This window comes from Botrimarina hoheduenensis (assembly GCF_007859815.1).
GTDB lineage: Bacteria > Planctomycetota > Planctomycetia > Pirellulales > Lacipirellulaceae > Botrimarina > Botrimarina hoheduenensis.
The window spans coordinates 115,343-173,013 of the sequence record NZ_SJPH01000001.1; the positions used below are offsets into that span (position 1 = coordinate 115,343).

Annotated in this window: 49 protein-coding genes (2 of these 49 running past the window's edge); 22 read left to right on the forward strand and 27 right to left on the reverse strand. The window is 63.2% G+C overall.

The genetic code is table 11. The features are described 5' to 3' along the window. The 3 genes from Pla111_RS00465 to ettA all read right to left on the reverse strand — a co-directional run. Window positions 1-157, reverse strand: partial view of a hypothetical protein gene (locus Pla111_RS00465; protein ID WP_146570331.1) — the start only. 641 nt of this gene lie to the left of the window's left edge; the window shows 157 of its 798 coding nt (coding positions 1-157); it begins with the start codon at window positions 155-157; its stop codon lies beyond the left edge, outside the window. A gap of 219 nt (window positions 158-376) precedes the next feature. Then, entirely contained in the window at window positions 377-547 is a 171-nt protein-coding gene (locus Pla111_RS17045; protein WP_197524631.1) for a hypothetical protein, read from the reverse strand. Between the two features lie 284 nt (window positions 548-831). Next, window positions 832-2,508 (reverse strand): energy-dependent translational throttle protein EttA, encoded by a 1,677-nt coding sequence (gene ettA, locus Pla111_RS00470; protein WP_146570333.1) that lies wholly within the window; start codon window positions 2,506-2,508, stop codon window positions 832-834. 309 nt (window positions 2,509-2,817) lie between these two features. Between ettA and Pla111_RS00475 the strand changes: the two genes are divergently transcribed. Then, window positions 2,818-4,083 carry a PQQ-binding-like beta-propeller repeat protein gene (locus tag Pla111_RS00475; protein WP_197524632.1) on the forward strand — a complete coding sequence of 422 codons (1,266 nt, stop codon included), beginning with the start codon at window positions 2,818-2,820 and terminating at the stop codon, window positions 4,081-4,083. A 57-nt stretch (window positions 4,084-4,140) separates the two neighbouring features. Here Pla111_RS00475 and guaA read toward each other — a convergent pair whose 3' ends face one another. Then, window positions 4,141-5,733 carry a glutamine-hydrolyzing GMP synthase gene (guaA, locus tag Pla111_RS00480; RefSeq protein WP_146570335.1) on the reverse strand — a complete coding sequence of 531 codons (1,593 nt, stop codon included), beginning with the start codon at window positions 5,731-5,733 and terminating at the stop codon, window positions 4,141-4,143. A gap of 230 nt (window positions 5,734-5,963) precedes the next feature. Between guaA and surE the strand changes: the two genes are divergently transcribed. From surE to Pla111_RS00495, 3 genes are all read left to right on the forward strand, one after another. Further along, a complete protein-coding gene (surE, locus tag Pla111_RS00485; RefSeq protein ID WP_146570337.1) occupies window positions 5,964-6,791 on the forward strand; it encodes a 5'/3'-nucleotidase SurE in 828 nt (275 codons plus the stop codon). A 191-nt stretch (window positions 6,792-6,982) separates the two neighbouring features. Beyond that, window positions 6,983-7,471, forward strand: coding sequence for a hypothetical protein (locus tag Pla111_RS00490; protein WP_146570339.1), 489 nt, complete (start codon window positions 6,983-6,985; stop codon window positions 7,469-7,471). Between the two features lie 113 nt (window positions 7,472-7,584). Further along, window positions 7,585-8,451, forward strand: coding sequence for a hypothetical protein (locus Pla111_RS00495; RefSeq protein ID WP_146570341.1), 867 nt, complete (start codon window positions 7,585-7,587; stop codon window positions 8,449-8,451). A gap of 31 nt (window positions 8,452-8,482) precedes the next feature. Here the strand turns inward: Pla111_RS00495 and Pla111_RS00500 are convergent, their stop codons facing one another. The 5 genes from Pla111_RS00500 to Pla111_RS00520 form a co-directional block, all read right to left on the reverse strand. Further along, window positions 8,483-9,022: a hypothetical protein gene (locus Pla111_RS00500; protein ID WP_146570343.1), complete on the reverse strand. Its 540-nt coding sequence runs from the start codon at window positions 9,020-9,022 to the stop codon at window positions 8,483-8,485. Window positions 9,023-9,099: 77 nt separating this feature from the next. Further along, on the reverse strand, window positions 9,100-10,449 hold the full coding sequence (locus tag Pla111_RS00505; RefSeq protein WP_146571518.1) for a sigma-54-dependent transcriptional regulator: 1,350 nt from the start codon (window positions 10,447-10,449) through the stop codon (window positions 9,100-9,102). 104 nt (window positions 10,450-10,553) lie between these two features. After that, the gene (locus tag Pla111_RS00510; RefSeq protein WP_146570345.1) at window positions 10,554-12,188 is read right to left on the reverse strand and encodes a sensor histidine kinase; all 1,635 of its coding nucleotides are present in this window, start codon (window positions 12,186-12,188) and stop codon (window positions 10,554-10,556) included. 260 nt (window positions 12,189-12,448) lie between these two features. Beyond that, window positions 12,449-13,627 carry an LptF/LptG family permease gene (locus Pla111_RS00515; protein ID WP_197524633.1) on the reverse strand — a complete coding sequence of 393 codons (1,179 nt, stop codon included), beginning with the start codon at window positions 13,625-13,627 and terminating at the stop codon, window positions 12,449-12,451. Between the two features lie 244 nt (window positions 13,628-13,871). Continuing rightward, on the reverse strand, window positions 13,872-15,209 hold the full coding sequence (locus Pla111_RS00520) for a PP2C family protein-serine/threonine phosphatase (RefSeq protein WP_146570349.1): 1,338 nt from the start codon (window positions 15,207-15,209) through the stop codon (window positions 13,872-13,874). A 178-nt stretch (window positions 15,210-15,387) separates the two neighbouring features. Between Pla111_RS00520 and Pla111_RS00525 the strand changes: the two genes are divergently transcribed. Beyond that, window positions 15,388-16,086, forward strand: a complete 699-nt coding sequence (locus tag Pla111_RS00525) for a PEGA domain-containing protein (protein ID WP_146570351.1) — start codon at window positions 15,388-15,390, stop codon at window positions 16,084-16,086. Window positions 16,087-16,102: 16 nt separating this feature from the next. Here the strand turns inward: Pla111_RS00525 and Pla111_RS00530 are convergent, their stop codons facing one another. The 5 genes from Pla111_RS00530 to Pla111_RS00550 all read right to left on the reverse strand — a co-directional run bounded on the left by Pla111_RS00530 (window position 16,103) and on the right by Pla111_RS00550 (window position 21,573). Beyond that, window positions 16,103-17,251, reverse strand: coding sequence for an MlaD family protein (locus Pla111_RS00530; protein WP_146570353.1), 1,149 nt, complete (start codon window positions 17,249-17,251; stop codon window positions 16,103-16,105). Window positions 17,252-17,281: 30 nt separating this feature from the next. Next, window positions 17,282-18,130 carry an ABC transporter ATP-binding protein gene (locus Pla111_RS00535; RefSeq protein WP_146570355.1) on the reverse strand — a complete coding sequence of 283 codons (849 nt, stop codon included), beginning with the start codon at window positions 18,128-18,130 and terminating at the stop codon, window positions 17,282-17,284. Beyond that, complete coding sequence (locus Pla111_RS00540; protein WP_261342106.1) at window positions 18,127-19,008, reverse strand: MlaE family ABC transporter permease; 882 nt, start codon at window positions 19,006-19,008, stop codon at window positions 18,127-18,129. Before Pla111_RS00540 ends, Pla111_RS00535 begins: the two co-directional genes overlap by 4 nt. A gap of 208 nt (window positions 19,009-19,216) precedes the next feature. Continuing rightward, complete coding sequence (locus Pla111_RS00545; protein ID WP_146570357.1) at window positions 19,217-20,806, reverse strand: hypothetical protein; 1,590 nt, start codon at window positions 20,804-20,806, stop codon at window positions 19,217-19,219. 62 nt (window positions 20,807-20,868) lie between these two features. Then, entirely contained in the window at window positions 20,869-21,573 is a 705-nt protein-coding gene (locus Pla111_RS00550; protein WP_146570359.1) for a hypothetical protein, read from the reverse strand. 745 nt (window positions 21,574-22,318) lie between these two features. Between Pla111_RS00550 and Pla111_RS00555 the strand changes: the two genes are divergently transcribed. Next, window positions 22,319-23,749 (forward strand): PQQ-dependent sugar dehydrogenase, encoded by a 1,431-nt coding sequence (locus Pla111_RS00555; protein ID WP_146570361.1) that lies wholly within the window; start codon window positions 22,319-22,321, stop codon window positions 23,747-23,749. A gap of 88 nt (window positions 23,750-23,837) precedes the next feature. On the opposite strand, the gene Pla111_RS00560 is transcribed toward Pla111_RS00555, so the two are convergent. Together Pla111_RS00560 and Pla111_RS00565 are read right to left on the reverse strand one after the other, a co-directional pair. Beyond that, complete coding sequence (locus Pla111_RS00560) at window positions 23,838-26,417, reverse strand: ATP-dependent Clp protease ATP-binding subunit (protein ID WP_146570363.1); 2,580 nt, start codon at window positions 26,415-26,417, stop codon at window positions 23,838-23,840. A 187-nt stretch (window positions 26,418-26,604) separates the two neighbouring features. After that, window positions 26,605-27,285: a tetratricopeptide repeat protein gene (locus Pla111_RS00565; RefSeq protein ID WP_146570365.1), complete on the reverse strand. Its 681-nt coding sequence runs from the start codon at window positions 27,283-27,285 to the stop codon at window positions 26,605-26,607. Between the two features lie 350 nt (window positions 27,286-27,635). Here Pla111_RS00565 and Pla111_RS00570 point away from each other — a divergent pair, with 350 nt between their 5' ends. From Pla111_RS00570 to ruvX, 3 genes are read left to right on the forward strand one after another with little or no spacing between them, the layout of a single operon-like run. Next, entirely contained in the window at window positions 27,636-28,733 is a 1,098-nt protein-coding gene (locus Pla111_RS00570) for a thiamine phosphate synthase (RefSeq protein WP_231930526.1), read from the forward strand. A gap of 53 nt (window positions 28,734-28,786) precedes the next feature. Beyond that, window positions 28,787-29,875 (forward strand): mannose-1-phosphate guanylyltransferase, encoded by a 1,089-nt coding sequence (locus tag Pla111_RS00575; RefSeq protein ID WP_146570367.1) that lies wholly within the window; start codon window positions 28,787-28,789, stop codon window positions 29,873-29,875. Then, window positions 29,857-30,369: a Holliday junction resolvase RuvX gene (gene ruvX / locus Pla111_RS00580; RefSeq protein WP_231930529.1), complete on the forward strand. Its 513-nt coding sequence runs from the start codon at window positions 29,857-29,859 to the stop codon at window positions 30,367-30,369. Before Pla111_RS00575 ends, ruvX begins: the two co-directional genes overlap by 19 nt. A 48-nt stretch (window positions 30,370-30,417) precedes the next feature. Here ruvX and Pla111_RS00585 read toward each other — a convergent pair whose 3' ends face one another. Beyond that, on the reverse strand, window positions 30,418-30,912 hold the full coding sequence (locus tag Pla111_RS00585; protein WP_146570369.1) for an ATP-dependent zinc protease family protein: 495 nt from the start codon (window positions 30,910-30,912) through the stop codon (window positions 30,418-30,420). Window positions 30,913-31,088: 176 nt separating this feature from the next. Here Pla111_RS00585 and Pla111_RS00590 point away from each other — a divergent pair, with 176 nt between their 5' ends. The 3 genes from Pla111_RS00590 to Pla111_RS00600 all read left to right on the forward strand — a co-directional run bounded on the left by Pla111_RS00590 (window position 31,089) and on the right by Pla111_RS00600 (window position 34,181). Then, window positions 31,089-31,955, forward strand: a complete 867-nt coding sequence (locus Pla111_RS00590) for an SDR family oxidoreductase (protein ID WP_146570371.1) — start codon at window positions 31,089-31,091, stop codon at window positions 31,953-31,955. A 130-nt stretch (window positions 31,956-32,085) separates the two neighbouring features. After that, window positions 32,086-32,868, forward strand: a complete 783-nt coding sequence (locus Pla111_RS00595; RefSeq protein ID WP_146570373.1) for an MBL fold metallo-hydrolase — start codon at window positions 32,086-32,088, stop codon at window positions 32,866-32,868. Window positions 32,869-33,119: 251 nt separating this feature from the next. Next, window positions 33,120-34,181: a TlpA family protein disulfide reductase gene (locus Pla111_RS00600; protein WP_146570375.1), complete on the forward strand. Its 1,062-nt coding sequence runs from the start codon at window positions 33,120-33,122 to the stop codon at window positions 34,179-34,181. Between the two features lie 324 nt (window positions 34,182-34,505). On the opposite strand, the gene Pla111_RS00605 is transcribed toward Pla111_RS00600, so the two are convergent. Further along, window positions 34,506-34,808: a calmodulin-binding protein gene (locus tag Pla111_RS00605; RefSeq protein ID WP_391581007.1), complete on the reverse strand. Its 303-nt coding sequence runs from the start codon at window positions 34,806-34,808 to the stop codon at window positions 34,506-34,508. Between the two features lie 305 nt (window positions 34,809-35,113). Between Pla111_RS00605 and Pla111_RS00610 the strand changes: the two genes are divergently transcribed. Further along, window positions 35,114-36,184, forward strand: a complete 1,071-nt coding sequence (locus Pla111_RS00610) for an Mrp/NBP35 family ATP-binding protein (RefSeq protein ID WP_146570379.1) — start codon at window positions 35,114-35,116, stop codon at window positions 36,182-36,184. 352 nt (window positions 36,185-36,536) lie between these two features. On the opposite strand, the gene Pla111_RS00615 is transcribed toward Pla111_RS00610, so the two are convergent. The 7 genes from Pla111_RS00615 to Pla111_RS00645 form a co-directional block, all read right to left on the reverse strand. Beyond that, window positions 36,537-36,806: a hypothetical protein gene (locus Pla111_RS00615; protein ID WP_146570380.1), complete on the reverse strand. Its 270-nt coding sequence runs from the start codon at window positions 36,804-36,806 to the stop codon at window positions 36,537-36,539. 406 nt (window positions 36,807-37,212) lie between these two features. After that, on the reverse strand, window positions 37,213-37,893 hold the full coding sequence (locus tag Pla111_RS00620) for a hypothetical protein (protein ID WP_146570382.1): 681 nt from the start codon (window positions 37,891-37,893) through the stop codon (window positions 37,213-37,215). 45 nt (window positions 37,894-37,938) lie between these two features. After that, on the reverse strand, window positions 37,939-39,180 hold the full coding sequence (gene lpxB, locus Pla111_RS00625) for a lipid-A-disaccharide synthase (protein ID WP_146570384.1): 1,242 nt from the start codon (window positions 39,178-39,180) through the stop codon (window positions 37,939-37,941). A 308-nt stretch (window positions 39,181-39,488) separates the two neighbouring features. Beyond that, window positions 39,489-39,911, reverse strand: a complete 423-nt coding sequence (locus Pla111_RS00630; protein ID WP_146570386.1) for a hypothetical protein — start codon at window positions 39,909-39,911, stop codon at window positions 39,489-39,491. Window positions 39,912-40,272: 361 nt separating this feature from the next. After that, window positions 40,273-41,655, reverse strand: coding sequence for an MFS transporter (locus Pla111_RS00635; RefSeq protein WP_146570387.1), 1,383 nt, complete (start codon window positions 41,653-41,655; stop codon window positions 40,273-40,275). Window positions 41,656-41,807: 152 nt separating this feature from the next. Further along, entirely contained in the window at window positions 41,808-42,356 is a 549-nt protein-coding gene (gene cyaB / locus Pla111_RS00640; RefSeq protein WP_197524635.1) for a class IV adenylate cyclase, read from the reverse strand. Between the two features lie 93 nt (window positions 42,357-42,449). Next, window positions 42,450-43,886, reverse strand: coding sequence for a UTP--glucose-1-phosphate uridylyltransferase (locus tag Pla111_RS00645; RefSeq protein WP_146570391.1), 1,437 nt, complete (start codon window positions 43,884-43,886; stop codon window positions 42,450-42,452). A gap of 283 nt (window positions 43,887-44,169) precedes the next feature. On the opposite strand from Pla111_RS00645, the gene metK reads away from it, so the two are divergent. From metK to Pla111_RS00690, 9 genes are all read left to right on the forward strand, one after another. Further along, on the forward strand, window positions 44,170-45,396 hold the full coding sequence (gene metK, locus Pla111_RS00650) for a methionine adenosyltransferase (protein ID WP_146570393.1): 1,227 nt from the start codon (window positions 44,170-44,172) through the stop codon (window positions 45,394-45,396). A gap of 535 nt (window positions 45,397-45,931) precedes the next feature. After that, entirely contained in the window at window positions 45,932-46,426 is a 495-nt protein-coding gene (gene ispF / locus Pla111_RS00655; protein ID WP_146570395.1) for a 2-C-methyl-D-erythritol 2,4-cyclodiphosphate synthase, read from the forward strand. A gap of 175 nt (window positions 46,427-46,601) precedes the next feature. Further along, window positions 46,602-48,359 carry a cysteine--tRNA ligase gene (cysS, locus tag Pla111_RS00660; protein ID WP_146570397.1) on the forward strand — a complete coding sequence of 586 codons (1,758 nt, stop codon included), beginning with the start codon at window positions 46,602-46,604 and terminating at the stop codon, window positions 48,357-48,359. 109 nt (window positions 48,360-48,468) lie between these two features. Beyond that, window positions 48,469-48,969, forward strand: a complete 501-nt coding sequence (ruvC, locus tag Pla111_RS00665; RefSeq protein WP_146570398.1) for a crossover junction endodeoxyribonuclease RuvC — start codon at window positions 48,469-48,471, stop codon at window positions 48,967-48,969. A 147-nt stretch (window positions 48,970-49,116) separates the two neighbouring features. Then, on the forward strand, window positions 49,117-49,743 hold the full coding sequence (ruvA, locus tag Pla111_RS00670; protein WP_231930532.1) for a Holliday junction branch migration protein RuvA: 627 nt from the start codon (window positions 49,117-49,119) through the stop codon (window positions 49,741-49,743). 2 nt (window positions 49,744-49,745) lie between these two features. Beyond that, on the forward strand, window positions 49,746-50,690 hold the full coding sequence (locus Pla111_RS00675) for an alpha/beta hydrolase (protein ID WP_146570403.1): 945 nt from the start codon (window positions 49,746-49,748) through the stop codon (window positions 50,688-50,690). A 220-nt stretch (window positions 50,691-50,910) separates the two neighbouring features. Next, window positions 50,911-51,750, forward strand: coding sequence for an alpha/beta hydrolase (locus Pla111_RS00680; RefSeq protein WP_146570405.1), 840 nt, complete (start codon window positions 50,911-50,913; stop codon window positions 51,748-51,750). A gap of 52 nt (window positions 51,751-51,802) precedes the next feature. Further along, window positions 51,803-52,903: a Holliday junction branch migration DNA helicase RuvB gene (gene ruvB, locus Pla111_RS00685; RefSeq protein WP_146570407.1), complete on the forward strand. Its 1,101-nt coding sequence runs from the start codon at window positions 51,803-51,805 to the stop codon at window positions 52,901-52,903. 281 nt (window positions 52,904-53,184) lie between these two features. Next, window positions 53,185-56,670 (forward strand): beta strand repeat-containing protein, encoded by a 3,486-nt coding sequence (locus Pla111_RS00690; RefSeq protein WP_146570409.1) that lies wholly within the window; start codon window positions 53,185-53,187, stop codon window positions 56,668-56,670. Here Pla111_RS00690 and Pla111_RS00695 read toward each other — a convergent pair. Both Pla111_RS00695 and Pla111_RS00700 read right to left on the reverse strand, forming a co-directional pair. After that, a complete protein-coding gene (locus tag Pla111_RS00695) occupies window positions 56,611-57,351 on the reverse strand; it encodes a hypothetical protein (protein WP_146570411.1) in 741 nt (246 codons plus the stop codon). The genes Pla111_RS00690 and Pla111_RS00695 overlap by 60 nt on opposite strands. Before the next feature lie 167 nt (window positions 57,352-57,518). After that, on the reverse strand, window positions 57,519-57,671 hold the end of the coding sequence (locus Pla111_RS00700) for a GGDEF domain-containing protein (RefSeq protein WP_146570413.1). It continues 843 nt past the right edge of the window; only the last 153 of its 996 coding nucleotides appear in the window; its start codon lies beyond the right edge, outside the window; its stop codon occupies window positions 57,519-57,521.

The window sequence follows — 57,671 nt, forward strand, 5'->3', positions numbered from 1 at the left end:
TTCCCTGCACGCGGAACCGCTGGTCGACCCCCGCGAACCCGCCGGTCTGTCGGAGCTCGCTCTTCCGCGGCACGATGCGGTACGAATCGAGCCGATCGGGCGGCTGAGCCCCGACCTGAGCCCCGACCTGAGCCGTAGCCACCAACGTGGCGAGCACGAGCAACGGCAGTGTTGTGACTTTAAAAGCTCGCCTGGCCGAAAAAGCTCTCCTGGCCACAAAAGCTCGCTCAGCCACAAAAGCTCGCATAGCCATCCCTCCCTCTAGAAAAGCGCGGGCCCCCGCTAAAGCACAGGACAGCCCCTTGCCGGATTGTGGCAGACCCCGACTGACCGATGCAACGATTTTCAGGGGAAAAAAGGGCTGCGAACGATGCCGCTACCGCTTCTTGCCGGCTTTCTTTTTTGTCGCTTTCTTAGCGGTCTTCTTCGGCGACGCCTTCTTAGCGGCAAGCTTCGTGGTGGTTTTCGCCTTGGTCTTTTTGCCGCCAAAGACTTTATCCCAGCCTTCGGCGTACTTTTCGTTGGAACCGACGCGGATCGTGCTCATCGCTGCTTGTGGGGTTGGAAAAAAGTGATGATCGGTTAATTAAGGCGCGGTGAGAGACGCTCCGGCGAGTCCGCTCCGAGGACCGCCCCCCACGGAGTGGGGGGGGGGCGGCGGTGCCGCGCTGGTGACTCACTTCGTCACGGCGGAATCGCGTCCGTCGCGGCGGGAACATGTGGCTTGGCGGGGACATGGCCTAAGCTGGGAGATGGCCTGCCGGCGGCATCGCTAAGCGGCGACATGGCGTGAAGCGGTTCGGCCCCACCATAGCCAGCGACGCAGAGTGCTCAGCTTTGGACCAGCTTCTTGTACTTGAAGCGCCGAGGCTCGTTGCCGTCCTCGCCCATCCGTTCGCGACGTTGGCTCTCGTAGACCTGAAAGTTGCCCTCGCACCAGTGGACGTAGCCGTCCCCTTCAAACGCGAGAATGTGGGTCGCCAGACGATCGAGGAACCACCGGTCGTGGCTCACGACGACCGCGCAGCCGACGAACGTGGCAACGGCTTCTTCCAAAGCGCGAAGCGTGTCAACGTCGAGGTCGTTGGTCGGTTCGTCGAGCATCAGCACGTTCGAACCTCCGCGGAGCAGCTTGGCTAGGTGCACGCGGTTGCGCTCACCACCGGAGAGGACACCGACCTTCTTCTGCTGGTCGGCCTTTTGGAAGTTGAACTTCGCGACATAAGCCCGGCTGTTGACCTGCTTTTTTCCCATCTCGATGAGATCCAAGCCTTCGGAGATTTCCTCCCAGACCGTCTTGTTGGGATCCAGATGGTCACGCGACTGATCGACGTAGCCCAAGGCGACGGTCGGTCCAAAGGTGAGCGATCCGCTGGTCGGCTGCTCCTTGCCCATCAGCATCTTCAACAGCGTCGTCTTGCCGGCACCGTTGGGGCCGATGATGCCGACGATGCCCCCCGGCGGCAGGCGGAAATTGACGTTCTCGAATAGCACGTTGTCGCCAAAGCTCTTCGAGAGATTCACCGCCTCGACCACCTGATCGCCCAGCCGCGGGCCCGGGGGAATCTGGATCTCGAGCTCTTCGGAGCGCTCCTCGAACTCCTCGGAAACCATCTTTTCGTACGAACTGATGCGGGCTTTGCTCTTAGTCTGCCGCGCCTTGGGCGAGCTGCGGATCCATTCGAGCTCTTTCGCCAGCGTCTTCTGACGGGCCGACTTTTGCTTCTCATCCTGTTCGAGCCGCTTGGCTTTCTGCTCCAGCCAGCTCGTATAGTTACCCTCCCACGGGATGCAGCGACCGTACTCGATTTCCAGAATCCAGCCGGCGACGTTGTCCAAGAAGTAACGGTCGTGCGTCACCGCGACGATCGTGCCGGGGTACTCTGCCAGATGGCGTTCCAGCCACAAGATGCTCTCGGCGTCGAGGTGGTTGGTCGGTTCGTCTAGCAGCAGCAGATCGGGCTGCTCGAGCAGGATCTTGCAGAGCGCAACGCGGCGCTTCTCGCCGCCGGAGAGCTTGGAGACGTCCGCATCGGCCGGAGGCAGATTAATGGCGTCCATGGCCACTTGGATCTGGCGCTCGAGCTCCCAGGCGTTTTTGGCGTCGATCTTGTCTTGCAGTTCGGCCTGCCGGGCTCCGAGCTTCTCGAAGTCCGCGTCCTCATCGCCGTAGGCCTCGTTGATGGCGTTGTATTCGTCGAGCAGGGCCTGGGTGGCGGCGACCGCCTCCATGACGTTGCCCATCACATCCTTTTCGGGGTTCAGGTGCGGCTCTTGCTGCAACATGCCCACGGTAAAGCCGTCCGAAAGCTCGGCCTTGCCATCGAACTCTTTATCGATCCCGGCCATGATGCGGAGCAGCGTGCTCTTGCCAGCGCCGTTGCGGCCCAGCACACCGATCTTGGCCCCTGGGTAGAAAGCCAGCGCGATCTCTTTGAGCACCTCGCGCTGGCCGTGCTTCTTGGTCAGCCCCGAGATCTGGTAGATGTACTTCTGATTGGGCGGCATCGTTACTTACAGAACAGAACGGGAGAGGCGGGGGAGCGTGGGTCAAAAGCGGTTACTCAGGCGTAACGACGATTTCGCCTCGTCATGGGGCAGAGCAGCGTTTGACGCTCGAAAAGCCGATTCTATCAGTCTCTTGCCCGGTCTGTCAGCCGTATCTCTGCCTGTCTGCCGGCCGCATCGACAGGTCGCCCCCCCGCTGCTCCACCAGCCGCTAGCTTAAGCCCCTCTCTGAACGGCAGGTGGTAGGCGATACGCTAATCAGGCGGTCAACTAGGACTGCTTCCGAAGACCCTGCTGTTATCACGCACGATGAGCCACATAATGCCGTTCCTTACCAAGACCGCCCGCCACGCCCTGAGCAGGGCCGCCCTGCTGGCCGGTCTGACTGTTCCAGCCCTTGCGGCCGACTGGCCCCAATGGCTTGGTCCGCAGCGCGACGGCCTGACGGCCGAGACCGGCCTGCTACAAGCGTGGCCCGAGGGAGGACCGCCGCGCGTCTGGCTGTTTCGCAATACGGGCTTGGGCTACGCCGGTCCGGCGGTCGTTGGCCAGCGTCTGTACCTCATGGGCTCGCGCAACGGGGTCGAACAGCTGCTCTGTCTCGACGCCGCAAGCGGCGAAGAACAGTGGGCCACCGACCTGGGCTCCGAGTACGAAAACGGATGGGGCAACGGTCCCCGCGGCACACCAACCATCGATGGCGACCGGATCTATGTGCTGGCCGCTAAAGGCAACCTGGTGTGCCTCGAGCTTTCGACCGGGAAAATCGTGTGGAAAACCAGCCTGACCGACCTAGGCGGAGAAATTCCCACGTGGGGCTACTCCGAGTCGCCGCTGATCGACGGCGAAAAGCTGCTCATCACGCCCGGCGGCGACCAGGGAGCCATCGCCGCGCTCGACAAGCAGACCGGTACGGTGCTCTGGCGGACCAAGCCGCTGGACGATGTGGCGCACTACTCGTCTTTGGTTATAGCGCGCCCGCACGGCAAGAAGCAGTACGTTCAGTTGCTGGTAAGCCGACTCGTGGGGATCGATCCCGAGTCCGGTGGCGTGCTCTGGCAGGAGCCGTGGGAGGGGCGGGTGGCCGTGATTCCGACACCCGTGGTGAGTGAGAACAAGATCTACGTCACCAGCGGCTACGGCACGGGGTGCCTGCAAGTTGAGATCGACCACGCCGGGGCGGCCCAACGGGTCTACGAGAACAAACTAATGAAGAACCACCATGGCGGCGTGCTGCTAGTGGGAGATCACCTGTACGGCCATTCCGACAGCGTCGGCTGGCTGTGCCAGGATTTCGTCAGCGGAGAGCGAGTGTGGCGCGAGCGGAGCGCGTTGGGCAAGGGAGCGATCGCCTACGCCGACGGCCGTTTTATCTGCCTGAGCGAAGACACGGGCGAAGTGGTCCTGATCGAGGCGTCGCCTGAGGGGTGGAACGAGAAGGGACGTTTCACGCTCACGCCACAGACCGAACTGCGCAAGCCCAAGGGAAAGATCTGGACCCATCCGGTGATCGCGGACGGCAAGCTCTATCTACGCGATCAGGAGTTGCTGTTCTGCTTTGACCTACAGCGCTAGCGTGCACAGCGATAACTCCGCGAGCGGATAGGTGCCGTCGGCGATACCGTCGCGCGCTCACTCCCACTCGATCGTGCCGGGCGGCTTGCTCGTGATGTCGTACACCACGCGGTTCACGCCGGGCACTTCGTTGATGATCCGCGTGCTGATGCGGCTCAGCAGGTCGTGCGGCAAGTGGCTCCAGTCGGCCGTCATGAAGTCGTCCGTGTTGACGCTTCGCACCGCGCAAGCGTTTTCGTAGGTCCGGCTGTCGCCCATGACGCCAACGCTCTGCACCGGCAGCAATACGGCGAAAGACTGCGAGGTCTGCCGATAGAGGCCCGCCGCCTTGATCTCGCCAACGACGATCGCGTCTGCTTCGCGGAGCGTGTGCAGCTTGTCGGCGGTCACCTCGCCCAGGCAGCGCACCGCCAAACCGGGCCCGGGAAACGGGTGGCGCCAAACAATGTCCTCGGGCAAGCCGAGCTGCAATCCCAACCGGCGTACCTCGTCCTTAAACAGGTCTCGCAGCGGCTCGATCAGCTCAAAGCCAAGCTCTTTCGGCAGACCACCCACATTGTGGTGCAGTTTGATGGTGGCGGCGGGTCCGTCCTGGGCAGCGCCGCTCTCGATCACGTCCGGATACAAGGTTCCCTGGGCCAGGTACTTCGCCCCCTGAACCTTGCCGGCTTCTTCTTTGAAGCAGGCGATGAACTCAGAGCCGATGCGGCGACGCTTTTCCTGCGGCTCGACAACGCCCGCAAGCTGCTGCAGGAAACGCTGCTCGCCTTCCACCACGTGCAAGTCGGTCTGAAAATGCTCGGTAAACTCGCGTTCGACCGCCGCTCGTTCGTCCTTGCGCAGCAACCCGTTGTCCACCAAGATACAGGTCAGCTGCGGTCCGATCGCTTTGGCGAGCAGCGCAGCAACCACCGCCGAATCGACTCCGCCCGACAGACCGCAAATCACGCGGTCGGAACCGATCTGCGCGCGCAGCGCGGCGATCGTCTGATCAGCGAAATCTCCGAGGCGCCATGCGCCGCTGGTCTTGCAGACCTCACGCAAGAAGTTGCCGAGGATCGTCGCACCCTCGACTGTGTGGGTCACTTCCGGGTGGAACTGCAACCCGTAGACCGGCAAGCGGTTGTGACGGACCGCGGCGAAGGGGCACGTGCCGGTGCGCGCCAGGGGGGTGAAATCATCGGCGATCTGCTGCACCTGATCGCCGTGGCTCATCCACACCTCGGTGTGCGAATGCACGTCGCGGAAAAGGTCGGTGGCGTCGGTCACCTCGCAATGCGCTCGGCCATATTCACGACTCTCGGCACTCTGGACGCGTCCGCCGAGCGCCTCACACGCCAGCTGCATGCCGTAGCAGATGCCCAGCACCGGCACGCCGAGCTCAAAGAGCGCCGGATCGCACCGCGGGGCCCCTTCGGCGTACACGCTGCTGGGCCCGCCGGACAGGATGATCCCCTTGGGGGCCAGCTCGGCGATGCGGCTAGCGGGCAAGTCGTGGCGGACGATCTCGCAGTAAACGTTCTGTTCGCGGACCCGTCGGGCGATGAGCTGGGCGTACTGCGATCCGAAATCGAGCACCAGAACACGCTCTTCAGCGAGCGTGATGGCAGAAGACCCGTAGGTCGCGGCAGAGGTCGGAGCGGCGGTCATCGGGTCAGTCCGTGACGGAAATAGTCGGGCGAGAGTCGGGTCGCACGGGTCGTGGCGACACGGGGGCCGATTCTAACGGTCGCGCCGCCAGCGAGCCACCAGCCAAGCCGATTGCTTGTTTTCGCTAATGACACGGAGCGCTTATGATGAGGGCTGCGGAAGCTGTACGGCTCCGAGCCGACACGCCCCCCGCCCCCCGCCCACCGCACACCCCAAGGAGGGGCCCTCGCATGCGAATCTTGCTCACCAACGACGACGGCATCTACGCCCCCGGCCTGCTCGCGATGCGCGACGCACTGGCCGAGCTGGGCGAAGTGACCGTTGTGGCACCGGCCACCGAGCAAAGTGGAGTCGGTCACTCGATCACGTTCTTGACGCCGCTCATGGCGGGTCAGGTCTATGTGGACGACGAGCTGCGTGGCTGGGCGGTCGAGGGCTCGCCTGCCGACTGCGTTAAACTGGCTGTCGCCAAACTGTTTCCCGCCGCGACGAGCGATCCCGAAGCACGCCCGGACCTGTTGGTGAGCGGGATCAATCACGGGCTAAACGCCGGCATCAACGTGATGTACTCGGGCACGGTCGCCGCTGCGACCGAAGGGGCCCTGAACGATATCCCTTCAATCGCCGTTTCGGTCGAGTACGAAGAGCACCCGCACTTTCGCTCCGCGGCGAAGATCGCGACCAATCTGATCCGCCAGATGCTGGATGCCGACGCCTGGCGTGACCACCTGCTTTACAATCTGAACTTACCGACAACGGCAACGGTGACCAGCGTGATGGGGCCGCCCGAATCGACCGAGGTGCGCATCACCCGCATGGGATCGACGCGGTGGGACTCTGCGTTCGAAGAACGGATTGATCCCAAAGGGCGGCGCTACTACTGGACCACCGGCACTCCCCCGACAACGCCCCCCGGCGCGGACACCGACGTGACCGCGATCACGGAGGGGGCCATTTCGCTCACTCCGCTGATGATCGACCGAACCCGCCACGACCAACTCAATGAGATGCAGACCTGGAACCTCGCTGCCGGCGAGGGCGTTCCGTCTCGCGGCTGATCGGCAGCCAATCTCGCTCCATGAAACACTCCCCCCTAACCTCAGTCTTCTCCCCAACGGACGGGATACTCGCCATGCCCCCCCTGCCCCGCTCAACTCGTCAGCACGGTATACGTCGCTCATTAGGCCTGCTGGTATTGGCGTGTGCGCTGACCGCTGGCTGTGGCGGAAGCGGCGAACCCTCGCCACAGATGGCTGACCTAGCAAAGCAAGCCAACCAGCAAGCGGCCGCTCAAGCGGAGGCCGCGGCTCGGCGTGCGGAAGCCGCCGCGCGCGAAGCCCAAGAGCAGAAACGGCGAGCCGCTGAGAAGCTTGCCACCGAATCGCCCAGCGCGGTGACGATCGATGACATGTCGCGCGGTGACAAGATCCAGGGTTCCGGCGTGCTGAAGACCCCCATCAAGGCGGGCATCCGAGCCGAACAGAAGCTGAACCTCATCCAGGTTGAACAGGCTTTACAGCTCTTCTGGGGTTTCGAGGGCAGGTACCCGAACTCGCACGAGGAGTTCATGGAGAAGGTCGTTGAGTTCAACGAGCTCCAGCTCGAACCGCTCGAAGAGCCCTACGAGTACTGGTACAACGCCGAGAGCCACGAACTCTGGAAACGCGTCAAGCCCGCAGTGGCCGAAGCGGCAGCGGCCGAAGCGGCCGAAGAGCAACCAAGCGAAACGAACAACTGAGCTTCCTCTTCCCCGCGGATAACGAACCACGCTTACCAACCTTTTTCCCTAACACCAAATCTCTTACCCGACTGGCAGGGACGCCCGTACCTCTCATCTTTACGGCTCCCGCCATGCGTACTCTTCTTCTGCTGATCGCGCTCGCCGCTACGGTTTCGCCTGTCGCGGCGGACTGGGTCTTTGCCCCGAGCAACTACACACACAACCCGGCAACCGGTACGCGAGTGGCGCAGTACGCCCAACCAGCACCGGTCGAGGGCCTGCCCGATCCGCGTGATACCGCCAGCCGCTACTGGCGTACGCGCACCAACCTGCGTGGCGTGGATGGTTCGGTCGATACCGTTTACGACGTCCGCAGCTTTGGCAGCACGCAGGGTGCCTTTGACGCGCAACGCGAGCGCGGCCTCGATGCGTCACTGCAAACGCTCGACGCGCTGACCCCGTTCCGCCACAACCCCTACCTGTTCTTTGGCGGTATGCAGGGATTCGGCTACGGCCTGCCCGGTTACCCGGCGGCCGTACCAGGAGCATCCAACGATACACCTTACGGTGCCGCACCAGGATCGCCGAACGCTATCGATGGGTGCGAGTGCCCCCATTGCGTTCACTGCCGCAACGCCGCGACCGCACCGAACCCGAGCGTCGGCCAACCCGGTTCGGCCTATCCCTACGCACCGCCGACGGGTTTCGTGGCACCGGTCCTCCCCTATGGATTTGGCTATCCAGGCTTTGGGGGCTATCCCGGCTGGGGGGGCTACCCGGGCTGGGGCTACCCGGGTGGCGGCTACGGCGCGGGAGGCCCCCTGCCACCCTATGGATACGGCCCCCAGGGGGGCTTCCACGGGCACGGCCCGGGAGCCGGACACAACGCTTGGCCGCCGAGCTCGGGCCCCGGCCCCGCCGGGCACCCTCACGGCGGATACGGAACGCCGCCCTACGGGGCAGGCCACACGGGTTATCGCATTCCGCGCGCCGGATAAGCTCCGCTCGCTTGCTTGCAAGGCCGTGTGGCTAGCGTGACAGCTTGGCGGCACCCTTGCGCCAATCTTCGGCTGCCGTGTAGTCGGTGAAGCGCCAACGATCGTCACGCTTGACTAGCCGCAGCGTCAGCCCGTCGAAGTAGACGCCTGTCGCCCCGGTCGACTGATGGGTGACCTTGATAACCGGCTTGAGTTCGGCGGTCGCGGTGTTGTCGTTGATCGCAACGCGCACGCGGCCCCCTTCTCCTGCGGAGAGCACCCGAAACATGGGCATCAGTGTTTGAGCATCGGCCTGCATATTGCTGGCCGCGGGATCGAGCAGTGCGATCACTGCGGGCAAATCGTTGTCGGCGATCGCGTCGAACAGATCGTGCACCTCCGCACGCACCGCTTCTGCCGACGTGACGATGCTGCGCTCAGCTATTAGTCCGCCCGCGGTGAGTAGCACCGCTACCCCCACGGAAATCAATGCCCCGAGCGAGCGCGACTGGGTGTAGAAAATTCCGGTCGCGGTGAGCAAGAACAGGCCGATGGCCGCGACGAGTGTCGGGCTTTCTAGCAGTACCGCCATGATCGAGCCTTTCCAAGAGAGCTGCCTTGGCCTCCGCCTGTAATAGCGAACAGCGCGGCGGATCTCCGTTTAGCTTATCAGGCGACCTTAAGAGTTGCTTCTGAATTGAGCTTGTTGTAGAGCGTTTTGAGGCTGATACCGAGCTCTTCGGCAACCTTCGGTTTGGATCCGTCATTCCGTTCGAGCGACTCGTGGATGGCCTCCATCTCAAGCTCACGGAGTGTCATGGGTCCGCGCGAACGTGCGTTTCCGCTGAGCTGGCGGCGATTGAAATGCTGCGGCAGATCGTCGACCGTGATGGGACCCGACTCGCACAAGATGGTCGCGTGCTCAACCACATTGGCTAGCTCGCGCACGTTGCCCGGCCACACGTGACCACGCAGAGCCTCCAAAGCTTCGTCAGTAAACTGCTGCTCGATCGGCCGCGCGCTCGGACGAAAACGTTTGAGCAAGTGCTCTGCCAAGGCGGGCAGATCGTCCAGACGCTCGCGCAGTGCCGGCAGATTGATCTCAAAGGTGTTGATGCGGTACATGAGGTCCTCGCGGAACTCATCGCCCGTGACCATCTCCGCCAGATCGCGGTGCGTCGCGCAGACAACCCGTACATCGACCTTCATGGTTTTGTTCTCGCCGACCCGGCGGATCTCGCGGCTTTCCAGCACGCGGAGCAGCTTGGCCTGCATCGCCTTGGGGAGCTCACCAATCTCGTCGAGAAAGATCGTTCCGCCCGAGGCGACCTCGAACAGACCGATACGGTGCTCGTCGGCACCCGTGAAAGCCCCTTTGGTGTGGCCAAAGAGTTCGCTCTCGATGAGCGTTTCGGGCAACGCCCCGCAATTGATCGCGACGAAAGGCTTTTCGGCCCGCGGGCTGCGGTCATGCACCGCACGGGCGACCAGCTCTTTGCCCGTGCCGGTCTCTCCGAGCACGAGTACGGTGGACTCGGTGCGGGCGACCTTATCGATGAGCGTATTCACGTGGGCCATGCCACGGCTCTGGCCGATCAGCTGCGGCGAGCCTTCGATCCGCTCAAGCCGGCGCTGCAGTGCATGGAACTTCTTCGTCAGGTCACGCTTGGCTGCGATTCTTTGTAGCAACGCCTCGATATCGACCAGCTTGCAGGGCTTCGTCAGGTAGTCGAAGGCCCCGCAGCGGAGCGCCGAGACCGCGCTCTCCATGCTGCTCTTGCCGGTGATCACAACCGCCTCGGTCGATGGCGACAACTCCTTGAGCCGAGCGATCACCTCGACGCCGGTCAGGCCCGGCATGTCTTGATCGACGAGGATCGCGTCATAAGTGTTCTTCTCGATCGCGGCGACGGCGGTAACGCCATCGGGACAAACCGTCACGGTATGCCCCATGCGCGGCAGCTCGAGCTTCATTAGCTCTTGCAGTGAGCCCTCGTCGTCAGCGAACAACAAGGACAAGCCCTCTTGCTTGGGAGACGACTTGCTTGGGGAATCGGACATCAGTAGTCAGGGGGTAGAGTAACCGGGCCGCGAGGCAGCGTGTCTTGCGGCGGAGCGGAGTGTTAAGCAGCGGAAGCGATCGCACCGACGGTTGCGGGGAGCGTGACCGTGAATTGCGAGCCACGCCCCGGACCCGCGCTGTCGGCGACGATCTCGCCACCGTGCTCCTGAACAATGCGGTAGGTGATCGACAGGCCGAGCCCGGTCCCTTGGTTGCCGCGGCTGCGTGTGAAGAACGGTTCAAACAGGTGCTGCTTCACCTCGTCGGTCATGCCGCAACCGTTGTCGGTCACCGCGACAAGGGCGTTGCTGCCGTGCCGACTAACCTGCACCGTGACACGGCCACCGGCGTTGAGGCTATCGAGGCCGTTGGTCACGAGGTTGAGCACCACTTGTTTCAATTCTTGGCCGTTAACTTCCGCAACAACCGACGGACCGGGCGTGAGCTCGACGCTCTTGTCCCGATACTTGCCGAGGTGCGAAACCATATCGATCACGCCGGCGGTGAGCTCGCGCAGATCGGTCGGCCGTCGCTCGGAATCACCCATCCGCGAGTAATCGAGCAGCCGTTCGGTGATCTCTTTGCAGCGGAAGGACTCCTTGCTGATCATCTCCAGATAGCGGCGCACAATGGCCCACTCGGGATCGCTCGGGTTGTCGCCCGCGAGCGCTCCGAGGCGCCCTTCGAGCGACTCGCTGCACATGGCGATCGAGGCGAGCGGGTTATTGATCTCGTGCGCTACCCCCGCCGCGAGAAAGCCGACGCTCGCCAGCTGCTCGCTGCGGACAACCTCGCGTGTGCGGGCTTTCACCTGCTGATCGAGTTCGTCGCGCGTCTGCTGGAAGTGGGCCATCATGGCGTTCATGGCCTCGGCCAGTTCTCCCATCTCATCTTGCGAACGCAGGTCGATCCGATGGCCAAAATCGTCGGCGGCTACCTTGCGTGCCCCTTCGGCCAGCAAGCGCAACGGCCGGGCGATCGTACGCCGGAACATCTGGACAGCGAGCGCCAGCAGACCGAGCACCATGACGAACGTCACCCACGAGAGCGTGATCGCTCCGTGGTATTGCGAACGCACCTGATCGCGGAGCTCTCCCAAGCGGGTGTGAAGGTGCCCTGGAAGCTGGGTCGCCAGCTCGCGCAGCTCCTCGATTTCTTGCTGCAAGGCGTCGGTTTCGCCGCTGCCGTTGTCGAGAAAGAACGTGTCATCAAGCCGCCCCGCGCCGATCCGCTTGAGCGTGGCGTCGATCTGGGCGAGGGTCTGACGCTCTTGGCGGTCATCGCCGATGCGATCGCTGCCGCCATCGTTCTGGTCGAGCCGTTCGCGATAAGCTGAGAGCGTGTGCTTGAAGCTCTCGAACTCGTAGTGAAACTCGCCGCGGAGCACCGCCTCGAGCGGGTCGGGCCCCTCGTGCTCGGGCCGAGCTTCGTCGTCGGGGTAATGATAGTCGTGGCTCAAACGGCTGCGCAGCAGCGAGCGCTCGCGTGCCTGGCCGAGCTTAACCCGGAGATTCGCCACGTGCTGGCTCAGCTCGTTTGCCAGTGGCAGCTCTGTGGAGCGCTCGGCGAGCGACTTCACCAATCCCCGATAGGCGTACAGGCCGTACATTGCCGCCGAGAAAAGCGCAACGGTGCTGATCGCTAAAAGCGCAACGCCTACGCGCAGCTTCACACGGATTGATTGATTGGTGAGCACGCGTGACCTCCCTGTCACGTTGAGTCGGGCCCCATCGTTTCCGGCCGCGTACGCCAACGGCGGGCGGTCGTTCGCGGCTGTTGGGCGCTCTTCCTTGAGAACCCGCCAGGGCGAGGTAGGGGAACTTAGCAGCGGCCGGCCACCGACGACAACGACAGTTCGGCCCAAACCCAATCGCCGGCACGCCGGTTGCTAGCGGATCGCGTCCCAAGGCGTGGCGTCGCTCAAGCGTGATGGCCCCCCCTGAGAGGGCCGCCGGCTTAGTGCCGCGCGACACGCCGCATCATGCTTAATCCCCACAAGGCCAGCACCAGATTGCCGATCCAGACGGCCGCGGGCGAGATATCGCCCGCTTTCGCGTGATCGACGCTAACAATTAGCAAGGGGTAATAAACCAGCAAGATGGGCAAGAAACACAAGAAGAAGCTGGCAAGAAACTCTCCTTTCTGCCGCAGGATGGCCATCGGAGCCCCCACCATCACAAAGCACAAACAGCTAAAGCCGTTTGCCCATCGACGAAAGGGTTCAACCGAAAGTCGCCGTTCGCGGTAATGGAGCTCGCCGATCAGGCGGGCATTCTGCTCACGCTCTGCAACTCCCAGCCGGCTGGTATCGCCGGTCATTAAACCGAGCATCTGCTGGGCTGCGTGGTCACGCTGCGCCAGATCGGTCTGACGCCGCATCTCGGCCCGTTCAGCACCGATCTCCGCCAGCGCGTAGTTAGAAGGGCTCCGCGAATCCGCTTCGTCGAACAGCTCTGCCAAGTCGATTTCATGGACAAAGACCGAGGGGTCGGCGTATTTGATCGGCCCCTCAACGTCCAGGTCGCGGAAAGCTACCTGCAGCTTCTGTTCGGCGGGGATCGACCGCATCTCGGCCGCGGCAGCGGAAATGGTGATCGGCTCGCGGCCCCCCTTGCCCTGCACCGTTAAGGTCGGGCGGATCAGCAACCGATCGCGCACATCGACCACGTTGATCCTGACTCCCTCGGCCACGTAACTGCGATGCAGCCGGAGCTGTCCGTAGATCACTTCTTCGAGCGATTCAACAAACACCCTTTGAACTCCCAGCCGCCCCCAAGAGACCGCCAAATCGTTCACCCCCACCGCGACAAAGCTGGTGGCAGCCGCCACGATCAGTGTCGGCCCGATAATCTTCCAGGGCGAGATGCCCATCGATTTGAGCGCCACCACCTCGTTGAAGGCCGAGAGTCGGCCGTAAACGCTGGTCGTGGCAAGCAACATCGTGCCGGGCACAGCAAATTGCATGGCCTGCGGCACAAGGTAAGGTGCCATCCGCAGCAGGGGTCCGAGCCCAAGCCCCTTGTTGATCGCTTCGCGACCCACCAGCGCTAGGAAAATGAGCGCCGTCAGCCCCGCGAGCGTTAGGAAAAACACTTGCAGAAGCTCGACAATGATGTACCGAGTAAGGATCCGCACGCGGTCTCCGAGCACGCCGAGTAAAAGTGATTCGCTACGACCGTCAGCGGTTCTTCAGCCGCGACCGCACGCTTCGCAAGCGAGGGGAGAGGCCAAACTGCTCCGGTGCGCAAGAAGGTAGCAGCGTCTCCGATCGCCGAAAACGACAGTTCTGAACCTGGCCGAGGACCGCGTTGACCCGTGATCGACGCGGTCACGCCGAAACGATGCGTAAGGCCCGCCTATATGCCGATCGCGACCCGCTCTAATCGATCCGGCCTGGCGTTACGGCCCGATACCGATGCGTGCCATCGTCGGCACGAACGAGTTGCATCAACTTGCGGATAACTGCCGCATAATCGCGGATTGCGGCAGCGAAGTTGCCCGCTTCGATCGAACGTTCGGCCCGCTGCTGGAGGGGCTCCACGGGAGACCAATCCAGCAGCGGTGCCGTGCCAATCACGACAGGCGAAGCGATATCGCCGAAGTGATTGCTATCGTTTGTCTCTTCGCCGCGGCACAGCAGCGCCAGCTGATCCACCAACTCGCGGAGAGTTTGGGCGGTTTGGCGAAGATCATGGCAGTCTTCGGAGCGATAGGGGCCGTTGCCATACGGCCCCTCCATGATCCGTGGGAGCTGAGGTTCCGACACACCGCTTGAGCGTGCCAGCGCGATCGCCGACCCAATCCCACAGGCAACCGCCGAAGCCATAAGTGCTTCGCTGGGGCCGAACGCCAGCGACCACAAGAAGACCGCCAAGGCGACCGTCGCGATTGCCGCTCCCGCCGCGACGCTAGGCTCGATGCCACGGGAAGAGACGATGCCGGGAGTCTGCCGAAGTGCGGAAACCTGAGCCACGATCACCGAGATGTTGTCAGGACCGCCGCGGAGGTTGGCGATATCGACCAGCGTTTGGGTAGCCTCTTCGGGATCGAGCTCGCCGATGAGGCTTCCGGCGAGGGCGTCTTCAACGACTCCGGTCAAACCATCGCTACAGAGCAGGAAGGTGTCGCCGTCTTGCAAGTCGTGGGGACCTTCAAGATCGACGTTCACGGTCTCGTTGGGGCCCAGGGAACGCGTGATGACGTTTTTAGGGATGCACGAGGGAACGCGGTCTTGGCTAACATTGCTAGCGGCCGCCATTTCCCAAACCAAGCTGTGGTCAAACGTCAGCTGCTCAAGCTTGCCGCCCCGCAACCGGTAGACGCGGCTGTCGCCGACGTGGCCCACCATCGCGGCATCGGCGGAGAAAGCCAAGCAGCTACAGGTGGTGCCCATGCCGTGAAACTCGGGCGCAGAGTTCCCTTTATCGTGGATGCGTTGGTTGGCTTCGCGGATGGCGTTCCGCAGCGCCGCGGGGGCCGACAACCGGCACTTGAGAAAGCTCTGGGGGATGACATCGGCCGCCATGCGGCTGGCGAGCTCACCAGCGGCGTGGGCCCCCATGCCATCGGCCACCATCAAAAAAGCCTCGCCGATCGGGGCCACGGTGCCCTCGACGGGGGTCGCCGAGAGCGAATCCTGGTTGTTCGCGCGGCGCATACCGACATCGGATCGACTAGCGTGCCGAAGCGTGAACGTGGTTGATGGCGTTGCTGGCATCGGCTCCCCAGTCAGAAGAAAACCTATTCTAGCTGCACGATCGCCCGACCAACAGCCAATGGCTGGCCTGGAACCCCAAGAGCGGGGCGAGTAAAGTCCGCCGCGCCCCTTGGGCCTAGAGAAGCCTTGGAGCCAGGGCTTTCTCCGACCAGCTTATTTCCCCCCCCGAGCCTTTGCCGTGCTGCGCGAATCCGCCAACCGACAGCGCTCCTCTCGCGTCGCGACGCGGGGGCTGCTTTTGTTGCTGGCGATCCTGTGCATGACACCCACCGGGTGCATCCGGCGACGGCTCACCGTTCGTAGCAATCCACCCGGGGCCACGGTCCAGCTCGACAACCAACCGATCGGCGTCACACCGGCTTCGACCGACTACGTGTACTACGGTACCCGCGAGGTAAAACTCTCGATGCCCGGTTACGAAACGCTAACCGTCAACCAGCCCCTCCCCACACCGTGGTACGCCTGGCCGGGAGTCGACTTCTTAACTGAAAATCTGTGGCCCTTCACGATCGAAGATAAACGCGAGGTGAGCTTTAATCTGGCGCGCCAACGCATGGCACCGGCCAACGAGATCATCGGCCGGGGCGAACAACTCCGCCGCCAAGCTGCCCCGCAAGGCGTGGCACCGATCGGAGCCGCGGCAGGAGTTCCACTGAACAGCCCCTTCGGAAGCTCACCGCTCTTTAGCGCCCCGGCGCCTTCGGTGGGGTTGCCCGCGGCACCAGGTTACAGTGGGCCAGCCACCGCACCGGGCACATTTGGTGCCGCCCCCACGGGGCCACCGGCGCTAGCCCCCAGTGCAGCGCCTTTGACACCGCTGTTCACACCACCTCCCGCGACCAATCCGGCACCGCCACCGGGAGCGTTTCGCTACTAGCGCGGCATGGAGTGGATTACTTGAGGTGCGGCCCCTCGTTCAGGGCACCCCGTACAATCGAGCCCGGGTTGCGAGCGATCTTATCCATGAAGACCCGCGCGTCGTAAATCGGTGCGCGCAGCTCCTTTGCTCGATCGTAGATCTGAGCGAGCACCAGATTCGCATTCTTCATGAGTGTCGAGACGTTGTCGTAGAGCGCCGGATCGTTCACCAGCCGCCCGATCGTGCCTTCGCTCTCGCTAAGAGCACGGACGAACGCTTGTGCCTCGGTCAGCGTCGCGTCAAGACGCTCCACAGCCGAGATCGCTAGTTGCGCAAGTTCGGGCCCGCGGTCTCCCAAGGGCTTGGTTAGGCCTTCGAGATTCTCGAGGTTGTTCTCCGCGCTCTGGACCACCCCCGAGAACGACGAAAGCGTTTGCTCGGCACGTTGAACGGTGGAACGGGCTTCGGCGAGCAGCGCCGGAACGTCGCGCGCGGCCGAATCGAGCCCCTCGCGGAGCACCGGGTCGTTCACTAACGCATCGATATCCGCCGCTGTCTTCTGCAGCAGTGCCATGGTCTGAGTGAACTGATCCATCGCGGTGCGCGCGTCATCGACGAGGGTGTCCACCTGGCCTTTCGCCGCGTCTTTGCCGAGCGACTCATTGATCCGATTGGTCAAGCTCGCGACACCGTCTGCGGCCTCGCCAATTGAAGCGATTGCCGGACCGACATCGACCTGCAAGCTGGTGAGCGCCTCGATCGGGTCGGGCAAGGCCATTCCGGTGATCCGCATGCCCGCTTCAAGCGGTTGCGGCTGGCTGCCGGCTGGCAACCCGCCCGCATTCGAGAAATTGATCACCGCATCGCCAAAGAGGCTCGATGGCTGTACGCGGCAGGCATCCGTCTGATAGATCGGGGCACCCGGCTCGATGTTCATCCGCACCAGCACCCCGCCGTCGGCGAGAAAATCGGTTGAAGCCACGCGGCCGATCAACACACCGTCTTTGCGTACGGGAGTGTTCACGCCCACGCCCGGCGCACGGTCAACGCGCACCTCGATCGGATAAGGCGCACCGGTCAAACGAAACGCCGTGCCGGTGTTGAGCGCGACGAGTAGCACGGTGATGACAAGTGCCATCAAAGCAACGACGCCGACACGAAACTCTTGAGTGCGTTCGTTCATAATGTGATTCGTTCTTGTTGGCGGCGAGGCTCAGTCCGCCGCAACAGAAAGACTCAGTTCCTCAAGACGGTCGCGGGCTTCGCCCCGCACGAACTGGGTGACGCGCTGGTCGTTGGAGGCGTCGATCCCCTCCGGCGGACCGTCGTAAACGATCTGCGGCTCGCCTCGCAACAAACGCGACACCGGGTACAGCATGATGATCCGGTCGGCTAGCTTGCGTGCGCTGTGCATATCGTGCGTCACCACGACGCTCGTTACGCCCTTACGGCCCTCACGCGTGCGGAGGATCAGCTCGTTGATGACGTCGCTCATGATGGGATCAAGACCGGTCGTGGGCTCGTCGTACAGCAGCACCTCGGGCTCCATCACCAGAGCCCGCGCCAAGCCGACGCGTTTACGCATGCCCCCCGATAGCTGAGCGGGCTTCTTGGTCATCACCGAGGTGGGAAGCCCCACCTCGTGCAAGCGTTCGATCGCCGCCTGATAGGCCGCCTCGCGTGTCGCGCGGCGGTGCTCGATCAGCGGGAACGCAACGTTCTCCGCCACCGACAGGCTGTCGAACAACGCCGCGTTCTGAAACACAAAGCCGTAGCGTGTGCGTGCCGCTGTTAGCTCCCGATCGGTCAGCCCTGCCAGCGGTCGCCCACAAAACGAGACGACACCCTGCGTCGGTTTAACCAAACCGATGAGCGACTTCAGCAAGACGGTCTTGCCGCAACCGCTCTCGCCGATGATGACCAGCGTTTCTCCACGGGGCACGCTGAGCGTCAGGTCGCGCAGCACGGCCTGTTCGCCGAAACGGACGCTCACACGGCGCACGTCGAGCATCGACGAAACAACGGCCGGATCTGGAGCAGACGGGGGTGTCGAAGCGCTCATCCGATCGCGACCTCCCCCGGCCAGATCAATTGATACAGGCTATCAAGCGAGATGCTCAGCATCAGATCCAACGCGAGAATCACAACAAACGCCTGCACGAACGCGATCGTTGCGGCGCGGCCCACCCCTTCGGCACCCGCTGCCGAGTGGAACCCGCGATAGCAACTGATAACGGCGATCGCGACGCCAAAGAAAACACTCTTGGTGACACCGTAAAACAGGTCCCACACGCCGGTCGATTCCTGCGCGTTCGCGAAGTAGAAGTAGGGGTCCACGCCAAATACGTGCACACAATAGAACGCCCCGCCCGCGACCCCCATAAAGATGGCCATCAGTGTTAGTGCGGGGATCATCAGAAAGCACGCCAACAATCGCGGCACCACCAGGTGCTGAATCGGGCTGGCTCCCATCGAGGCCAGTGCGTCGATCTGCTCCGTCACGCGCATCGTGCCGATCTCGGCAGCGATCGCGCTACCAACGCGTCCGGCGAGCATCGTGGCAGCCAGAACGGGGCCCAGCTCGCGGTACATCGACAGGTTAATCATCACGCCCAGCCGGTTCTCCATGCCGAACCGCTCGAACTGGTTGTACGACTGTACCGCCAGCACCATGCCGATGAAGGTGCCCGTCAGGGCCACAACGGGCAAGCTGCGGACGCCGATCTGATAGAGACTCGTTACGACGAGCTGACGGCTCGGCACTCGGCGGAAGAGCCACGCCAACGTCTGCCCAAAGAACAGCGTGAAATCGCCCAAACCGGCGATCAATTCGACGATCATCGTCCCCAGATCGGCGATCGAATCGCCGACCGCCGCACCCAAGCCGCGTGCGTCGCTCGGGGCGTTGCTAGCGGCGTCAGAAGCCATGGTTGATCGCATGTTCGAGTCGGGGCGGACCTTCGGCGCACGCCGAGAGGACTCCACCTCACTCTATCGATCGTGACACCTGGGCAGCTTGAGAAGACCCTGCGGGCCACGCGGGTTTGCGCTGCGCTCACCGCTAGCAGTTGAGCGGCGTGTGCCATGACCCTTGCTGGTGACGCCGAGCAATCGATGAGAAGGTAGGCCTCATCAGCTTGGCGCACTGCTAGCGCCGCCTTGGACGCCGCGCGCCCAGTCTGCCACCACTTAGCGCCAAGCAGCTGAGAAGGCCGATCGTTGTCGGCTCGGGGATAACCAGCGTAAGAATTACTTCAAAGACCTCGCCGCTGGCGGCGGAGAGCCCCGTCGGGTTGCCGAACACGTGGGGGGCGTTCGCCACGATGCCGCCAAAGACATAGCCGATACGGATACGCCCCTGGGCGTCAGCCCCACCAGCCAGCGCGTCGAGATCCAGCACGCCGTTGCCGTACACCTGTAGGTTCGGATCAATAAAGAACTCGGCGTTCGATCCGAAACGCATCGGTTCTCCGCCGTCGGTCAGCATCTCGGGAAACGCTCCCAGATAGTGCTGCTCATAGCTGCCATCGGCGCGGCGCACCACGGCCGACATCTGGCTGGTGTTGGGCAGTCGCTGGTCGGTAACAAAGCCGTTCGCGTCGGCTGCGGTGCTCGTGGGATCGTACTCCTGGAGCGTGATGCCGCCGAACAGCAACTCGTGCATGTCGCCTGTCGCGGCGGAGAACAGGCCGGCCTTGGCCGAGTGATAAACGTTCATGCCCTGGCGAAACACCGCCGGGCTGGCGTCGAGTACGCCACCAGCGTTGAGCGGATCAAGGCCCTCTTCGATCTGGGTCGGCTGCCCGGTGGCGTCGATCTCGACCGGCACGGTCCAGTAGCCGTTGGTCGGAGTGAAGACGCCTGCGAGCACCGTGATCCCTTCCACCAGCGAACCATCGGCCTGCTTCTCGAGCGTCGGATAGACGTTCAGGTCACGACGACGGAAATGTTCCTGTGGCGTGCTCGCGGCAACGGCCGTCAGACCAAGCGTTGTGCCATCGTCTTGCACCGTGAACGTGCGAACCTGCTTGGTGTACTCACCGTTCAGGCTGCCGCGGTAGCGGCCCTGATAATCTTGACCGAACACCAGATGCATCTGGCCACCGATCTCGTAAAGATCGCCGCCGGTGACCGCCAGCAGGGGATCGCTGACCTGGCGCACGTGATCGGCCGCCATTCCCATGCCCCCCTTGGCCCAATCGACCAGGCCGGGCAGGTCGATCGCCGATAGGGTCGAAAACGTGCCGCGACTGGTTTCGTCGCTCGGGTTGTTGTCACCGTAACCGCCGATCATGAACAGCGTTTCGCCGACTTGCTCAAACTGCGCGTTGGCGGTCGAGAGCGACAGCGCTTCCAGCGGCGAGAATCCGCTATCGGCACTGGCGGCGTCGTAGGAACGGCTCCAGGTTTGACGCGTTACGGGATCGATCACCCACACGCTGCGGTTCTGCCGACCACCGGGGACTTGGCTCTCGTTGAGGTCGAAGCCGTGCAGACCGTTTGTCAAACCCGCGAGCACCACCCATTGTCCGTTGAGCTCGCCCGCGACGAATGAGTGGACGGTGGGTACGCTCGCCCCGGCCATGTCGTAACGGCGCAGCTCAACCTGGTACGGCAGACCACCGCCGACGACGACCGGCGTGGTCGTCGCGGTCTGGTTAACCCCCAGCGCAGGCGTAGCGAACGCTAGGGCCAAGCAGCCGACAAACCGTGACGAGAAGGTGCGACGAAGCGACATCGAGAAATTCTTGCAGAAGGAAAATCAAACACGGTGTCTGAACTGAGCGCGGCGTATCGCCCTTAGCAGACGCGGCGGCGCAGGAAAATCAGCGAACCGATCACGAGGGCAGCGGCGGTCGGCTCGGGGATGACAACTGCACGAAAGTTATCGATCTCTAGCGTTGCAGCGACGACGTCTCCCTGAGGCGAGCCCGAGCCGCCGAAGCTGAGCATCGGCAGGCCGCCTGCGCTAGACAGCAGCCGGAGCTGTTTGACGTTGGCGAGCGTGTTGGCAGGGTTCGCGTCGCCTCGCAGCACTGCGAGTTCTTCGGGGCGGATCGAAAAATCAATGCTTGTCCAACCGCTGCCCGAGGGAACCGTAACGGGGGTTGTTGTGCTGACCCACGATCCATCGCTCACGTCCGTGCCGCTGCCGATCGTCAGATAGAGAACCAGGTCGGTGGCTCCGGGGTTAGCGATGTCCACCGAAAAGCCAACGTAGCCGTCGGCCAGGTAATCGCCCTGCCACTGATTGCCGGCGGCGTTCATCGGAAGGACCATCCGTGAGTTTGGCCCGCCGAAGCCATTGGAGGCATAACGCAGAAAGATATCGCCCGCGCCCGCCGGACCGCCGTCGGAGATCACCACGATCGATTGTGAGGCAGATCCCCAGTTTTGAGTGGTGCCATCCTGAAAGTCGTCCACCGGCGACATCACCGCGGCTTCAGACACCACAGGAAATGACGCCAGGCCGAGGAGCAAAACGATTCTTGGGAGCAGATTCATGGTCGGTACCGCCAGAAGGCGTTAGGGAGAGGTGTCAGATGCGGAGATGACGCCGGGGGAGGCGCTGGGTTTGTGAAAGCAGGCAGCCGCGGCGCGGATCGTTTTTCTCATCCCGTTGCCCCACAACCCTGTCTCGGTGTCGTCACCATGCGAATCCGTTACGGCTTCGGCTGCTGCAAAGCACCGAATGCCGACCCTTCGCAAGCGCGAAGAACGGTCCTACGAACGGCTGAAGACCGCACGCGGCGTGCGGCTCGCTCACACGGCGTTGCCAAAATCTCGGACCCAAGAAACGCAGGGCCCATTGATCAAGCAACGCCGAACAACGGCGGCGACAAAGAGCGGGCACGGAAGGCAAGAAGGACTGTCGGCGGCACTCAGAGAGCACGCGGAGAGTCAGCAGGTCCGTGCAGCGGCATTAGCGGAAAGCGTGTAGGGAGGCCGAAAGAACCCTTCCAGACTAATACAAGCCCTCTCCGCTGCAAGCCACATGGGCCGCGAATCAAAGTATTTTTCGTTGATCTCTTCTGGTGCTTTGGCTCTGAACCGAGGAAATCAGCCCCGATTTGGTTGACCAACGCGATCCGCGGAAGCTAACGTCAATTGCTTCCGAACCGCTCACGACTATCGCGGGGACGCTTGCCCACCCGCCGATCGATGCGGGCGTTGAGTCGGCCGTCGCCGTGCTCGGAGAGTCACTCCCGCTGCTGCAGAGCGCTATCGCTCCCCCCTTAGGCAATACCTCATGAGACTCATAGCCGGCTGCTTTTTCGTGCTTTCGCTGTTCGGCTCGCAAGCTCTGGCGGTGAGCCTACAGGCTCAACTGCTCGCCGAGAATCCGGTCAGCGAACCGATGTTCGCCATCGCGGCACCGGGGAGCCCCGACCACATCTTCGTTGGATCCCGTGGGACGATGGACGTGGTCATTCTGGATCGAACGACCGGGCAGACCGTCAGCACCTTCATGAATTTGCCGAACGCTACGCCGGTTGCTCAGGATGGTTTGCTCTCAATGGCATTTCACCCCGACTATGACACCAACGGTCTGTTCTACACCTACACCTTCAGCAATACCGATCCGTTTGTGCGAGTGACCGAACGCCGCCGCTCCGTCGCGAATCCGCTGATCGCCGATCCGACTTACGAGCGGCAGATCTTCGAGATGCCGAACGAGCGGCGCAGCCACAACGGTGGCTGGGTCGGCTTCAGCCCGCTCGATGGCTACCTCTACGCCACCACCGGCGACGGCGGGGTCAACAACGGCGCGGCCAACGGCCTGCCGGCGCAAGACCCGTTCGACCTGCACGGCAAGCTGCTCCGAGTGGATGTCAACGGCGACAGCTATCCGGCGGACCCTACTCGCAACTATGTGATTCCGCCCACGAATCCCTACGCCGACGGGGTCGCGGCAGACCCCCGCGTGTTTTCCTTGGGGTTGCGCCACTCTTTCCGGGCGGGATTCGATTCGCAAACGGGTGATCTGTACATCGGCGATGTCGGATCGGTCTACTTTGAAGAAGTGAATTTTATCCCCGGCGGCTCGACGGGGGGCCAAAACTTCGGTTGGCGCGCGCTTGAGGGTTCCGCCGACAACCCCTCGGTCAGCGATCCGGCCCCGCCCGGCGCAATCGACCCGATCCACGAATACGCGCGAGGATCCGGCGCCTCCATTGTCGGCGGGACCGTCTACCGTGGGAGCGCGATCCCCGAGCTGGTTGGCGAGTACTTTTTTGGCGATTACGTGCGCGACGGCATCTCGACTCTCCGCTACGAGAACGGGGTCGTAACGAGCGTTACCGACCGCACGCGGCAGCTCTTCCCCACGTTTAACTCGCTCGGTTCGTTGGTTTCCTTTGGCGAAGACGGCCTGGGCGAGATGCTGATTATCGACGTCCAGCGCTACGATATCTATCGTGTGGTCGCGGTGCCGAGCATTGACGGTGACTACAACGAAGATGGCTTCGTCGATGTGATCGACTACACGGTTTGGCGTGACAATGTCGGTGCCCCGGCGGGGACCCTGCCCAACGATCCCAACAGCTCCGTCATCGGCCCCGATCAGTACGCCACTTGGGTCGCGGAGTATGGCAGTGTCGCAGCTAGCGCGGCTGTCCCCGAGCCGAGCGCTCTGTTTCTTGTGGTGATTGGCGGCGCGTTGCTGGCAACACGCCGCTGAAGCACAAAAAAGAGCGACGCGTCACTCCCCCGGGGAGAGTGACGCGTCGCGCGTAGGATTAGCGATACCCAACAGTCGCTGGGGTTAATCAGCCGTCGCTGGACTCAGGTGCGTCGCCCGACTCGGCACCAACGCCGGCGCCAACCGGCTCGGGCTCGGGCTCTTTGGTCTGCAAGCCTTCAAACGAAAGCTGCTTCTTACCGGCGACTTCTTTGACCTCGACGCGTATCGTGTCCTTGCCCGCAAACTCGCCTTTGAGTAATTCTTCGGCCAGCGGGTCTTCGATAAACGACTCGATCGCGCGACGCAGCGGGCGGGCACCGTAGTCGGTGTTCGAGCCCTTCTTCACGAGGAACGCCTTCGCGTCATCGGTCAGCTGTAGCTCGAATCCCTTATCGGCAAGCCGCTCGCGGACCTTCGAAACTTCCAGTTCGACAACGTGCTTGAGATTCTCTTCCGTCAGGTGACGGAAGACGATGACATCGTTCACGCGATTGATGAACTCGGGACGGAAGACCTTCTCGATCTCGTCCATCACGCGGGTCTTCATACCGTCGTAGCTCGCGTCGTCGTCCGGCTTCTGGAAGCCGAAGGCCGACTCGTTCTTGATCGCGTCCGCTCCGGCGTTGGTCGTCATGATGACGATCGTGTTGCGGAAATCGACGCTGCGTCCGAAGGAGTCGGTCAGACGACCCTCTTCCATCAATTGCAGCAGCATGTTGAAGACTTCGGGGTGCGCCTTCTCGATCTCATCGAGCAGCACGACAGCGTACGGCCGACGGCGGATCTGCTCGGTAAGCTGGCCCCCTTCCTCGTAGCCGACGTATCCGGGAGGCGCGCCAATCAGTCGGCTGACGTTGTGCTTCTCCATGTACTCGGACATGTCGATCTGGATCAGGGCCTCCGAGTCGCCGAACATAAACTCCGCCAGAGCCTTCGCCAGCAGCGTCTTGCCGACGCCTGTCGGTCCGGCGAACACGAACGTGCCGGTGGGGCGTTTGGGATCTTGCAGGCCGCTGCGACTGCGTCGCACAGCGCGGGCGATCGCCTTGATCGCCTCGTCTTGGCTGATGACCTTCTTGTGGAGTTCATCCTCCATCCGCATCAAGCGGAGCGAGTCTTCGGTGGTCATCCGCGTGAGCGGGATGCCGGTCATCTTGCTGACCACTTCGGCGATGACGTCTTCGTCAACCACACCGCCGTTCTCGCGCGACTTCTCGCGCCAGTCCTTGGTGATCTGCGCCTTTTTCTTCTTGAGCTTGTCGGCCTGATCGCGGAGGGCGGCGGCCTTTTCAAAGTCTTGATTGGCGACCGCCTCTTCCTTATCGCGGTTGAGCGCTTCGACCTCGTCGTCGATCTCCTTGAGATTCGGCGGCTTGCTCATGGTCTTCAGCCGCACCCGTGCGCCAGCCTCGTCGATCACGTCGATCGCCTTGTCGGGCAGGCACCGGCCGGTGATGTAGCGGTCCGAGTACTCGACGGCCGCGTTGATCGCGTCGTCGGTAATCTGCACGCGGTGATGCTCTTCGTAGCGCTGGCGGAGGCCGCCCAGGATCGCTTTGGTGTCATCCGGGGTCGTCGGCTCGACGAGCACCTCCTGGAATCGCCGCGCGAGCGCCGAGTCTTTCTCGATGTACTTGCGATACTCGTCGAGTGTTGTGGCTCCGATGCACTGGATCTCGCCACGCGCCAGAGCTGGCTTCAGCACGTTGGACGCATCGATGGCCCCCTCGGCTCCGCCCGCCCCAACGAGCGTGTGCAGCTCGTCGATGAACAGAATGGTGTTCTTCGCGCGGCGGACCTCGTTCATGACCGCCTTGATCCGCTCCTCGAACTGGCCCCGATACTTCGTACCGGCAACCATCATCGCCAGGTCAAGCACCACGATGCGGCGATCGAGGAGCAGCTCGGGAACGTTGCCATCGATCACGCGTTGGGCGAAGCCCTCGACGATCGCGGTTTTACCAACGCCCGCTTCGCCCAACAGCACCGGGTTGTTTTTGGTGCGACGGCACAGCACCTGGATGGCGCGCTCGATCTCTTTCTCACGCCCGATGACCGGATCGAGCTTCTTTTGCTTGGCTAGCTCGGTCAGGTCGCGGCCGAAGCTGTCCAGGGCCGGGGTCTTGCTGCGCGAACCTTTGCGGCCGCGGCCTTCGCCCTCTTCGCCCTCTTCGCCTTCTTCCGGAGCGGTACCGCGTCCGCCGCGTTCCGTCTCGCCCCCCTCGATCCCGTGACCGAGCAGGTTGAGAACCTCTTCGCGAACCTCGTCCAGCTTGAGACCAAGGTTCATGAGCACCTGGGCCGCGACGCCCTCTTGCTCACGCAACAGGCCGAGCAGGATGTGCTCGGTGCCCACGTAGTTGTGGTTCAGGTTGCGCGCTTCTTCCATCGAGTACTCGATGACCTTCTTCGCGCGGGGGGTTTGGGGGAGCTTGCCCATGGTGACCATGTCGGGCCCCGATTGGACAAGCTTCTCAACCTCGAGGCGGATCTTTCTGAGATCCACATCCAGATTCTTGAGGACATTCGCGGCGACGCCGCTGCCTTCTTTGATCAGCCCCAAGAGCACGTGCTCGGTGCCAATGTACTCGTGGTTGAAGCGCTGCGCCTCTTGGTTGGCGAGCTGCATCACCTTGCGGGCACGGTCGGTGAAGCGTTCGTACATGGCCTTCTCCGTTGCTGGGGCCCCCCGTCCAAACGTTCACCCGGAAGTCGGGCGGAACGGCGGGCAGGGGTGATCGGGCGAACTGGCGGCCACACGCCGCCCCGTCCTCCCGTTTGCCTTGTTGCGTTTTATTGTAGGGGTTGGTTCGTTCGGCGACCAAGCGGGTGGTCGGCGGCGGAAAAAAGTTTCACGCCGCCCTGCGTCCGTTCGGCTGAGGTTGAATCGTCGCTATGGGGAGTGTCGAGGGCGGTGCTGAGGCTTCTTCGGCCGGTTGCTGCGGAACCGCCTGAGGATCGTTCTCGGTCAGCAGTCTTCGTTCTTTTTCTATCTCGTATCGCCACGGGGCCGCGTCGTCGAGCCGCTCGAGGCGGCGGAGCTGGCGGATCGCCGTGGCGGGGCGCTCGCTGCGCCGCAGCACCATGGCGTACCACAATCGGGCCTCGGGGTCGCGTCGGTCGGTGCGGAGCGCTTGGCGAAGCACTCGCTGAGCATCGACCCATTCGCCCCGTAGATAATGTTGCTGTGCCTGTTTGATCCGGAGGTCGTTAAGAGATTCTTGGGCTGGAAGGGGTTCAAGCGTGTCGTCGGCCTCTTGCTCGCGCCGAGCGGCTTGTCGCCGCAGCTCGCCGCGCGTCTCTACCAGAGCGGCAATCCACAGCGCGAGCACACCCGCGCCACACCAAAATCTAAGCCGTGTTTCGAGCCACGCCGGCCAAACCAGCGTTGCTAATACCAGCACATTCAGCATCACCGAGAAAGCCAGCGCGAGCGTCAGCCCCGCCAGCGACCCTCGCAGCCAAAGATGCGGCAGTCCTGGCCAAAGATAGGTCCACCAGGGCAGCGCGGAGCGACGTTTTGGACGCGGCACGATGAGACCTTCTAAAAACTACGAAATCGCGTGCCCTCGTGGCGAAACACGCCCACCAGGACCCGCGAATGCCAGAGACTGCAAATCTCGGGCGCAAACCGCTCAGCGACCTCTAATCAGCGGCGTTTCCGTCGCCCCAGGGCCGCGCGGAGCATACCGCTGCAGCCTGCCATCAACAAGACAAACATAGCTAGCACAACGATTTAGGTCGCCCACGGCCATCGTGCTGCAAGTCCTGCGTCCGCCTCGAAAAAAGAGCCGGACCACGGCCTGCTAGCGATCCTCGCCCAACAGGCCAGAATGGCAGACCGCCCGCATCGCCTCGCCCTGCTCTCCCCCCATCAGCCGCCGTGTCTGCCGAACTCCCCAACCCATCCGACGCATCGGACTCGAAGCCTCTATTTTCAGTGGCCGATCCGCGGGTGCTGCGCACCCTCGACGCCTCGCTCAACCGGGCGGCCGAGGGGCTGCGCGTGGTCGAAGACTACGCACGGTTTATTCGGGACGACGCCCTGCTCACCGAGCAGCTCAAGCGTCTGCGCCACGGGCTGGCAGAATTAGGACGAGTTTTTCCGTGGCAAGACCGCCTCGCCCTGCGTGAAACCGCATCTGATGTGGGGGTCTCGATCTCAACCCTCAGCGAAACCTGCCGTGCTTCGGCCGAGGAGGTCTGCATCGCGAGTCTCGAACGCTCCCAACAGGCCCTCCGTAGCCTGGAAGAATTCGCGAAAACGGTCGACGGCGCTCCGTCAGCCGGCTTCGAGCGGCTGCGCTACGAGACTTATCAGATCGCCAAGGCGATCGCCGCCGGGCAGCGGGGGTCCGATCGGCTCGCTTCGGCCCGGCTGTACGTAATTCTTGATGGCAGCGGTTCGCTCGCCGACTTTAGCGCACTTGTCACGTCGCTCTGCCAAGCCGGGGTGGGGGTGGTACAGCTCCGCGAGAAAGGGCTCTGCGATCGCGCGCTGGTGTGCTTTGCCCGGGCGATGGTCACGGCCGCGGCCGACTTTCCAACGCTGACGATCGTCAATGACCGTCCCGATCTCGCGGTGCTGGCTGGTGCCGATGGGGTTCATGTGGGCCAGGAGGAACTCTCGGTTCACGACGCCCGGGCAATCGTCGGGCCGCAGCGGTTGATCGGCGTCTCCACCCACAACGTGGAACAGCTCAAGCAGGCGGTGAAGTCGGGGGCCGACTACGTGGGGTTGGGGCCCACGTTTCCGTCCAAAACCAAACGGTTCGAGTCGTTTGCCGGCTTAGACTTTCTGCGTGAAGCGGCCGTGACAACGTCCCTGCCGGCGTACGCGATCGGAGGCATCACCGAAGAGAATCTCGCCGATGTGCTGGCAACGGGAGCACAACGCATTGCGGTTAGCGCCGCTGTTACCGGGTCTGCCGAGCCGGCAGAAGCGGCCCGGCGGCTGCTGAAGCAACTCGCGGTGCGTTAGACTTCGGTCACAGCGGTCCCCAACCGACATCAACTCTGCTCCAACGCTCACTTATGCTCCACGCGATCATCATGGCCGGGGGTTCCGGCACGCGTTTCTGGCCGGCCAGCCGGCGCGACACCCCCAAGCAGTTGCTCTCGCTGGTGGGTTCCCAGACCATGATCGCCCAAACCGCCGCGCGTTTGGGAGACGCAGCGCCGGCCGAACGACAAATGGTGGTCACCAACCAGCGTTTGGCTGCTGCGGTGAGGCGTGAACTGCCCGAACTTGCGGCCGACGCCGTCGTCGGCGAGCCGTGCAAGCGCGATACGGCTCCCTGTATCGGACTGGCGGCCCTGCTCGTCACGCGCATCCGCCAGGATCCCGATGCAACGATGGTCGTGCTCCCCGCCGACCACGTGATCACGCCCGACACCGCCTTTCAAGCAGCGGTCCGGCAAGCTGCCGACTTGGTCGATGCGGAGCCTGAGCGGATCGTCACTTTTGGGATCAAACCGACCTACCCGGCGGAGATCTTCGGCTACATCCAGCGGGGCAAACCGCTATCGGCACCGCACGGCGACGCCCCGGCGTATGGCGTGGCCCGGTTCCGCGAAAAACCGGACGCCGCAACGGCTGCCGAGTTCTTGGCTGCGGGCGACTCCTACTGGAACAGCGGCATCTTTGTCTGGCGCGCGACAACGATCCTGAACGCTTTGCGTGAACACCAGCCCAAGACTCTCGATCGTCTTGAGAAGATCGTTGACGCTTGGGAAACGCCGGCCAAGGACGAGGTCTTCACACGCGAGTTCGCCGCCATCGAGGGCGTTTCGATCGACTATGCCGTCATGGAGCACGCCACGAACGTGGCGGTGATCGAGGCACCTTTTGAGTGGGACGACCTGGGTGGTTGGCAAGCCCTTCCCCGGCGCCTGGGCACCGATGCCGACGGCAACACGATCGTCGGCAAGCACCTGGGTCTGCGCACCACCGATACCGTGGTTCGATCCTCGGACGGTCACCTGATCGTCACGCTCGGCCTGAAAGACACGATCGTCGTTCACACGCCCGACGCCACTTTGGTCGCGAACAAGCACGACGAAGAGGCGATCCGCGATGTCGTGCGCCGCCTGGAAGAACTGGGGTGGGAGGAACACCTCTGAGCGCGCCTCAACCATCGCCCAACACCGCCGACTTACCCCCCCGCCCCACGCGGGGGCGAATCGGTGGCATCGACTACGGGACGGTGCGCATCGGGGTCGCGATCGGCGATCTTGAGATCGGCATGGCTTCGCCAGCGGGCACCTACAGCCGACGTAGCGAGCGCCTCGACGCCGAATACTTCTGCACGCTCGCCCGCGAAGAGCGGCTGCTGTGGTGGGTTGTCGGTCTGCCGGTCCATCTGGACGGGGGCGAAAGCCAAAAGTCAGTCGAGGCCCGCCGCTTCGGGGCCTGGCTCACGCAGCACACCGCTCTGAAGGTCGATTTCTACGACGAGCGCTACACCTCTTCGCAAGCCGAGTCGTTGCTCCAAGAAGCCAACCTCACGAAAAAACGCCGCAAGGCGCGGATCGACGCCCTCGCCGCCCAGATCATGCTGACCGCGTATCTCGAAAGCGGTGCCAAAGGGCAAGACAACCCGGGCTCGATCGGGTAGGCCAACGTGGGTGCACCGAGCAAAACGAGCTAGCCCACGAGCGCTCGCTCAGGCCGACGGCTTACGCGAACGCCGGGGCGGTTTGGGCTGCGCGTAGGACCGCGCGGGATCGATCACAAACCGATGATCCATCGCCCGGCGCCCCAGCAGCATCGGAAACCGCATCGGGGTGCGGTCGGTTAGCGTCAGATCGAGATGCCAGCGTACCGATCCCAGCTGCCCTTCTACACGGATGACAGGGCGATCCTCGGTCTGCCCGTTCGAGCTTTTCACCATCCGGCGATCGATCACTTCGGAGGTGCACCGATAACAGTGGTGGGGGGTCCGCACGACAAAACGCACCCACTCGGCCCCGTCCTGCTCAAACTCCTCGCACGCTTCGGCGTGCAGACTCGAGGTCTTCGCCCCCGTGTCGATCTTGGCCCGCAACCGCGGGATAGAAAGACCTGGCAGCGCGATCCATTCGCGCCACCCGAGCACCGTTAGGCAACTGGCTGGCGGGTCGGTGTTGTCCTTGTCCGAGCTGGGTCGGGCGCTCGACATTGTCGTCTCCTGGCTGCTACCTCAAGGGGAGCAGAAACACGGGCAGGGGGATCCTCGGTCACGGGGGGGTGGTTGCCCCGGCAGCCAAACCGACGATCGTATACACAACTCGTGGCTCAGCGACAGCGTAGCCGCGGTCGCAATTGACTTAGTTTACCTTCAAAACCACGACGCCGATGCCGGTTGCACGCCTGATCTTTGGATGCGGATACATCGGCATGAGGGTTGCCGAGCGCTGGAAGTCGGCGGGCGATACCGTCTACACCGTCACCCGCCGCCCCGAGCGTGCCGCTCAGTTGGCCGCCGCCGGCTTCGAGCCAATCGTGGCCGACGTTGTCCAGCGGGCGTCCCTTGCGCGGCTCCCCGTTTCCCACACGGTGCTGTTTTCGGTGGGCTACGACCGCTCCTCGGAGGCCTCGATCCAGCAGGTCTACGCCGACGGTGTCGGCAACGTGCTGGCCGCTTTGCCGGACGGGACAGGCCGGTTTGTGTACGTCAGCTCGACGGGGGTCTACGGCGACGCGGGCGGAGATTGGGTCAATGAGACCACGGCTCCTAACCCGCAACGAGCTGGCGGCATCGCCTCGCTAGACGCCGAGGCCGCGATCGCCGCGGATCCGCGTGGAGCCGAGGCGGCGATCCTGCGCCTCGCCGGCATCTATGGCCCCGACCGAATCCCCTATGTCGCGGCACTCCGCGCGGGCGAGCCGATCGCGGCTCCGCAAACGGGGTGGCTAAATCTGATTCACGCCGACGACGCTGCAACCACCGTTCTGGCCGCAGCCGAGGCGCAAACCGCACCAGGGGTGGTATGCGTTTCCGATGGCACCCCGCCCCGCCGCGCCGACTACTATGCCGAGGCAGCGCGGTTGCTGAACGCCCCCCCGCCGCGGTTCACTGTTCCTGAGCCTGGGTCTCCGCGAGCCGCCCGGGCCGAGGCGGACAAGCGGGTACGGAACGACAAGCTACTAAAGACGCTTGGCGTAAGGCTCGCGTATCCCAACTACCGCAGCGGGCTGGCCGCGATCCTCGGTCGGCTCTAACGCGGGGGGGGCGGCGTTGGTTGCGGCGGTCTGGCGAGCCCCGTATTATCGCGGGGCAGGTTTTCACGGACCCGCCCCACGTCTTTCCCTGCCCCGCGCCGACCTCGGCCCCGCCTTTCGCCCTTCCGCCATGCTCCAGCGGACCCCCGTTTTTCCGAACGTTATCGAGCTGAATCATCAGGCTCGGCGCCGGGTGACCTGCAGCGTTTATCTGATTTTCGACGAAGATCGCTGGACGCTGATCGATATCGGCTACGAAGATGCCGTGGACGAGGTGCTCGAACTGATTCGGCAGCTTGATTTCCCCTTCTCGCAATGCGAGACGCTTATCGCGTCGCACGCGGACGTCGATCACATTCAGGGGCTCGCCAAGGCCAAGCAGATCCTCAAGACCAGCGTCACCTGCCATCCGGTAGCCGCTAAGAAGCTCGAGGCAGGGGATCGCATCGCGACGTTCGCCCAGATCGACGCTCAGGGGATCGATCTCGACATGCCGCCGGTTAAGTGCGAGCACCTGGTTACCGACGGCGACACGGTCCGTGTCGGTTCGCTGGAACTAGAGGTATGGCACACTCCGGGCCACACCGATGGGCAGCTCTCGTTTCGGCTGGGCGATCTGCTGTTCTCTGGCGACAATCTGTTTCGCGACGGCTCGGTGGGCGTCATCGACGCCCATCACGGCAGCAGCATCCCCGACTTCATCGCCTCGCTAACGCGGATCCGCGACAGCGACGTTAAGTGGTTGCTCCCCAGCCACGGACCGATCTTTCGCAAGGACGATACGCTTATCCAGAGCACGATCGATCGGCTCGAAGGCTATCTGCATCGGGCCGACTTCGGCACCTGCGCTATCGACTGGCCTCTGATGCAGGAATGGGAAAAAGAGCTCGTGGCGGGCCGCGGGCCCACCTAACGGACGGCTTCACAGGGAGTCCGGCTCGAGTCGAGCGGCGGTTGATGATCGGCGGGGGGCCACCTTCCGAGCCCGCCTGCCGCCTTCGCCTGAGGAGCGTGGCCGAAACGCTCGACGGCGGGCGATCCGGTAGCTTACGCTATCCCCCAGGGCTGCCCCAGCAAGCGCCGCACGACCGTCGGAACCGGTCGTCAGAAAATGGGTGCCGCAGCCTCTGAGACTTTTTTCTCTTCCGGTCGAGCGAGGGGCCCATGCATCGGTTCACACTGACTTTACTTCTCGTTGCAATCGGGCCCAGCCTGGGCGACGGCACGGCGATGGGGCAGACAACATTCAACGCCCCTCGCAGCGCTAGCGCAGGCGGTGGCCCAGCGGCCGAGCCCACCTGGAGCCTACCAAGCAACCCGCTGCAGTGGCTCAACAGCCCGCCGCTCACGGCCGAGTCCCTCACCGGCAAGGGAGTCGTTCTCTACTTTTTCGATGAGACCTGTCCGCGCTGCGCTGAAGCGTGGCCGCAGCTCCAGAATCTCGCCGCTTCGTACGAGGGCAAACCGGTTGTGTTCATCGCGATCAATTCGGGCACTCCCCCCCACGATGTGCAGCAATATGCCCGGCGGCGACGTGTTCAATGGCCTTTGATCATCGATACGGATCGCTCGTTCGAGCGCAGCATGGGGGTCAATGAAATCTCGCTGAGCAACGTCAATCAAATCCGTACGGTCTCAGCAACGGGCCAACTGGGCAACGGAGCGATCGCGACGCTCAAGAACGATATCGACTCGGTGCTGAAGGGAGCCGCGTGGCGGGTCGATCCAACGCAGGTGCTGATCCCTCCCGCTTTACGCGAGTCTTGGTATCTGGTTGAACTCGGCGGGTTCGCCCGTGCAGCCCGTGGCATCCAGCGGGCCAAAGACAGTCGCGACGTGGCGACGAAGACCGCCGCAGAAGCGCTGATCGCCGCGGTCGATAGCGAGCGAAAAAAAGATCAGACCAAGGTCGATGAGGACAACCGACAGCGCAAGAGCTGGGAAGCCTACAAGCGGCTCGAGATCATGAGCCTGAAGTACGACGGCTACGAGATGCACGCGAAGATTGTCGAACAGCTTGATGGTCTGGCCGACAACAAGAGCGTTTCCAACGAGATCCGCGCACAGCGCGCGCTTGAGTCCGCCCTGCGGACCGCTTCCAAGGGAAACGGGGTCGCACGCCGCCGCGCGGCGGGCATGCTCGAGAAGCTCGTCGAACGCGACCCCAAGACCGAAGCCGCCGCTACCGCCCGCGAACTGATTGCCCAGCTCGCCATCCAGCGTTAGCGCTCAGCGCACCGACCCGATCTTTGCCCCGGGCCTACCCGACTTCTCGCATCAGGCGTGGGCTCACGCGAGCGGGCTGCTGACCGTCGGCGTGCCCCCCTCCGACTACGCATCCACGGGAAGGAAGCGCGATCGCAGGACGCCGTCGGCGCAGCGCTGGGTGATGCCTCACGCCCGATTGACGAGACGCACAAAAGCTAAAACAGCCTGGGGATCGAACCCGGTGGCTTGGCACAGGCCAAAGTCCACACTGGTGTCCTGCGTGAGTCGCGGCAGGGCTGGGGATTGACCCAGACCATGCACGCACTGCTGATCCCCGGCGTATCAGAACACGTCGAGGATGAAGTGGTGTCCGCTGTGAAACTTGCGCGGGCTCGGGTAGTAGTTGTGCCAACGCTTGTTGTAGACCGGAATCCGCATCTCGGGCGGGTAGCGGTAGTACAGGCTATCTGCCGAGCGATAGTACTCGTCGCCCCAGTAGTTCTGAGGGTAGTACACGTACGGATAATGGTAGAACCGATTCCAGTCTTGGCTGGTATAGGTCCCGCCCCAAGCGCGTCCGTACGCTTGCTGAGCGTCGGCTTGATCGGCCGTGAACGTAGCCGCTGCAAAGGCGGCCGCCGCCATGGCGGCCAGCGTGATCCTGCGGATCATGATCATATTCCCCCCCAAATGCCTCGGCCCTTACGCCGATTCGGCTCGTCGCCCCACCACGCAGGACGGCGCTGTAAAGGGTGAGATCGGCCGCGCCGCACAGCAGGCATTAAACGAAAAAACCGGATAACCGGACCGATCGGACTCCCCCCGGTGGGCGTTCGACGCGCACCGCGTACACTCGTTGCTGTGCTGGCGCCCCGAAGTACGCCCCCCGCTGAGGTGCTACCGGCGCTGGCAACCCTCCATCCCCGCACTCCCCCACGACACCAAGCTCGATGATCACGGCTGATTCTGTACGTAAGCTCGTTAGCTCCTTTCCTGATCCCGAGACGGGGCGTCCCGTGGGCCAACTCGGACAGGTTGGCGAAGTCCGAGTGGAGGGCGATCGGGTCCATGTCGGGTTGGGCCTCACAAGCTGGGCAGCACCGATCCAGGACGAAACGCTCACTCGCCTGCGCGATCGGCTTGTCAGCGAGCTAGGAATCGAGGAATCCGACTGCGTTGTCGAAGCGCTTCCGCACGAGCGAAAAGCGGAAAAGCTCGGTCAGGTTGGGGTTACCGCCAAGAGCGTGATCGCGGTTGGCAGCGGCAAGGGGGGCGTCGGAAAGAGCACTATTGCAACCTCGATCGCTTACGGCCTGAAGAACGCCGGCGCGCGCGTAGGGCTAATGGACGCTGACGTTTACGGCCCTAGTGTGCCTCACCTAGTGGGTATCAACGAACGGCCGACCGCCATCAACCAACGCTTGCAGCCGATCGAGAAGGACGGTCTGAAGCTCATCAGCATGGGCTTCATGGTTCCCGCCGAGGAGGCGATCGTCTGGCGCGGACCAATGTTGCACGGAGCCGTGACACAGATGCTGCGTGATACGGACTGGGGCGATCTCGATTATCTGGTGATCGACATGCCACCCGGCACCGGCGACATCGCGCTCACGCTCTCTCAGCTGCTGCCGCTGACCGGGGCGGTGGTGGTCTGCACGCCCCAGGATGTCGCGTTGCTCGATGCGGTAAAAGCAATCGCGATGTTCCGCAAAGTGAGCATCCCGGTGCTGGGGGTCGTTGAAAACATGAGCTACTTCTTGTGCCCCGATAACGGTCAGCGTTACGACATCTTCGGCAACGGCGGAGCAAAGGCCAAAGCGGCGCAGCTCGGCGTGCCGTTCTTGGGCGAGGCACCGATCTCGATCGACCTGCGTAAGCGTGGCGACGACGGCCAGACCGGCGGCAATTATGCGGACGACTACATTGCCCCTTACCTGTGGAACATCACCCGTCAGATGGTGCGGAACATCGCCGCGTCACACGCCGAGAAGCCCGCGACACCCTCGCTACCGGTGCTGTAAATAGCCTCGGTCGCACTCAGGCCCCAACCCCTTTTTGGCCCCTATCTGGTCTGTCGAGGGGACGCATGGCGACGGGGGCAAACGGCGGGCTGGCCGTCTTAAGAAACGTAAACGTGTTCCAAGCCCCCCTAAAAGTAGCGCCCGACGGCGAAATAGCGGCCGCCTGTTGCCGACGGCAAGCGGCCGCCAGACGGGCCTGCGGGCGGGTCAGGGGCGGATTCGCCCCGGGCGCTGGGGTGCCGGCGGCATCGCCAACGAAAAAGCCGCGTGTCCCGCCCCGTTGGGGGGCGAAACGCCGCGGCTTCTCGTTGATCAATCAATAAGAAAAAGCTGTGCACAAAGAGATCGTACGCTAGCTCTTCTTTTTGGTCGCCTTCTTCTTGGCGGTCTTCTTCTTGGTGGCCTTCTTCTTGGCTACCTTTTTCTTAGCCGCCTTCTTCTTGGCTACCTTCTTCTTGGCGACTTTCTTTTTCGCCTTCTTCTTAGCGACTTTCTTCTTGGCAGCCTTCTTCGCGACCTTCTTCTTCGCGACCTTCTTCTTCTTGGCTACCTTCTTCTTGGTCGCTTTCTTAGCGACCTTCTTGGCGGTCTTCTTTTTCGCCACTTTCTTCTTCTTGGCCACAGTCGTCCTCCTGCAAAACGAGTCGCGACGCTTCGCTGATCGCTGCCACTAACGCCACCGTGGCGTTGTGGGCCAGACGACTTCGCTGCGTCGAAGCCAAAGTGAACCGCTTATCCGAAGCGGCTCCCGAGGTCGATCATCTCTTCCTGGTTGCGGATCGTTCGTCTCGTGGCGTTACCGCCACTCGCCGAACGATGCCTCTTCCTTGAAGAACGAAGCGCTCACGCGAACGCTTGCGATGACCTTATCGGTTACGGTTGGGCGTAACTGTAAGCATTAGTGCAATCACCGCAACACGTTTTTCTAAAATCGTAGACTTTTTTCTCGCGCTCTTCGGTCGCTCACAGCGCGCCATCGCGCGCCAATCGGTGTCTCGAAGCCGCGCGGCTCATCCGCTCGCGCGCGATCAACGACCACCGCGCGATGCTCGATACGACTGCAGCATCTCGAAATTTTGATACGCCAAGAGCGCGAACAACATCGCATTCCAGGTAGACCCGGTTGTTTGCGCAAGCCACACGCCGACGCCGATCGCACACGCAATCGACAGCAGAATCGAAGCTAAAATGCCGTGCGCAGGCGGCAGAAGCAGCACCAACAGCTCGCGCGCGACGTGACCTCCATCGAGCGGCCAGATCGGTGCAAGGTTCAGCAGACTCCACACAACGTTGATCCACAGCAGATCGCTCACAAGGACGTAAGGCAACTCGCTGCGGGGTGCGCCGCCTAGGTTGACCCCCGCGTAGACCAAGCCTGCTAACGCGAGTCCCGCCAACGGACCGGCCAGTGCGATTAAAATATTTTTTAGCGGAGAGGTTCGCACTCCCTCGCCGATCGAGACCCCGCCGAAGCCATAAAGAACCACTTTCGGCTGGCCGCCGAAGGCGCGCTGGAGCAGCGCGTGGCCAAATTCATGCACCAGTATCGAGAGCAGCACCGCCGCGATCCACGCCACGGCAAGCTGAGGCGACCGATCACCTCCCAGAAAGAGTGACACGATCCAGAACGCCGGATGGATCCGCACGGGGACCCCCAGCAGCGAGAATCGGAGGTCGTAGGGAGTCGGCCTCGCTTCGGTAAAAAGCATCTCTACCCCCTGGCCGCAGCGGCGAGGGGCTCCGGAAAGGCAGGGTTAGGCGACGCGGGTCGCGGCGACCTGAGCGGGTGCTCGGTCTAAAGCGCTGAGCAAGTACTCCGCCGCACGCTGAGAAGCGCCGCCCGAACCGATCCGATCGCACAGCTCGCGCAGGCCCTGTTCGGTGCGTGTGTACGCCGCCTTGTCGGTGAGCCACGTCACCACGTGCTCGGCGAGCTGCGCAGAAACGTCCGCGCACGCTAGGTACTCGGGCATGAGCACGTGCTGGTCACGTGGGTCTTGCGGGTCGTAAGCTCCCACGGGATTCGGAAACAACTCCGCTGCGGTCAACAGGTTCACCAGCGTGATGTACCGAACCCTGCGGAATCGCTTCTGGATCGCGTGCATCAGCCTCGAAATGCGGTACACGATGACCGTCGGCTTCCGATGATAAAGCAACTCGAGCGAGACCGATCCGGAGACCGCCACGCAGCAGGTGGCCGCCTCGATCAGCTCGGGAGTTCGACCAACATGCACCGCGGGGGCGACGCCGGCAGGAAAATCGGCTTGGCGGATTGCCGCTTCAATGATCGGCAGGTGGCTGTCCTTGAAAGCGGCAACGGCGAAGCGAGCGGCGGGAACGCTTTTCACGATCTGCTTGGCGGCCGCGCATTGCTCAGCGAAGTTGGCCCGCACTTCTTGCGTGCGCGAGCCGGGCAGCAGTGTCACGAGCGGCCCCGACTGCGCTCGTTGCTGGGCCACAAACGCCTCGTCCAGCTTGCGCGTGCGAAGCTCGTCGAAGTAGGGATGCCCCACGTAGGTGGCGTTGCAGCCGCGCTCACGCAACCAAGTTTCTTCGAACGGGAGCTTGCAGAGGGCGTGATCGACGTTGCGGCGCAGCTTCTTCACACGCCACGAAGCCCAGCCCCACAGCTGTGGTGTTCCGTAATAGAAGACGGGCACCCCGTGCTTCTTGGCGGCCTTGGCGATGTGCCAATTGAATCCCGGAAAGTCGATCAGGACAACGGCGTCGGGCTTCTCCTCGCGAAAGTAGCGCTCGGCCTGCCGCTTCAGCCGCAGCAGCTGCGGAATGCTCGAGAGGACGCGCACAAAGCCCATCACCGCGTGCTGCGTCAGATCGGTGTGGAGTTCGACCCCGGCGCGAGCCATCCGCGGACCGCCAAAGCCCACGCAGCGGATCGCTTCGCCCGCTTGCGAGCGCAACTCACACGCCAAGTTGGCACCATGGAGGTCGCCGCTTGGCTCACCGACGGAGAAGAAAACAGTCGTCGGAAGCATGGCGTGGCAGTCGCCTCACAGCGCGGAATAGGCAAAGCGGGAAAGCTACGGACCCCGCGAGTATTCCAGATCGGCCCGATCGTCGAAACGTCAGTTCACGGCGTAGAAGGCCCTCACCAGACGAACGGCTACGAAAAAGGCCCCCCGTGCCGGTTGGCACGGGGGGCCTGGAAGCGCGACCCATTCCCCAAGAAGTGATTCGCGTGTGAGATCGATAGCAGAGAAACCGAGCGGCGACCGCGGGAAGTCGCGGCTCGATCCCCCCACCAGGACCTTGGTTAAGAGCAACGAGCGGGACCCAAGAGTGATCACTCCTCGTCGGAGTCGTCTTCCTCATCGTCCAACAGGTAGGAGTCGGTGCCGTCCTCGTCGTCAAAGACGCGGCACTCTTCGTCACCCTCGTCGGTCTCGTCGAATCGGCGGCTCTGGCTGTCGTCGTCCCCTTCGTCGAAAGTCTGGCACTCGGCGTCATCGCCCTCGGCGTCGTCGAGCCAGCTTCGCTCGGCTTCGGCTTCGGCCTGCTCTTCAAGGGCGGGCCGCTCGGCATCGCCCTGCTCTTCTTCTAAACGCCACTCGGTGTCTTCCTCGTTAAAGACACTGCACTCGGTATCGCCGCCGTCGCACTCTTCCAGCACGGGCAGCGGCGCGGCGATCACGATCGACGGCGCGAAACCAAAGGTTCCGACAGCAAAGGCGGCGATCAGGGCGGCAAACGGGGCAAGTTTCTTCATCGTGAGAGACTCCATTCAAAAGGGTTTCCGACAATCCGTGCCGGAGAAAACTGGTTAGGGCGGCGACCGCGACGCTTGCGGGCACCAGTTGTTTGCGGGGGGGGAGGGCGACTCGTGTGTCGCTGATAGAAGTGATAAGCAAAGGGGATGCCAAAACTCGCCGAAGCCAGGAAAGACACGGTTTTTCAGGCTTTTGCTCCCCAATAACCACGCGCGGTGCGTCATTCTTACAAGCCGGGTTGCAAAACGTTCCCCTGCGGAGAGAGAGAACGCTCTCCCCCGCTCTAAGCCGCCGCGCGGCACTCTTCAGCACTGCTATCAGTGCCCGCGGAGGAGTCACTCCGATCGGCAAGTCCCTGCGCTAGGGGGCCGCGTGCCGGGGCTCGCTCAGCCACAGGGTTCGCGCTCCGGCGATCAGCAGGACCAAGGCACCGAGGGCAAAGACCGGGGTGCAGCCAACCACGCCGACCAGCCAGCCAACGATCGGCGAGCCGACAATCACCGGAGCAGCCAAACAGAGTCCGATCGCCGCGATGAGCTGCGTGTGGTGTTCACGCTCTACCAACTCGAGTGTGTAGTTGATGAGCATCTTGATCATTACGGGGGTGAAACCCAGCGCGATAAAGACGAGCCAGTACCAACGGCCCATCGCTTCAGCGGGGAGTGTGGCGAGCGCGATCGCTATCAGCGGAGCCGCGGCGGCACCGAACACACAAAGCTGCACCGCCAGACGGTTACCGAACCGATCTGCAATTGGGCCGGCCAACAGGCTGAGTGCCGCAACCGCCAGGTGCTGGGTGATCGACCACAGCATGAGCCATTCGAGGTCAAAGTTTCCGCCCGCGGCACTGCGCCCCAGCGCTTGAAAGTGGGGGAACAGCGTAAACGAGGTGCTGGACAACAGGGCAACCGTTGCTACACCACGGCAAGGCCCCGGTGCGGTGGCCAGCCGCCAGGCGGCCGATAACCGACTCCAAGCGCTGGAGCTGGCCTCTTCGTAAGCATCGGGCAACTCGCGAACGCCGAGCATCGTCAGGCTTGCTACAGCAAACGCGAACGCCGGTGCCGCAAAGAGCCACGTGAACCCGCCGTCGGCCAGCTTCAGCCAGGGGGTCATCAACCACCAGGCGCACGCCACGGCAATCGGCGCGCCCACCACCACCGAACTGGTGAAGAGCCTGCCGCGGCGCTCAGCACGGATCACTTTACCGTTGATCGCGTGCAGCGCGAGCTGATTGATGCCGGTGAGACAAAAGAAGACGCCGTAGGCGACCATAAACAGATAGGGCATCCACCACGCCGCTCGACTCGGATCGTCCGTTGACCGCCACGCACCGGACGCCCACAGAATCGAGAGCAGCGCAAACGGCACCGCCATGCCGAGGGTGCTGCGGAAAACGGCCCAGCGTTTCTCAGGCATCAGCTTCAAGCGGCGTGCGTAGAGCGCTGGCGGGATGCTGAAACCCAATCGATTGAAGAGCATCAAGGACCCCTGCATGACGGGTCCGCCTCCTACGACATCCATGAAGTAGGGGATGATGATGCTCTCGGTCTTGAAGATCCAACCGACGCGCAGCAGCAACTGGTGCAGCGCGAGCCACACGAAGTTGCCCGCCTCCCACCGCTGGGGACAGTCTGCATGCGGGGCGACGTAGTCGGTGTCCGGCGCATCGGACGCCAAGCCGAGCGGGCCTTCCGCCTTGGAGGGGGGCGGAGACGCAGCGGGGTCGGCAACCGAAGACATGCAAACCCAGAGGCAGGGAAGTCGGGCGGGGCAGGACACCCACTGTAGGCCAGCCACGCACGGGCGACCACGGTCACCGGCTGTCCCGTCGCGGGAAGCCCCGTTGCTAACCACCGAACCCGCTTTTCGCTGGTCACCGCCGCGAGGCTCCGCTAGAGCGGTTCGGCGAGCAGCATTTCTAAATAGCTGCGTGGTTCGGGCACGGTCAGCCCGAGCGACCCCGCCGTCGCGAGCACGCACGCTTCCGCGGCCTGTCGGTCAGCGTCGTCCTGGGCAATCGCTTCGATCTCGACAAAAGCACCGAGCCCCTCAACTTGATCGAACGCAATCTCGATCGAGCGGTTGTCGCGTTGCCAAGAGCAGGTCGCGCGACGTTTGCTGACGGTCAGCACCTGACGAAATCCGAGATGCACCAGCAGCTCGGACCAACCGACAGCGGTATCGGCCACGAGTGGCAATTCAAGCTCGTAGCGCGTTTTGGTCGTGCCGGGTTGCTTGGCACCTTTATAAGTGACCACCAACGTGTCGCCTTGGGAGCGGAGTCGCAGCGCTTCGTCGGTGGCAGCAAAGTCACGCGCAGGATGATTGAAGTACGTATCGCTTTGCGTGACGGGATCGGCCAGCAGCCCCCCTTGCTCGGCGAGCCTTTGCCGGAAGCCCTCAGGATCAGCGAGCGCAAACTTTAGTTCGACTTCAAGCATCGAGCCGGCTGGGGGGGTGCAGGAAACGGTCGATGACGCATCGGATCCACCACGCTCGGCATCAGCCAAGCAGGGCATCCGTCACGCAGGGCATCAGCCACGCAGATAAGTGGGGCCTTCGATTGCGACCGGCGCTTGTGCGGCGCGCTCGGCAACTCCCGCCGCGTCGAGTCCCCACAGCGGGCTAATCTCGACGGGAACGTCCGCGGGCACGGCAACACCAGCGGCTTGGAGCCAGCTCCGCTGCTGATCCAGCAAGAACTGCCGTACGTACTCCGGCGTATCCTTCGGCGCGCCGCTGGCGTTCTTGAGCGGTGCGAAGACCTCGGACTCGGCATACTCGACCACGATCGGACGCTTCGCCTTCGGCAGCAGATCAAAGATGAACCGCTCAAACTTCAGCGCGTTATTCTCGGTGGGGGTCACGAGCTGCCCCGACTCGTCGAGGTACGGCGCTTTCTTGTGGGCGACGTGAAACGGCAGGGCGTCTTTCAGGGCGAGCATCCGCTCCAGGAACGCCACGCCGAACACGTGGACCGCGATGCTCCCTGCCCAGAAGCGGAGTCCGCCTTCCGCGTCGGCTTGAGCGGCCACATCGTCGGGGAAGTCGCTGTACTCGATAACGCACAGCTCATTATCGACCATGACAAAGTTGCCCAGCTTGTCTTCGGGCGCTGACTTAGCGACCGCCATGCTGGTCAGTTCGCTATCGGCGGCGAGGTGATAGCCCAAGAACTCGGCGTCGCCGATCGGCACGAGTGGGTTATCGACCTGCAGATAAAACAGATGCTCGACACCGCGGCGACGCATGTGATCAATCGCTCCCACACCCGCCTTCTTGTAGGCGGCCAGGGCGGCGATCGTTCCGCCGTGGCCATCGGGGCTGAGGAACAGCTCTCCACGATCGGACATCAGCACGCGCCCAGTCGCTTCGTCGACAGCGGGCATCGTCCCCTGGCAAAACACGAACAGGTCATCCTCGGCCAAGCCGAAGCGGTCGTTCGCTTCGAGAAATGCGATCTGCTCTTCGTGCGTGATCGGGCTGGTCATCAGATAGACGGGCACCCCCTTGCCGTGCCGTTTTGCCAGGGCAACCGCCTTCTCCAGATGGATCTGCAGCAGAGTCGCGTCGGAGACGGGCCCGATCGGGTACATCCCCTTGGGCTTCTCAAAACCGAGCCGACTCCCCTGCCCGCCTGCCACGAGCAAGACGCCCACACGCCCCGCGTCGAGGGCGGCTTTGCCGGCGGCAATCGCTTCGGGGGGTTTCACTCCGAGCCCCCCCCCGCCGCCTGTCAGCCGATCCGCCAGCCGCATTGCCACCGGCGGCTGGGCCCGCCGCGCGGCGGCGTGCCAATCGGGCTGGTCAACCTGCCCTTGATGCAGGGCACCAAGCTGCTCGAAATCAATCGCTTCAATCTGCCCGCGAAGCCGCTCCTGCGCGGCAGGGGCGAGCTCGTCCCACCAGCGAACCAGATGCAACTGATCGGACGGGGCAAGACGCGCAGCGAGCGAGGCGGGGGCAGGCATAGGGATGTCGGGGGCGAGACCCAGGAGAAGAAGGAAGCGAGTACGGTGGCCGCACACATACCGGGGGTGACAGCCGCGATTATCGACGGCAGAGCCCGCTCTGGCTACCACGCGCCGAGCCCGTTGCAGGACGCCCCGTTGCGGGCCTATACTCGGGCGTTTGCAGCCAACCGCCCGGCGGCGACTTCTGCAAGGGGCCGACTCCTGGGGGGTGGCTCCGGCAACCAAAGTTCTCCGCTCAATCAAGCTCCCCCCTCATTTTCGCGTCTTACAGGAGATCCCCGTGGCTTCCGGCAACTACTTGTTCACCAGCGAATCGGTCAGCATGGGCCACCCGGATAAGGTCGCTGATCAGATCTCGGACGCGATCGTCGACGACATTCTGGCCAACGACCCCAATCCGGGCGACGCCCGCGTGGCGGTCGAGACGCTGGTCACCACGGGGCAAGTCGTGGTCGCGGGCGAAGTCCGCACGAGCCACTATGTGGACGTTCAGGAAGTGGTTCGCAACACGATCCGAAAGATCGGCTACACGCACTCCGACATCGGCTTCAGCTTCGATTCGTGCGGCATCTTCAACGCCATCCACGGCCAATCGCCCGATATCGCGCAGGGCGTCGATAAGGCTTCGGACGTTGATGGCGAGCAGGGTGCCGGCGACCAGGGCCTGATGTTCGGCTACGCATGCAACGAGACCGACGTACTCATGCCCCTGCCGATCCACCTCTCGCACCGCATTGTCGAGAAGCTCGCCGAGCTGCGTGAGTCGGGAGAGATCAGCTGGCTGCGTCCCGACAGCAAGAGCCAGGTCACCGTCGAGTACGGCCCCGACAACAAGCCGATCCGAATCCACACGATCGTCGTCAGCACCCAGCACGACGAATCGATCCTCGCCCCGTGCGGCACGAAGATCACCGATGCGGCCAAGCAAGAGGTCATCAAAAAGTCGATCGAGCCGGTGCTGCCCGCCGAGTACGTCAACGGCCCGATCAAGTACCACATCAACCCGACCGGCAAGTTTGTCGTCGGCGGCCCCCATGGCGATACGGGCCTGACCGGCCGCAAGATCATTGTCGATACCTACGGCGGCCGCGGCCGTCACGGCGGCGGCGCGTTCAGCGGCAAGGATCCCAGCAAGGTGGACCGTTCGGCCGCTTACATGGCCCGCTACGTGGCTAAGAACCTCGTTGCGGCGGGCTTGGCCGACGAGGTCGAGGTGCAGCTCGCGTACGCGATCGGCGTCGCCGAGCCGGTGAGCGTCAACGTCAACACGTTTGGTTCGGGCAAGCTCGATGACGATTCGCTGGTGCAGCTCATCCGCGACCACTTCAAGCTCACGCCGCGCGGCCTGATCAAGGAACTCGGCCTGACCAAGCCCGTCATGAGCGCCACCGCCGCCCACGGCCACTTCGGCCGCGAGCCCGGCCCCAACGGCGAGTTCACCTGGGAAAAGACCGACAAGGCCGCCGCGCTCGCCAAAGCCGCCGAGTCAATGGCCGTGGCAAGCTGAACCCGATTTACCCACAACGTAAAAAATAGCGGCGAGCACCAGAGTGTGCTCGCCGCTATTTTTTTAAAGGTAAATGGTCTTCCCCCCTGAAACAGAGCCACTCTGAGTGAGAGAATCTCGTGCCGGGCGGTCCCCGGTTTTTGGAGGATTCTTTCGATGAAGCGGACAAGGCACACGACGGACCATCGAAAGCGACGAAGCTTTCGTCCAGGTCGCCATGATCCAATTGATGGTCAAGCGGCTATGAAAAGATGCTTATTGGACAGCTTCTGAGTGCCAGTCTACGATCGTCCAGCCGATTGGCAGATTGTCGGCATCGAACTTGAGTAGGGGTAACTGGTCACCAAAAGCAATCGGCACTTGGAGTGCTATCGCTAATAGAGCGTATCTAATACTACGATTCATCTCGTTGCCTCTGCCTTTATGGTTCTTGGTCCATTCGAAGACTAGCCACCCTAATTTTTGGAGTTTAGCCTAGGAGCGCGCGGGGCAACGAATTTTTTGTACGGATACGCAAGAGCGGAAAACAAATTACATGACTCTGCGCATCGGACTTGGCGAGGATCGGCATCGGCTCGATGGGGTCGGCTCGGGGCCGTTGCGGTTGGGGGGCGTTGAAGTACCGCACGAGCGCGGGCTCGTCGGCCACTCGGATGCCGATGTGCTGCTGCACGCCATCACCGACGCACTGTTGGGTGCCATCGGTGAGCCCGACATCGGGCAACTCTTTCCGAATACCAACGGTGCCAATCGCGGTCGCGACTCGCGCGACTTTCTTCACTTTGCGATGGAGCGTGTCCGGGCGTCGGGGTACGAACTCGTGAATCTCGACTGCGTGATCCTTGCCGAGCGGCCCAAGCTGTCGCCTTACAAAGACGCTATGCGGCACGCCATCGCGTCGATTCTCGAGGTGCCCGTTGCGGAGGTCGGCATCAAGGCGAAAACCGGCGAGGGCGTGGGTACCGTGGGTCGCGAGGAGGCCATCGATGCGCGGTGCGTTGTGCTTGTCGCCCGTAAGTCCACTAGTTAGCCACCGATCGTTGACCGGAGGGCAATGCGAAATGACCGGGGGGCTGTCTGGGAATCGCCCTTGTCGGATTGGATCGGTGACCGATCTTCCCCCCGCCCCCCCAAAAGCCGTACCCTTACGGCTTCGCGCGCTGCGCGCGTCTTGCCTTTCGCACATCCGCCTCCTGATTCCTGACATGTCTGCCGCCACGACTGCTACCGTGTTCAACCCGCAAACCGATGCCGGCCCCCACCCCTCGCTGGTGATCTACAACACGCTCAGCAAAAAGAAGGAACCCTTCGCCACCGTGCGGCAGGGCCAGGTGGGCGTTTATCTGTGCGGCCCGACGGTGTACGGCAAAGCGCATATCGGGCACATGGTCGGGCCGGTGCTGTTCGACACGATCAAGCGTTACCTGACCTACTCGGGCTACGAGGTTCGCTGGGTCGTAAACATTACGGATGTCGATGACAAGCTGATCAAAGCCGCCGATGAGCAAGGCATCTCGATGGCCGAGGTCGCGGAGCTGAACATCAAGGACTACGAAGATAACCTCGCCGCGCTGGGCGTCACACAGATCGACGACTTCCCCAAGGCCACCGAGTGCATGGGAGAGATCATCGACTTCATCGCGGGGCTCATCGACGAGGGGTATGCGTACGAATCACAAGGGGACGTTTACTTCGACGTCGCCAAGGACGCCGACTACGGCAAGCTCAGCAATCGAACCGTTACGGAGATGCAGGGCGATGGCGGCGGGGCGGCGGCACGCAAGCGTTCGGCGGCTGACTTCGCGTTGTGGAAGAGCGCTAAGACGGGCGAGCCCTCGTGGGATTCACCCTGGGGTGCCGGCCGACCGGGCTGGCACATCGAGTGCTCAGCGATGAGCAAGAAGCTGCTGGGAGAAACGTTCGACATCCACGGCGGCGGGCTCGATCTGGTGTTCCCTCATCACGAGAATGAAATCGCACAGAGCGAGTCGTGCCACGGCAAGCCGATGGTTAAGTACTGGGCCCATAACGGTCTGCTGCGCAAGGACGCGGCGGCCGGCAAGATCGGCGGCCGCGCTGAACGGCAAGGGGCCGATCGCGAGGCCGGGGCCGACGACGCCGGCGGCAGTAACGATGCCGGCGGCAAGATGAGCCGCAGCAAGGGTGCCGGCGGCCTGGCAGACCTGATCGCCAAGCAAGGGGGCGAGCGGATCCGCTTCTTCCTGCTCCGCACCCACTACCGCAGCACGGTGCTCTTCAGCGAAGAAGCGATCGAAGAAGCGGCCGTCGGCCTCGAAACCTTCTATCGGCTGTTCAAGCGCTACGAGCGCGTCACTGGCAAGAGCTTTTACGACCTCAAGCCCGCCACGATCCGCGCTGGCGTGGCGGCGAACGATGCCGCGGCAGCCGCCAAGCAGAAGTTCGTCGCGGCCATGGACGACGATTTCAACACGGGCAGCGCGATTGGCGAGCTATTCGAGCTGGCCCGCCTGACCAACAAGTTTTGCGAGGACAACAAGCTTGAGTCGTCCGCAAGCGAGGCCGATCAGACAACGCTCACAACGCTGATGACCACAATCAAAGAGCTGGCCGGCATCCTCGGGCTGTTCTTGCACTCGCCGGCCAGCGCCGGCGGGGGCGATGAGCTGCTGGGCAGCGTCATGCAACTCGTGATCGAACTCCGGGCCGAAGCCCGCGCGGGCAAGAACTTTGCCGTGGCTGACGCCATCCGCGACGGGCTCAAGCCGGCCGGCATCGTCGTCGAGGACCGTCCCAGCGGTGCCGAATGGTCCGGAGGGGACACGGCCTCGCTCGAAGCGGTGATGCAGATGCTGATCGCCTTGCGTGCCAGCAGTCGAGCCGCAAAAGACTTTGCCACCGCCGACGCGCTCCGCGACAAGCTCGCCGCGATCGGCGTGACGATCGAAGACCGAGCGGGCGGTGCCGAATGGAGCCACACCTAAATTGCGGCCGCCGAGCGGTTGATGGAGACCAAACGCTAGCCAATGCTCGTGCTTCAGGCCGTTAGAAGTGCGGGCCGCATAATTCTTCTGTGCTGAGTCGAAACTTCTGATGCGTATCCTTGGCGTCGATCCCGGCTTGAACATCACCGGCTACGGTGTCATCGACGCCACGCGCGCGGGCGTACGTCTGGTGGAAGCGGGTGTGGTACGGGGCACCAAGGGCACCTCGCTCGCCCATCGCGTCGGCGAGATCCACGCCGGCATGAGCGAGGTCATCGCAGGGCTACAGCCCGAAGCGATGGCGATCGAAGAACTCTATTCGCACTACGAGCGGGTGAAGACGTCGATCCTGATGGGCCACGCACGGGGCGTGATCGTCCTGTCGGCCACCCAGGCAGAGATCCCCGTGTCGCACTACGCGGCGACGCAGGTCAAACGGATCCTGACCGGTGCCGGTCGGGCCCCCAAAGCGCAGATGCAGCTGGCGATCCAGCGCGAGCTGGGCCTCGCCGAGCCGCCCGAACCGCCCGACGTCGCTGACGCATTGGCGATCGCCATGACCCACTGGTATCTGAGCGGCAAATCCACCGTTATCAGCGGCTCGCGCTGATCACGCTGACTGCCTGTGCCCCCTCGGACAGGTTTGTCATCATAAATGCTTGAAGGTTTGCCGAACGTGAGTGCCCCCCGTGGGGCGAAGCTCGGCCCTCCTTCGATTCCCCTCACCCTTCTGACCTCCAGCCGGCTGCTAACTCTCTTGATCACTAAAATTACGGGCCGGGTTGTCGGAGTCGCCGGCGACATTGCGACGCTCGCCGCAGGACCGTTCGAGTACGAGGTGCTCATCCCCGAATTCGCCCGACGACAGCTTCAGGGCCAGGTCGGTCGCGAAGTCTCGCTCAACACACTGGAGTATCTCGAGGGGGATCCCACACGGGGTCGGCTTACGCCGCGTCTGGTCGGGTTTCCGGCGGCGGTCGAACGCGAGTTCTTCGAGATGTTCTGTCAGGTCGACGGTGTCGGGGTAAAGAAGGCCCTCCGCGCGATGGTCCGCCCGGTGGATGAACTGGCTTCGATGATCGAGGAACAAGACGTGAAGGGGCTTTCGACGCTGCCCGGCGTCGGGCCCGCCACGGCAGAACGCGTTGTCGCCAAGCTGCGCCGCAAGGCCGCCAAGTTTGCTTTGCTCGTCCGGCGCGACGACGGAACCACGGGCGTGGAGATCGAGAGCGACCTGTTGAGCGAGGCGTTCGACATCCTGCGAAGCCTGGGCCACAGCGAGTCCGACGCCCGCCGGCTGATCGATCAGACCGTGTCGCGCAACAAGAAGTTCAAAGACGTCGAGGCGCTGCTGCACGCCGTTTACGAGCAGCGGAGCCAGTGATTTTGGATCACCCCAACACGCGCCCGCCCGCTCGCAACAAACGCTTGCCGCTGAGGCCGGCTGCCGGAAGGCTGGTGCGTGGACTGCTGGCGACCTATTTGGGGATCGTGCTTATTATGAGCTTTCTCGAACGCCGACTCGTGTACCCGGCTCCGGCGCTGACACGAAGCGATTGGTCGCCCGCGCAGTCGTCCGAGCCGACTGCGCCGCATGAGGTCTGGATCGCAAGCGATGACGGAGTGGAGGTGCATGGCTGGTTCTACGAGCGCCCCGACGCCGGGCACGCCGTTCTGTACTGTCACGGCAACGCCGAACAGGTCGCCGACAACGACACCCTGATGCGACGCGTGCGGAAGGAATTGAACGCAGACGTCCTGATCTTTGACTACCGAGGCTACGGAAAAACACGCGGCCGTGCCGACCACCCTGCTCCCCCGCCGACTGAGCGCGGCGTGATCGCCGACGGGCTTGCCGCCCAGCATTGGCTGGCAGAAAAAACGGGACGCAGCCCTGATGAGATCGTGCTCATCGGCCGATCGCTCGGCGGCGGTGTCGCCACGGCGCTGGCCGCCAAAGCGGGCGCGGGGGCCCTGCTGCTACAAGACACCTTTACCCGTCTGCCCGACGTAGCGGCTAACCGCTATCCGTGGCTGCCGGTCAGCCTGGTGATGCAAAACCGGTACGACTCGCTTGCAGGTCTGAGCCGCTATCGGGGTCCGCTACTGGTCAGCCATGGCAATAAAGACCGCGTTGTGCCGTTTTCACACGCCCAACAGCTGTACAACGCGTGCCCCAGTCCCCAAAAACGGTACCTGCCGCAACCCACAAGAGGGCACGACGATCCGTTGCCGACGAGTTATTGGGAGGCCGTTCGAGAGCTGCTCGCCCCACCCCGGGAGGGGGCACGAATCCGTCATAAGCCGGCGGAATTCAGGGAGAAGGGGTAGTGTCGGAAACCTGGGGCATGCTTGACGCCGGCACCGGCGACTCTTGATAATCTGTAATAAGACAGTGAGGGGCTAAAAACCGGGCAGATTCCTTTCCAGCCGATCATCCCCCCTGCCCTTCACGATCGGGCCCCCGTTGGCCCTGCTGCCCTCCTGCTAGCGATCCCCTGAGTTGTTGCTCAGGCCCGTTCGCTCCCTCCTAAAGCAATCAGCACACTGAATGTTCAACTGGCTCGAACGTCCGCTTATCTTCCCTGCCCCGCCCCGTCATCGGGGCAACTGGGACATGCAGTGGTTTGACAAAGAAGACGTTTACTTTGAATCGCCGCGCGGGCCTGGGCGACGCGCTGCCCAACTGCACGGGTGGTTCGCCCCGCACCCGAAGGCTAAGCAGGTGATTCTGTACGCCCACGGGCAAACAGAACACGTCGCCAGCCTGGCCAGCGTGGTCGCCCGACTGCAAGACGCGCTCGATGCTTCGGTGCTGGTGTTCGACTACCGCGGTTACGGCAAGAGCGAAGGACGAGCGACCGAGGGGGGCGCGATCGCCGACGCCATGGCCGCCCAGCAGTGGCTGGCGGAACGCACCGGCAAACTGCCCGAAGAGCTGATCTTGATCGGCCGCTCGCTTGGCGGTGCCGTCGCCGTGGGCGTTGCCGCGGAACGGGGTGCCAAGGCCTTGATCCTGGAGAACACCTTCGGCCGATTGGTCGATGTGGCCTCGTACCATTACCCCTGGTTGCCCGTCCGGCCGTTCATGCGGAATCGGTTTGACTCGATCCGGCGCATCGCCCGCTACGAAGGCCCGCTGCTGCAGTTGCACGGCACGCGCGACCGGATCGCTCCGGCCAAGTTCGCCCGCGAACTGTACGCGGCATGCCCCTCGCCCATGAAGCGGTTCTACACCGTCCGCCGAGGGGTCCATCACGACGCGACTCCGCTGGCGTTTTATTCGCACATGGCCAAGTTCCTGGACGAGGTCGAAGCGTTTAGGAAAATCGGCACGCTCCCCGCGGTCTTCTCTCAAGAGGGCTCAGCCGAGCTTTCATCGGTCGGCTGATCGTGTCAGACTGCCGCTTCTGCACTCTTACGTCGCGCCAAGGAAGGTCGCCATGCCCCGCGAAACGATCCTCTCCGGCGATGACGGCGCACACGAGAACGATCCGCAGACTGGTTCCGATGTCGCGGGGCAGCGCCGGAACCCACAGACCGACTTAGGGGAAGAGGACTATGCGCTGCGGCCCCGCACGCTGGCGGACATGGTCGGCCAGCGCGAGGTTTACGAACGGATCAAGATTGCGGTCGATGCCGCGCTGATGCGTAGCGAGCCGCTCGGGCATGTGCTGCTGGACGGTCCGCCGGGTCTTGGCAAAACCACTTTTGCCACCTGCATTCCGCGCGACCTGGGCGTGCCGTTGCAGATCGCGAGCGGAGCAGCGCTGGCGGCCCCCAAGGACTTGCTCCCCTATCTGACCAACGCGGAAGAGGGGTCGGTTCTGTTTATCGACGAGATCCATCGGCTGCCCAAGGCGGTCGAGGAGTTCATGTATCCGGCAATGGAAGACTTCCGGATCGATATCACGCTGGGCGAGGGGCTCAGTGCGCGGACGGTGAACATGAACCTCCGCCCGTTCACCATGATCGGGGCCACCACGCGCAGCGGCTTGCTCTCGGCTCCGCTGCGCGATCGCTTCCCCATCCGCGAGCACCTCGATTTCTATTCCAGCGACGAGCTACAAGAAATCGTCCGGCGTAACGCCACAAAGCTCCGCCTGCCGATCGACGACGACGCGGCGGCAAAGATCGCGTGCACCAGCCGTGGCACGCCGCGGATTGTCAACAATCGGCTGCGCTGGGTGCGTGACTACGCCACGAGTCGCGCAAGCGGAACGGCGACCCTGCCGGTGACGATCGAGGCGCTCAAGATGCTGGGCGTCGATGATCGCGGCCTGGATCCGCAGGATCGCAAGTACCTGACGACGCTGATGCGTGTGTTCGATGGCGGCCCGGCGGGCATTGAGGCGATCGCCCATACGATCAACGCGGCCCTCGACACGCTCACTGACGAGGTCGAGCCTTTTCTGTTGCGCAGCGAGTTGGTGGTCCGCACCCCGCGCGGCCGTAAGCTGACGCCGCTGGGCTACAAGCACCTTGGTGCCCCCCCCCCGGATAAAAATCCGGAAGAAGACGACCGCCAAAGCGCGCTGTTCTAAAGCGCGCCACACAGCGCCCCCCGCAGCCGCGGGGCGCTAACTCTGGTTCGCCTGACGGGTCTGCTACACCGATTCCACCGCAGCGGTGGCGCGCCGCCAAATGCACCGCAATCGCTGTCATTTCGATGGCGCGCAACTGCGCATGAGAGTCTTCGATTCTCGTGTTTCTGGTTGATTCCAGGGGCTCAGCCATTAGGGTACGGCTTCTGCTACGAAGCGAACGAGCGTTACGCACGGCATAGCGTGGTGCCGTTCCTCTCCCTTCTAGCCGGAGCTCTCCGATGGCGACGCCCGTTTTCCGCTCTTCTTCTTTACGTCTGGTACTGCTGGCGACTTGCTCGCTCGCGCTGGGACCGTCCGCTCGCGCTGTCGACTTTGAGTGGGACGGCGGGGCCGGCGACAGTGGCTGGAACTCGGTCATCATCTCTGGCGGAGTACAAACCAACTGGTCACCTGAGAATGTGCCCACCGCCAGCGACAACCTTGTCTTAACCGGTGCCTCAGTCGCCGGCCCCGTGACAATCGACCTGGAGGGTGGTGCACAGCCGATCAACCGCCTCGAAGCAAACGGGGTCGGTAGCGTCTACACGTTCCAGAACGGCGTACTAGAGCTGACGGTCGGCAGCGGCAACGCGATCCTCACCAGCGACGGTGGGGGCGAGTTGCAGATCGATGCCGACCTGCTCCTCACCCCGTCCGCCAACAGCACGCACCTGCTGAACGTCACCACGAACGGCGATCGTATCGTGGTAAATGGCGACATCTCGTCAGGCCAGGCGAGCGGCATCACGACGCTCATGCCGACATCTAGGAACCTCACACACGCGGCGTCGGTCGAGCTCAATGGGGTCCTCTCCGACGGTGCCGGTCAAATCCAGCTGGCCGCGGGCTTTAATAATGACCTAGCCAATCATCGGGGTGTCGTCCGCGTCACCGGGGCCAATACTTACACCGGTCGCACGCTCATCAACGCGGCGACGCTCGAGATCAACTCGATCGAGAACATCGGCGGACCGGCCAATGCGCTAGGCCAGCCGCTGGTGGCCGACGCGGCGATCGCCTTCGGCAACGCCGCCGCGTCCGGAGTGCATCGCGGCACGCTGCGCTACCTTGGCACCGGACACACGAGCAATCGGCCGATCCTCATGAACGGTGGCGTCAGCGACCGAGCGGTGATCGAGTCCTCCGGCACGGGGCCGCTCATCTTGCACGGTGATGTCTTAACGAATGGAAACACCCAGTTCTTGCAGTTAGGCGGATCCAATCTGGGTGACAACACCCTCTCGGGCACGATTGCTCCCGGAAACGGAACGGGAGTAACCAACCTCGTGAAAGACGGCGTCGGGAAGTGGATCGTCTCCGGTTCGAGCCCCAACCTCGACGGGACCCTGTTCGTCGACTCCGGTCGGCTCGTCGTGACGGGTCAACTGGGGACCCCCGCAACCCCCCTCACGAGTGTGCAGCCCAACGCCGGCGGTGTGCTGACGCTCGATGGCGGTGTGATCTACGCGGGCGACCTCAACAACCCGGGCAGCACGCTCGACTTCCGCAGCGGCGAACTGAGCCTTAGCGCCAACTCGATCGGCGGCGGCGCAGGGTCGTTCAGTATCGGCACGCAGGGTCCGGGCACGCTCCGCCTGCAAGGTGGTTCCCAATCCTTCGAAAACCTAGCGCTCCACGGAGCGGACGACACGCTCGAGATGACGACGGGAGTCCTCCGATTCCGTTTTCTCACCAACCCGGCTGGCGGCACGTTAACGCTGACCGACGGTGAGATCCAGATGATCAACGATGGAGCATTCCTTGATAGCGTTCCCGCTGGCGTGACGCGCGACATCGGCGTGAAAATTACCGGCGCTGGCCGCTTCGAAAAGATGGGTCCCGGTAAGCTCAACTTCACCGAGTCAACGCAGCACACCTACACCGGGGATACGCGTATCTTCGAGGGCACACTCGAACTCGTCGGCACCTCGGGCCTGCCGATCAGCCGGACTCATATCGCGGCCGGCGCGACGCTAATCGTCGCCAACAACGATGGCGGCGACGCCACCGGCGGGATCACCGGCGAAGGCACGATCGTCACCGGTGAGAACGCGGGGATCGCGAGCGAACCGGCGTCTGGCGTCTTCAACTTCGGCGGATCGATCATCGGCGCCGGACGCTACATCAAGCGTCAGGGCGGCACTCAGCGGTTCTCAGGTCCGAACACCTATACGGGTTCGACCGATATCGTGGACAACGGCGGGCACCTCGAAGTCGTCGCCGGCGGGTCAATCATCGGCACGTCGGAAGTCACGATCGGTGGTCAGTCTCGGTTCGTTGTGGCGGGCGGAACGGTCGTCACCGCGGGTGATGTCTCCGTCGCGACCAACGGGAGGCTCGAGGTCCTTGGCGGTTCGCTCCGAGCCAACCGACTGGATCGCGGTAGCGCCGGAGGGCTTACATGGACTGCCGGCACGATCGACTTGGCCGACGCGGTCGTCCTGCAGGACGATCCGTTCGACCCACAATCGCCGTTCCGCGACTTTCTGACGCTCGACGCCACCAAGGCGCTCAAGACAGACGAGACGGTGACTGTGTCGACGGACTCGGTGCTCACCCTGTCGGGCGGCGTTCTGGAAGCGGACAACCTGTTGCTCGCCGGGAACGGGCAGTTCGTTTTCAACTCGGGCCTGCTGGTGCTCCGCAATGGCCAGGTTCTCAACTCCTCTCGGCTTGCTCAGCTCGACATCGCGGCGCCCCTTACCGCAGGAAGAAACCTCACCGTTGAGGGGATGGCCACGATCGCCGCGCCACTCACACTAGCCGGCGGAACGCTGCGGGCCGGGTCGATCGTCAATCCCGAGCTGCTGATTCTTAGCCGCGGCGAACTGGAGCTAACCGCGAGCGATTTGACGATCGCTCCGGGTCTGGAAATCGACGCCTTCAGCGGGATGAGCCTCAGCGCTTCCGCTGGCGCACTGGTCAACAGCGGCGCGCTCAATCTGATTGGTGCCGACGCCAGCTTCGCCCTCGCCTCGTCCAATGCTGCGGGCGCGCAGATCAACACGATCAACGCGCAGCTCAGTTTCTCCGCCGGACTCACTAACGACGGCGACATCAACCTGATCAACAGCACGGTCAATGGCGATCTCATCACCGGCGCGGGCGGTTCGGCGACGCTGCTCGGCTCAAACGCCTTCGGCAACGACCTGGTCCTTTCCGACACCTCAGCACTGGTGCTCGATATCGCCGGCGATCAAGCGGGCGAATTCGACCTCGTCACGGTCGGCGACGCGGCCACGCTCGACGGCGTGCTCTCGGTGTCGCTCTCCGGAGGATTCGCTCCCCTGCCCGGGCAAGAGTTCACCGTGCTCACGGCTAGCAGCGTGGTGGATGCGGGTCTGACCCTGGGCGGTGCCGCGGCCGGTCAGTTCACGCTGGTGGTGACGCCCACGAGCGTCGTGCTAAAAGCCGCCGCCGCCGGCGTGCCGGGAGACTTTAGTGGCGACGGGATTGTCGACAATACGGACCTGAACCTGCTGCTGGCCAACTGGGGTCAACCAACGCCCCCCGCCCCCACCGGCTGGAACGGCACGCAGCCCACGGGCTCAGCGATCGACAACGACGAGCTCAACACCCTGCTCGCCAATTGGGGATTCGGTGCCAGCAGCGGCACCGCTGTGCCCGAACCGGGCATGTTGTCGCTCGCACTGATGGGGATTCTGCTAGCGCCGACGCGGCACCGAGCGCTGCGGTGTCGCGCTAGCGGCGGGCTTGGGCGTTGAGGGCGCGGTCTTCAGCGTTTCGCCCAACAGTCTGAGCGTCTCTTGATACTCGGGCGTCTCACCGCCACCCGCGGGACGCGTGTCTTGCACGATCAGCGCGTAGACCCGATCGCCACTGGCGAAGGTAAACACGTTCTGCACCAGATCGACCGCTGTTCCCTCCGCAACGCCCTGCCCTGCTGTGGCACCTTGGCCTGATGCGGCGGTAGTCGAGACACGCAGTTGCTGGCCCGGATAGGTCCGATCGGCACCGCGTAGCTGCACCGCCTGACGCTGAATTGGCTGCTTGCCGTACTGCTCGGCGATGTTATCGGCCAGGACTTTCAGCAACGACTCGGGGGCCAGCTCACCGTCGTACCGTTGCAGCATGATCGCCGACGAGGGTCCCTGGATCGCCCAGATGGCAACGCCCCCCTCATCGACCGGCGTTTCGGCTACCAGCGAGGCGGGGTGTGAAAACGAGACCCCCTCGATCGTAAAGTCAGTTTGCGAACGCGGATCGATCCGCATCGTCACTCTTTGCTCACCAATCTGTACCGCAAACGGCTTGCCGACCGGAACGTTGTAGACCTCGGCACCGATGGTGAGTCGGCAGCCCCCAGCAAGCTCCTGTGCGGATACCCCGGCTGTCCCCGCGATGATCGGCAGGACAAGCAAAGTCTCTCTCAGCCAAGATTGCATTCGAAGCATTTCTCTGTTCGGTGGGAGTCAGCGTTTTTTGGAGCAGTAGTCCAGCGTGCAATCACGTGCATCACGCCACCAGCCGATCAGGGGCTGTGCGGCTTGGCGAGTGGCTGCATTGTAAGCCGATGCGAACCCGTCGGCGACGGTCGCAGTCGCCTGGCTTTTCAGGACTCTTCCGATACCGCGGCGAGCCGCAGGCCTTCCGACAAAGGGGGCGATCCTTCATTTGCCCGCGTGAGCGGGGCATTAAGAGCTGGAGCGACCGAAGCCACGCCTTCGCCCTTGTCGGGACGTATCGCAGCCCCCGTATGGAGGTA

What these genes read in the sequence shown, in the direction of transcription:
- Pla111_RS00560 (WP_146570363.1), bottom strand. Translation starts at nt 26,417, where the DNA reads ATGTACGAACGCTTCACCGACCGTGCCCGCAAGGTGATGCAGCTCGCC.
- Pla111_RS00600 (WP_146570375.1), top strand. Translation starts at nt 33,120, where the DNA reads ATGCATCGGTTCACACTGACTTTACTTCTCGTTGCAATCGGGCCCAGC.
- lpxB (WP_146570384.1), bottom strand. Translation starts at nt 39,180, where the DNA reads ATGCTTCCGACGACTGTTTTCTTCTCCGTCGGTGAGCCAAGCGGCGAC.
- ettA (WP_146570333.1), bottom strand. Translation starts at nt 2,508, where the DNA reads ATGCCGCCCAATCAGAAGTACATCTACCAGATCTCGGGGCTGACCAAG.
- Pla111_RS00540 (WP_261342106.1), bottom strand. Translation starts at nt 19,008, where the DNA reads ATGCGATCAACCATGGCTTCTGACGCCGCTAGCAACGCCCCGAGCGAC.
- Pla111_RS00475 (WP_197524632.1), top strand. Translation starts at nt 2,818, where the DNA reads ATGAGCCACATAATGCCGTTCCTTACCAAGACCGCCCGCCACGCCCTG.
- Pla111_RS00595 (WP_146570373.1), top strand. Translation starts at nt 32,086, where the DNA reads ATGCTCCAGCGGACCCCCGTTTTTCCGAACGTTATCGAGCTGAATCAT.
- Pla111_RS00520 (WP_146570349.1), bottom strand. Translation starts at nt 15,209, where the DNA reads ATGCCAGCAACGCCATCAACCACGTTCACGCTTCGGCACGCTAGTCGA.
- guaA (WP_146570335.1), bottom strand. Translation starts at nt 5,733, where the DNA reads ATGACCGCCGCTCCGACCTCTGCCGCGACCTACGGGTCTTCTGCCATC.
- Pla111_RS00680 (WP_146570405.1), top strand. Translation starts at nt 50,911, where the DNA reads ATGTTCAACTGGCTCGAACGTCCGCTTATCTTCCCTGCCCCGCCCCGT.
- surE (WP_146570337.1), top strand. Translation starts at nt 5,964, where the DNA reads ATGCGAATCTTGCTCACCAACGACGACGGCATCTACGCCCCCGGCCTG.
- cysS (WP_146570397.1), top strand. Translation starts at nt 46,602, where the DNA reads ATGTCTGCCGCCACGACTGCTACCGTGTTCAACCCGCAAACCGATGCC.
- Pla111_RS00550 (WP_146570359.1), bottom strand. Translation starts at nt 21,573, where the DNA reads ATGAATCTGCTCCCAAGAATCGTTTTGCTCCTCGGCCTGGCGTCATTT.
- Pla111_RS00690 (WP_146570409.1), top strand. Translation starts at nt 53,185, where the DNA reads ATGGCGACGCCCGTTTTCCGCTCTTCTTCTTTACGTCTGGTACTGCTG.
- Pla111_RS00630 (WP_146570386.1), bottom strand. Translation starts at nt 39,911, where the DNA reads ATGAAGAAACTTGCCCCGTTTGCCGCCCTGATCGCCGCCTTTGCTGTC.
- Pla111_RS00590 (WP_146570371.1), top strand. Translation starts at nt 31,089, where the DNA reads ATGCCGGTTGCACGCCTGATCTTTGGATGCGGATACATCGGCATGAGG.
- Pla111_RS00575 (WP_146570367.1), top strand. Translation starts at nt 28,787, where the DNA reads ATGCTCCACGCGATCATCATGGCCGGGGGTTCCGGCACGCGTTTCTGG.
- Pla111_RS00495 (WP_146570341.1), top strand. Translation starts at nt 7,585, where the DNA reads ATGCGTACTCTTCTTCTGCTGATCGCGCTCGCCGCTACGGTTTCGCCT.
- Pla111_RS00605 (WP_391581007.1), bottom strand. Translation starts at nt 34,808, where the DNA reads ATGGCGGCGGCCGCCTTTGCAGCGGCTACGTTCACGGCCGATCAAGCC.
- ispF (WP_146570395.1), top strand. Translation starts at nt 45,932, where the DNA reads ATGACTCTGCGCATCGGACTTGGCGAGGATCGGCATCGGCTCGATGGG.
- Pla111_RS17045 (WP_197524631.1), bottom strand. Translation starts at nt 547, where the DNA reads ATGAGCACGATCCGCGTCGGTTCCAACGAAAAGTACGCCGAAGGCTGG.
- Pla111_RS00610 (WP_146570379.1), top strand. Translation starts at nt 35,114, where the DNA reads ATGATCACGGCTGATTCTGTACGTAAGCTCGTTAGCTCCTTTCCTGAT.
- Pla111_RS00530 (WP_146570353.1), bottom strand. Translation starts at nt 17,251, where the DNA reads ATGAACGAACGCACTCAAGAGTTTCGTGTCGGCGTCGTTGCTTTGATG.
- Pla111_RS00545 (WP_146570357.1), bottom strand. Translation starts at nt 20,806, where the DNA reads ATGTCGCTTCGTCGCACCTTCTCGTCACGGTTTGTCGGCTGCTTGGCC.
- Pla111_RS00500 (WP_146570343.1), bottom strand. Translation starts at nt 9,022, where the DNA reads ATGGCGGTACTGCTAGAAAGCCCGACACTCGTCGCGGCCATCGGCCTG.
- ruvB (WP_146570407.1), top strand. Translation starts at nt 51,803, where the DNA reads ATGCCCCGCGAAACGATCCTCTCCGGCGATGACGGCGCACACGAGAAC.
- Pla111_RS00695 (WP_146570411.1), bottom strand. Translation starts at nt 57,351, where the DNA reads ATGCAATCTTGGCTGAGAGAGACTTTGCTTGTCCTGCCGATCATCGCG.
- Pla111_RS00585 (WP_146570369.1), bottom strand. Translation starts at nt 30,912, where the DNA reads ATGTCGAGCGCCCGACCCAGCTCGGACAAGGACAACACCGACCCGCCA.
- cyaB (WP_197524635.1), bottom strand. Translation starts at nt 42,356, where the DNA reads ATGCTTGAAGTCGAACTAAAGTTTGCGCTCGCTGATCCTGAGGGCTTC.
- Pla111_RS00555 (WP_146570361.1), top strand. Translation starts at nt 22,319, where the DNA reads ATGAGACTCATAGCCGGCTGCTTTTTCGTGCTTTCGCTGTTCGGCTCG.
- Pla111_RS00535 (WP_146570355.1), bottom strand. Translation starts at nt 18,130, where the DNA reads ATGAGCGCTTCGACACCCCCGTCTGCTCCAGATCCGGCCGTTGTTTCG.
- Pla111_RS00645 (WP_146570391.1), bottom strand. Translation starts at nt 43,886, where the DNA reads ATGCCTGCCCCCGCCTCGCTCGCTGCGCGTCTTGCCCCGTCCGATCAG.
- Pla111_RS00620 (WP_146570382.1), bottom strand. Translation starts at nt 37,893, where the DNA reads ATGCTTTTTACCGAAGCGAGGCCGACTCCCTACGACCTCCGATTCTCG.
- ruvC (WP_146570398.1), top strand. Translation starts at nt 48,469, where the DNA reads ATGCGTATCCTTGGCGTCGATCCCGGCTTGAACATCACCGGCTACGGT.
- Pla111_RS00490 (WP_146570339.1), top strand. Translation starts at nt 6,983, where the DNA reads ATGGCTGACCTAGCAAAGCAAGCCAACCAGCAAGCGGCCGCTCAAGCG.
- Pla111_RS00635 (WP_146570387.1), bottom strand. Translation starts at nt 41,655, where the DNA reads ATGTCTTCGGTTGCCGACCCCGCTGCGTCTCCGCCCCCCTCCAAGGCG.